53 protein-coding genes and 1 pseudogene (2 of these 54 running past the window's edge) are annotated in these 56,933 nt (G+C 66.6%); 36 read left to right on the top strand and 18 right to left on the bottom strand.

Annotated elements, in window-relative coordinates; translation table 11 throughout:
* Positions 1-112, top strand: the final stretch of a protein-coding gene (locus KB879_RS15135) for a LysE family translocator (protein WP_211981982.1). 506 nt of this gene lie to the left of the window's left edge; the window shows 112 of its 618 coding nt (coding positions 507-618); its start codon lies beyond the left edge, outside the window; the stop codon is at positions 110-112.
* A 40-nt stretch (positions 113-152) separates the two neighbouring features.
* On the opposite strand, the gene KB879_RS15140 is transcribed toward KB879_RS15135, so the two are convergent.
* Positions 153-3,731: an indolepyruvate ferredoxin oxidoreductase family protein gene (locus tag KB879_RS15140; protein WP_211981984.1), complete on the bottom strand. Its 3,579-nt coding sequence runs from the start codon at positions 3,729-3,731 to the stop codon at positions 153-155.
* A 121-nt stretch (positions 3,732-3,852) separates the two neighbouring features.
* On the opposite strand from KB879_RS15140, the gene KB879_RS15145 reads away from it, so the two are divergent.
* Positions 3,853-4,788, top strand: a complete 936-nt coding sequence (locus KB879_RS15145; RefSeq protein WP_013953585.1) for a LysR substrate-binding domain-containing protein — start codon at positions 3,853-3,855, stop codon at positions 4,786-4,788.
* Positions 4,789-4,984: 196 nt separating this feature from the next.
* Positions 4,985-5,479 carry a polyhydroxyalkanoate granule-associated phasin gene (locus KB879_RS15150; RefSeq protein WP_238553102.1) on the top strand — a complete coding sequence of 165 codons (495 nt, stop codon included), beginning with the start codon at positions 4,985-4,987 and terminating at the stop codon, positions 5,477-5,479.
* Positions 5,480-5,611: 132 nt separating this feature from the next.
* Here the strand turns inward: KB879_RS15150 and KB879_RS15155 are convergent, their stop codons facing one another.
* Positions 5,612-5,914: a DUF1330 domain-containing protein gene (locus KB879_RS15155; RefSeq protein ID WP_013953587.1), complete on the bottom strand. Its 303-nt coding sequence runs from the start codon at positions 5,912-5,914 to the stop codon at positions 5,612-5,614.
* A gap of 206 nt (positions 5,915-6,120) precedes the next feature.
* Here KB879_RS15155 and KB879_RS15160 point away from each other — a divergent pair, with 206 nt between their 5' ends.
* Positions 6,121-7,071, top strand: a complete 951-nt coding sequence (locus tag KB879_RS15160; RefSeq protein WP_249221338.1) for a tripartite tricarboxylate transporter substrate binding protein — start codon at positions 6,121-6,123, stop codon at positions 7,069-7,071.
* A gap of 29 nt (positions 7,072-7,100) precedes the next feature.
* Here the strand turns inward: KB879_RS15160 and KB879_RS15165 are convergent, their stop codons facing one another.
* Positions 7,101-8,075, bottom strand: coding sequence for a LysR family transcriptional regulator (locus KB879_RS15165; RefSeq protein ID WP_211981988.1), 975 nt, complete (start codon positions 8,073-8,075; stop codon positions 7,101-7,103).
* A gap of 89 nt (positions 8,076-8,164) precedes the next feature.
* Between KB879_RS15165 and KB879_RS15170 the strand changes: the two genes are divergently transcribed.
* The 3 genes from KB879_RS15170 to KB879_RS15180 are packed head-to-tail and all read left to right on the top strand — an operon-like array spanning position 8,165 to position 11,402.
* A complete protein-coding gene (locus KB879_RS15170) occupies positions 8,165-9,394 on the top strand; it encodes a CaiB/BaiF CoA-transferase family protein (protein WP_013953590.1) in 1,230 nt (409 codons plus the stop codon).
* Positions 9,391-10,401: an NADPH:quinone oxidoreductase family protein gene (locus KB879_RS15175; protein ID WP_211981990.1), complete on the top strand. Its 1,011-nt coding sequence runs from the start codon at positions 9,391-9,393 to the stop codon at positions 10,399-10,401. Before KB879_RS15170 ends, KB879_RS15175 begins: the two co-directional genes overlap by 4 nt.
* A 53-nt stretch (positions 10,402-10,454) precedes the next feature.
* Entirely contained in the window at positions 10,455-11,402 is a 948-nt protein-coding gene (locus KB879_RS15180; RefSeq protein ID WP_249221339.1) for a tripartite tricarboxylate transporter substrate binding protein, read from the top strand.
* Positions 11,403-11,482: 80 nt separating this feature from the next.
* Here the strand turns inward: KB879_RS15180 and KB879_RS15185 are convergent, their stop codons facing one another.
* Positions 11,483-11,893, bottom strand: coding sequence for a type II toxin-antitoxin system VapC family toxin (locus KB879_RS15185; protein WP_211981994.1), 411 nt, complete (start codon positions 11,891-11,893; stop codon positions 11,483-11,485).
* Complete coding sequence (locus tag KB879_RS15190) at positions 11,890-12,141, bottom strand: antitoxin (protein WP_041228698.1); 252 nt, start codon at positions 12,139-12,141, stop codon at positions 11,890-11,892. Before KB879_RS15190 ends, KB879_RS15185 begins: the two co-directional genes overlap by 4 nt.
* A gap of 358 nt (positions 12,142-12,499) precedes the next feature.
* Here KB879_RS15190 and KB879_RS15195 point away from each other — a divergent pair, with 358 nt between their 5' ends.
* From KB879_RS15195 to KB879_RS15230, 8 genes are all read left to right on the top strand, one after another.
* Positions 12,500-13,675, top strand: coding sequence for a branched-chain amino acid ABC transporter substrate-binding protein (locus tag KB879_RS15195; RefSeq protein ID WP_013953595.1), 1,176 nt, complete (start codon positions 12,500-12,502; stop codon positions 13,673-13,675).
* A gap of 81 nt (positions 13,676-13,756) precedes the next feature.
* Complete coding sequence (locus tag KB879_RS15200; RefSeq protein ID WP_013953596.1) at positions 13,757-14,686, top strand: branched-chain amino acid ABC transporter permease; 930 nt, start codon at positions 13,757-13,759, stop codon at positions 14,684-14,686.
* A complete protein-coding gene (locus KB879_RS15205; protein ID WP_249221313.1) occupies positions 14,673-15,884 on the top strand; it encodes a branched-chain amino acid ABC transporter permease in 1,212 nt (403 codons plus the stop codon). Before KB879_RS15200 ends, KB879_RS15205 begins: the two co-directional genes overlap by 14 nt.
* Positions 15,881-16,663, top strand: coding sequence for an ABC transporter ATP-binding protein (locus KB879_RS15210; protein ID WP_013953598.1), 783 nt, complete (start codon positions 15,881-15,883; stop codon positions 16,661-16,663). The genes KB879_RS15205 and KB879_RS15210 overlap by 4 nt, the downstream gene beginning before the upstream one ends.
* The gene (locus KB879_RS15215) at positions 16,660-17,373 is read left to right on the top strand and encodes an ABC transporter ATP-binding protein (protein WP_211981997.1); all 714 of its coding nucleotides are present in this window, start codon (positions 16,660-16,662) and stop codon (positions 17,371-17,373) included. Before KB879_RS15210 ends, KB879_RS15215 begins: the two co-directional genes overlap by 4 nt.
* A gap of 15 nt (positions 17,374-17,388) precedes the next feature.
* A complete protein-coding gene (locus KB879_RS15220; protein WP_211981999.1) occupies positions 17,389-18,693 on the top strand; it encodes an amidase in 1,305 nt (434 codons plus the stop codon).
* 15 nt (positions 18,694-18,708) lie between these two features.
* The gene (locus KB879_RS15225; protein ID WP_211982001.1) at positions 18,709-20,025 is read left to right on the top strand and encodes a M20 family metallo-hydrolase; all 1,317 of its coding nucleotides are present in this window, start codon (positions 18,709-18,711) and stop codon (positions 20,023-20,025) included.
* Between the two features lie 57 nt (positions 20,026-20,082).
* A complete protein-coding gene (locus KB879_RS15230) occupies positions 20,083-20,673 on the top strand; it encodes a helix-turn-helix domain-containing protein (protein WP_013953602.1) in 591 nt (196 codons plus the stop codon).
* Between the two features lie 95 nt (positions 20,674-20,768).
* Here KB879_RS15230 and KB879_RS15235 read toward each other — a convergent pair whose 3' ends face one another.
* Together KB879_RS15235 and KB879_RS15240 are read right to left on the bottom strand one after the other, a co-directional pair.
* Positions 20,769-21,080 (bottom strand): hypothetical protein, encoded by a 312-nt coding sequence (locus KB879_RS15235; RefSeq protein WP_080569604.1) that lies wholly within the window; start codon positions 21,078-21,080, stop codon positions 20,769-20,771.
* A 298-nt stretch (positions 21,081-21,378) separates the two neighbouring features.
* A complete protein-coding gene (locus KB879_RS15240) occupies positions 21,379-22,539 on the bottom strand; it encodes an RNA-guided endonuclease TnpB family protein (RefSeq protein ID WP_049800573.1) in 1,161 nt (386 codons plus the stop codon).
* A gap of 54 nt (positions 22,540-22,593) precedes the next feature.
* On the opposite strand from KB879_RS15240, the pseudogene tnpA reads away from it, so the two are divergent.
* Positions 22,594-22,893, top strand: a pseudogene (gene tnpA, locus KB879_RS15245) (IS200/IS605 family transposase); the annotation flags it as partial.
* A gap of 181 nt (positions 22,894-23,074) precedes the next feature.
* On the opposite strand, the gene KB879_RS15250 reads toward tnpA, so the two are convergent.
* The 3 genes from KB879_RS15250 to KB879_RS15260 form a co-directional block, all read right to left on the bottom strand.
* Positions 23,075-23,536: a transposase gene (locus KB879_RS15250; protein ID WP_013953605.1), complete on the bottom strand. Its 462-nt coding sequence runs from the start codon at positions 23,534-23,536 to the stop codon at positions 23,075-23,077.
* Between the two features lie 209 nt (positions 23,537-23,745).
* Positions 23,746-23,985: a hypothetical protein gene (locus KB879_RS15255; protein WP_013953606.1), complete on the bottom strand. Its 240-nt coding sequence runs from the start codon at positions 23,983-23,985 to the stop codon at positions 23,746-23,748.
* Positions 23,986-24,102: 117 nt separating this feature from the next.
* The gene (locus KB879_RS15260; RefSeq protein WP_010812739.1) at positions 24,103-24,306 is read right to left on the bottom strand and encodes a hypothetical protein; all 204 of its coding nucleotides are present in this window, start codon (positions 24,304-24,306) and stop codon (positions 24,103-24,105) included.
* Between the two features lie 179 nt (positions 24,307-24,485).
* On the opposite strand from KB879_RS15260, the gene KB879_RS15265 reads away from it, so the two are divergent.
* On the top strand, positions 24,486-24,794 hold the full coding sequence (locus KB879_RS15265; RefSeq protein ID WP_013953608.1) for an EthD family reductase: 309 nt from the start codon (positions 24,486-24,488) through the stop codon (positions 24,792-24,794).
* Between the two features lie 117 nt (positions 24,795-24,911).
* Here KB879_RS15265 and phaP4 read toward each other — a convergent pair whose 3' ends face one another.
* A complete protein-coding gene (gene phaP4 / locus KB879_RS15270) occupies positions 24,912-25,454 on the bottom strand; it encodes a TIGR01841 family phasin PhaP4 (protein ID WP_211982003.1) in 543 nt (180 codons plus the stop codon).
* Positions 25,455-26,500: 1,046 nt separating this feature from the next.
* Between phaP4 and KB879_RS15275 the strand changes: the two genes are divergently transcribed.
* From KB879_RS15275 to KB879_RS15285, 3 genes are all read left to right on the top strand, one after another.
* Positions 26,501-26,875 (top strand): hypothetical protein, encoded by a 375-nt coding sequence (locus KB879_RS15275; RefSeq protein WP_010812735.1) that lies wholly within the window; start codon positions 26,501-26,503, stop codon positions 26,873-26,875.
* Between the two features lie 249 nt (positions 26,876-27,124).
* A complete protein-coding gene (locus tag KB879_RS15280) occupies positions 27,125-27,328 on the top strand; it encodes a cold-shock protein (RefSeq protein WP_013953610.1) in 204 nt (67 codons plus the stop codon).
* A gap of 276 nt (positions 27,329-27,604) precedes the next feature.
* A complete protein-coding gene (locus KB879_RS15285; protein ID WP_013953611.1) occupies positions 27,605-28,084 on the top strand; it encodes a hypothetical protein in 480 nt (159 codons plus the stop codon).
* 166 nt (positions 28,085-28,250) lie between these two features.
* Here KB879_RS15285 and KB879_RS15290 read toward each other — a convergent pair whose 3' ends face one another.
* The 3 genes from KB879_RS15290 to KB879_RS15300 all read right to left on the bottom strand — a co-directional run bounded on the left by KB879_RS15290 (position 28,251) and on the right by KB879_RS15300 (position 32,180).
* Positions 28,251-30,311, bottom strand: coding sequence for a penicillin-binding protein 1A (locus KB879_RS15290; RefSeq protein ID WP_249221314.1), 2,061 nt, complete (start codon positions 30,309-30,311; stop codon positions 28,251-28,253).
* A 429-nt stretch (positions 30,312-30,740) separates the two neighbouring features.
* Positions 30,741-31,079 carry a hypothetical protein gene (locus KB879_RS15295; RefSeq protein WP_013953613.1) on the bottom strand — a complete coding sequence of 113 codons (339 nt, stop codon included), beginning with the start codon at positions 31,077-31,079 and terminating at the stop codon, positions 30,741-30,743.
* Between the two features lie 159 nt (positions 31,080-31,238).
* Positions 31,239-32,180: a pseudouridine-5'-phosphate glycosidase gene (locus KB879_RS15300; RefSeq protein ID WP_211982007.1), complete on the bottom strand. Its 942-nt coding sequence runs from the start codon at positions 32,178-32,180 to the stop codon at positions 31,239-31,241.
* Positions 32,181-32,381: 201 nt separating this feature from the next.
* Here KB879_RS15300 and KB879_RS15305 point away from each other — a divergent pair, with 201 nt between their 5' ends.
* Positions 32,382-33,149 (top strand): ParA family protein, encoded by a 768-nt coding sequence (locus tag KB879_RS15305; RefSeq protein ID WP_013953615.1) that lies wholly within the window; start codon positions 32,382-32,384, stop codon positions 33,147-33,149.
* 154 nt (positions 33,150-33,303) lie between these two features.
* On the opposite strand, the gene KB879_RS15310 is transcribed toward KB879_RS15305, so the two are convergent.
* Complete coding sequence (locus KB879_RS15310; RefSeq protein WP_249221315.1) at positions 33,304-34,254, bottom strand: LysR substrate-binding domain-containing protein; 951 nt, start codon at positions 34,252-34,254, stop codon at positions 33,304-33,306.
* A 121-nt stretch (positions 34,255-34,375) separates the two neighbouring features.
* Here KB879_RS15310 and KB879_RS15315 point away from each other — a divergent pair, with 121 nt between their 5' ends.
* The 3 genes from KB879_RS15315 to KB879_RS15325 all read left to right on the top strand — a co-directional run bounded on the left by KB879_RS15315 (position 34,376) and on the right by KB879_RS15325 (position 37,764).
* Complete coding sequence (locus KB879_RS15315) at positions 34,376-36,205, top strand: gamma-glutamyltransferase family protein (RefSeq protein WP_013953617.1); 1,830 nt, start codon at positions 34,376-34,378, stop codon at positions 36,203-36,205.
* A 61-nt stretch (positions 36,206-36,266) separates the two neighbouring features.
* A complete protein-coding gene (locus tag KB879_RS15320; RefSeq protein WP_013953618.1) occupies positions 36,267-37,244 on the top strand; it encodes a tripartite tricarboxylate transporter substrate binding protein in 978 nt (325 codons plus the stop codon).
* 1 nt (position 37,245) lies between these two features.
* Entirely contained in the window at positions 37,246-37,764 is a 519-nt protein-coding gene (locus KB879_RS15325; RefSeq protein ID WP_013953619.1) for a GAF domain-containing protein, read from the top strand.
* Positions 37,765-37,918: 154 nt separating this feature from the next.
* Here the strand turns inward: KB879_RS15325 and KB879_RS15330 are convergent, their stop codons facing one another.
* Positions 37,919-39,208, bottom strand: coding sequence for a M20/M25/M40 family metallo-hydrolase (locus KB879_RS15330; protein WP_013953620.1), 1,290 nt, complete (start codon positions 39,206-39,208; stop codon positions 37,919-37,921).
* 725 nt (positions 39,209-39,933) lie between these two features.
* Here KB879_RS15330 and KB879_RS15335 point away from each other — a divergent pair.
* The 5 genes from KB879_RS15335 (at position 39,934) to KB879_RS15355 (ending at position 44,531) form a co-directional block, all read left to right on the top strand.
* On the top strand, positions 39,934-40,797 hold the full coding sequence (locus KB879_RS15335) for a branched-chain amino acid ABC transporter permease (protein WP_211982009.1): 864 nt from the start codon (positions 39,934-39,936) through the stop codon (positions 40,795-40,797).
* A gap of 13 nt (positions 40,798-40,810) precedes the next feature.
* Entirely contained in the window at positions 40,811-41,833 is a 1,023-nt protein-coding gene (locus KB879_RS15340; RefSeq protein ID WP_013953622.1) for a branched-chain amino acid ABC transporter permease, read from the top strand.
* On the top strand, positions 41,826-42,590 hold the full coding sequence (locus KB879_RS15345) for an ABC transporter ATP-binding protein (RefSeq protein ID WP_013953623.1): 765 nt from the start codon (positions 41,826-41,828) through the stop codon (positions 42,588-42,590). Before KB879_RS15340 ends, KB879_RS15345 begins: the two co-directional genes overlap by 8 nt.
* Positions 42,577-43,284 carry an ABC transporter ATP-binding protein gene (locus KB879_RS15350; protein WP_013953624.1) on the top strand — a complete coding sequence of 236 codons (708 nt, stop codon included), beginning with the start codon at positions 42,577-42,579 and terminating at the stop codon, positions 43,282-43,284. The genes KB879_RS15345 and KB879_RS15350 overlap by 14 nt, the downstream gene beginning before the upstream one ends.
* Positions 43,285-43,358: 74 nt before the next feature.
* Entirely contained in the window at positions 43,359-44,531 is a 1,173-nt protein-coding gene (locus KB879_RS15355; protein ID WP_013953625.1) for an ABC transporter substrate-binding protein, read from the top strand.
* Positions 44,532-44,687: 156 nt separating this feature from the next.
* Here KB879_RS15355 and KB879_RS15360 read toward each other — a convergent pair whose 3' ends face one another.
* Together KB879_RS15360 and KB879_RS15365 are read right to left on the bottom strand one after the other, a co-directional pair.
* The gene (locus KB879_RS15360; RefSeq protein ID WP_211982010.1) at positions 44,688-47,516 is read right to left on the bottom strand and encodes a DUF6600 domain-containing protein; all 2,829 of its coding nucleotides are present in this window, start codon (positions 47,514-47,516) and stop codon (positions 44,688-44,690) included.
* Positions 47,517-47,814: 298 nt separating this feature from the next.
* On the bottom strand, positions 47,815-49,143 hold the full coding sequence (locus tag KB879_RS15365; RefSeq protein WP_114134978.1) for a bifunctional diguanylate cyclase/phosphodiesterase: 1,329 nt from the start codon (positions 49,141-49,143) through the stop codon (positions 47,815-47,817).
* 284 nt (positions 49,144-49,427) lie between these two features.
* Here KB879_RS15365 and KB879_RS15370 point away from each other — a divergent pair, with 284 nt between their 5' ends.
* The 7 genes in view from KB879_RS15370 to KB879_RS15400 are tightly spaced (at most 53 nt apart) and all read left to right on the top strand, a layout consistent with a single transcriptional unit that may run on beyond the window.
* Complete coding sequence (locus tag KB879_RS15370) at positions 49,428-51,044, top strand: methyl-accepting chemotaxis protein (protein WP_211982011.1); 1,617 nt, start codon at positions 49,428-49,430, stop codon at positions 51,042-51,044.
* Between the two features lie 18 nt (positions 51,045-51,062).
* The gene (locus tag KB879_RS15375) at positions 51,063-51,539 is read left to right on the top strand and encodes a chemotaxis protein CheW (protein ID WP_013953629.1); all 477 of its coding nucleotides are present in this window, start codon (positions 51,063-51,065) and stop codon (positions 51,537-51,539) included.
* Positions 51,536-52,807 (top strand): CheR family methyltransferase, encoded by a 1,272-nt coding sequence (locus KB879_RS15380; RefSeq protein ID WP_153953360.1) that lies wholly within the window; start codon positions 51,536-51,538, stop codon positions 52,805-52,807. The genes KB879_RS15375 and KB879_RS15380 overlap by 4 nt, the downstream gene beginning before the upstream one ends.
* Entirely contained in the window at positions 52,800-53,486 is a 687-nt protein-coding gene (locus KB879_RS15385; RefSeq protein WP_013953631.1) for a chemotaxis protein CheW, read from the top strand. Before KB879_RS15380 ends, KB879_RS15385 begins: the two co-directional genes overlap by 8 nt.
* Positions 53,483-55,738: a hybrid sensor histidine kinase/response regulator gene (locus KB879_RS15390; protein WP_211982012.1), complete on the top strand. Its 2,256-nt coding sequence runs from the start codon at positions 53,483-53,485 to the stop codon at positions 55,736-55,738. Before KB879_RS15385 ends, KB879_RS15390 begins: the two co-directional genes overlap by 4 nt.
* Entirely contained in the window at positions 55,735-56,754 is a 1,020-nt protein-coding gene (locus tag KB879_RS15395) for a chemotaxis response regulator protein-glutamate methylesterase (RefSeq protein ID WP_013953633.1), read from the top strand. Before KB879_RS15390 ends, KB879_RS15395 begins: the two co-directional genes overlap by 4 nt.
* Before the next feature lie 53 nt (positions 56,755-56,807).
* Positions 56,808-56,933 carry the 5' end (the start) of a diguanylate cyclase gene (locus KB879_RS15400; protein ID WP_211982013.1) on the top strand. The gene runs 897 nt beyond the window's last position, so only the first 126 of its 1,023 coding nucleotides appear in the window; it begins with the start codon at positions 56,808-56,810; its stop codon lies off the right edge, out of view.

The following is a 56,933-nucleotide window of genomic DNA, read 5'->3' on the forward strand; positions in this document are numbered from 1 at the left end:
GCTCAAGTCTGGCGCCGCCCGCGAAGCTCGCGCCCGCTTGATGACCCGGATGTCGGGTGTCACGATGCTGGGCCTGGGCGCCTTCCTTGCGCTGGCCCGGCGCGAGGCCTAGACAGGGGGCGGTTCGGCGCAGGGCTCGAACCGCCCGCCTCTCAAGCCGCAGCCCGCCGGGCCGCGCTGCGATACTGCGCCAGCAACGCCTCCCGCCGTACTGCCGCCGCATCCATGCTGGCCTCCTTCACGTGGCCGTAGCCGCGGATATCCTCAGGCAACGCGGCAAGCGCCAGCGCGGCGTCGACGTTGTCCGCGCTCAGGGACGCTGCGAACTCGTCGACCATGGCCAGATAGTCGTTGACCAGCGCCCGCTCGGCGCGGCGCTCGGCAGTCTTGCCAAACACATCGAACGCCGTGCCACGCAAAACCTTCAGGCGCGCCAGCAAGCGGAATGCCGTCATCGTGCGCGGACCGAAGCGGCGCTTGACCGGGCGGCCCTTGCCGTCACCCTTGTCGCTCTTGGCCAGCAACGGGGGCGCTAGCCAGAAGTTGAGCTGGTAGTCGCGGCCGGGCTCCCCTTCGAACTGGGCGCGCAGCTTGTCCAGGAAGGCGGGATCGGCGTAGAGGCGCGCCACCTCGTACTCGTCCTTGTAGGCCATCAGCTTGGCCAGGTTGCGCGCCACGGCCTCGGTCAGCGGCAGCTTGCGCTCGATGCCCAGTTGCTGCTCCGCTGCGCGGATGCGCTCGACGGCCTCGCGGTAGCGGGCAGCGTATGCGGTGTTCTGGTAATCGGCCAGCATCGTCTCGCGCTTGCGGATCAGGGTGTCGAGCGTCTGCGGGATTGCCACGACCTGTGCGGCCGGGGCCGCCGGAGCACCCGGCAAGAGCGCCTTTACCGCCGCCTCGCCATGGTGCGCGAGATACCGTCCCCATTCGAATGCCAGCCGGTTCTTGTCGATCGACACCCCATTGAGTTCGATCGCGCGCAGCAGGCTTTCACGCTGCAGCGGGATCCAGCCCTTCTGCCAGGCAAAGCCGAGCAGCAGCGGGTTGGAGTAGATGGCGTCGGCCAGCAGGGTCACCGCCCATGCGCTGGCGTCGAAGAACGCGCAGGCATCGCCCACGCTGGCGCGCAGGTCCTGCTCGGCGCTGGCGCCGGGGAACTTCCACTTCGGGTTCTTGATGAATTCCGCGGTGGGCGTGTTGGCGCTGTTGACCACGGCGGCGGTCAATCCGTGCCGGATCTTCGACAGCACCTCGGCCGAGGCCGAGACAATGGCGTCGCCCCCGATCACCAGGCGCGCCTCGCCCGTCGCGATACGCGTCGCATGCAGGTCGTCCGGGCCCGGTGCGATCTGCACGTGGCTGATCACCGCCCCGCCCTTCTGTGCCAGGCCAGCCATGTCCAGCACGGTCACGCCCTTGCGTTCAAGGTGCGATGCCATGCCCAGCAGGCCGCCGATAGTGACCACGCCGGTGCCGCCCACGCCGGTGACCAGCACGCCGTACGGCCGCTCCAGGGCTGGCAGCCGCGGCAGCGGCAGCGCTTCGAAGTCGGCGCCGGTGCCCTTGCCACCCGCTGCCGCCGGCTTGCGCACCTGCGCCCCCTCGGCGGTGACAAAGCTAGGGCAGAAGCCGTTGACGCAGGAGAAATCCTTGTTGCACGACGACTGGTTGATCTTGCGCTTGGTCCCGAGTTCGGTCTCCAGTGGCTCCACAGACAGGCAGTTGGACTTGGCCGAGCAATCGCCGCAGCCCTCGCAGACCGCATCGTTGATAAAGGCGCGCTTGGCCGGGTCAGGATAGGTGCCGCGCTTGCGGCGGCGGCGCTTCTCGGTCGCGCAGGTCTGGTCGTAGATCAGGATGGTGACGCCCGCGGTATCGCGCAGCTCAACCTGGACGGCGTCGAGCTGGTCGCGGTGGAACACGGTCACGCCGGACGGCAGCATGTTACCGTCGCCATACTTCTGCGGCTCGTCGGTGACGACGACCAGCTTCTTCGCGCCCTCGGCCAGCACCTGGTGCGCAATCTGCGGCACCGTCAGCACGCCGTCGATGGGCTGCCCGCCGGTCATTGCCACGGCGTCATTGAACAGGATCTTGTAGGTGATATTGGCCTTTGCCGCGATCGATGCGCGGATGGCCAGCAGCCCCGAGTGGAAATACGTGCCGTCGCCCAGGTTGGCAAACACGTGCTTGTCACCGGTGAAATGCATCTGGCCGGTCCAGGCCACGCCCTCGCCGCCCATCTGGCTGAAGGTGTCGGTATTGCGGTCCATCCACAGGGTCATGTAGTGGCACCCGATGCCGGCCAGCGCACGCGAGCCTTCCGGCACGCGCGTGGACGTATTGTGCGGGCACCCTGAGCAGAACCAGGGCTTGCGCTCCAGCGCGATGCGCGGCTGCGCGGCCTCGCGCTCCTTGGCCTCGATCAGCGCCACGCGCGCTGCAATGCGTGCGCGCACCGCTTCCGGCAGGTCAAGGCGTTCCAGCCGGCGGGCGATGGCCTTGGCGATCAGCGCCGGCGACAATTCATAGTGCGCCGGCAGCAGCCAGTTGCCACGCGGCACCGACCACTCGCCGCCATCGTTGCCACGCTGGTCGAACTTGCCAAAGACCTTGGGCCGCACATCCTCGCGCCAGTTGTACAGCTCTTCCTTGAGCGCGTATTCGAGGATCTGGCGCTTTTCTTCCACCACCAGGATCTCTTCCAGGCCGGTGGCGAACTCACGGGCGCCGTGCGCCTCCAGCGGCCACACGCAACCCACCTTGTAGACGCGGATGCCGATGCGGGCGCAGGTGTCGTCGTCCAGGCCCAGGTCTGCGAGCGCCTGGCGCACGTCAAGATATGCCTTGCCGGCGGTCATGATGCCGAAGCGCGCGTTCGGCGAATCGAGCACGACGCGATTGAGCCGGTTGGCCCGCACATAGGCCAGCGCCGCATACCACTTGTGGTCAAGCAGCCGCGCTTCCTGCTCCAGCGGGGAATCGGGCCAGCGGATATTGAGGCCGCCCTGCGGCACGACAAAGTCCTCCGGCAACGCGATCTGCACGCGCTCGGGATCGATCTCGACCGAGGCGGTCGACTCCACCACGTCGGTGACGCACTTCATTGCCACCCACAGGCCGGAATAGCGGCTCATGGCCCAGCCATGCAGGCCGTAGTCGAGGTACTCCTGCACATTGGCGGGGTACAGCACCGGGATGCCGGCAGCCTGCAGCACGTGTTCCGACTGGTGCGCCACGGTGGAGGACTTGGCGGCATGGTCGTCGCCGGCCAGCAGCAGCACGCCGCCATGGCGCGACGAGCCGGCCGAATTGGCGTGCTTGAGCACGTCGATGGACCGGTCCACGCCCGGCCCCTTGCCATACCACATCGAGAACACGCCGTCGCGCGTGGCGCCGGGGAACAGGTTGACCTGCTGGCTGCCCCAGACGGCGGTCGCGGCAAGGTCTTCGTTGACGCCGGGCTGGAACACCACGTCGCTGGCCGCCAGGTGCTGCTTGGCCTTCCACAGCGCCTGGTCCACGCCGCCCAGCGGCGAGCCGCGATAGCCCGAGATAAACCCGGCGGTGTTGAGGCCGGCGGCGCGGTCGCGCGCCTTCTGCAGCATGGGCAGGCGGACCAGGGCCTGCACGCCGCTCATGTAGACGCGGCCCTGCTCCAGGGTGTACTTGTCGTCCAGGCTGGCGCTGGCCAGGGCTTCGAGCAAGGCGGGGTTCAGCGGGGCATTCACGATTCTCAGTCTCCGTGCTTGTTCTCTTGTATCCGGAGCAGTTTAGAAATCCGTGCCGTCATCGTAAAATCATGAATTCCAACACCTGATATCTGCAGAACGGATACCTCGGAGACCCCCCATGTTCAAGGTGCGCGAAGGCTCGGAAAGACTGGCCAAGGAAGTCACGCTGAGGCAGTTCCGCTATTTCGTCGCGGCCGCGGAGACCGGGCAATTCTCGATGGCCGCGACCGCCGAGCATGTCTCGCAGTCGGCCATCACCAATGCTGTGCTGGCGCTTGAGCAGCGCCTGGCCGTACGCCTGTTCGATCGCCGGCCCCACGGTGTGACGCTGACGGCAGAAGGCCACCTATTCTTCCAGCACGCCCGCCAGATCCTGGATTCGGTCGAGGATGCGCTGCGCGAGCCGCGCTTCCAGGTGCACGGGTTGCAGGGCAGCGTGCGCCTGGCCGCCTCCTACACGGTGCTGGGCTACTTCCTGCCGGGGCTGCTGGCGCGCTTTCGCACCAACTATCCGGACATCGAACTGGATCTGCTCGACATGGACCGGCCGGATATCGAGCGAGCCGTGCTGGCGGGGGAGATTGAGCTGGGCATTGCGCTGCTGTCGAACCTGGAGCGGCCCCAGCGCTTCCAGCGTCATACGCTGATGCGTTCCCGGCGCCAGCTGTGGACCTCGTCCAGCCATCCGCTGCTGGCCGTGGAGCGGCCTTCGCTGCGCGATATTGCGGCCTATCCGTATATCCTCATCACCGTGGACGAGGCCGAGGAATCCACCCTGCGTTACTGGCGCAGCCACCGGCTCGCACCCAAGGTCGCATTCCGGACCGGCTCGATGGAGGCCCTGCGCGGGCTGGTGGCGCATGGCTTCGGCGTCACCGTGCTGTCCGACATGGTGTATCGCCCGTGGTCACTGGAGGGAAAGCAGATCGAGGCCCGGCCGATTGCCAATGCGGTGCCGGACATGGAGGTCGGCATGCTGTGGCAGCCCGGGCGCAAGCTGGGCAAGCCGGCGGATGCGCTGAGGGAGTTCCTGATTCACGCTTGCGGGAGCTGAGGCGCCGAGTCCTGCGGTGTCGTGTCGTGCCCAACCCAGCGCAGAAAACCAAAAGAATTGGTGCAATGCAACATAAATGCACCTATGCTTGGAGGCATGCCGGCCGGACACGCCTTCAAAAAGCGATCCAGACGCCGCTCGCCTCCCAAGAATTTGCCAGGTGTCCGTTTTCATCGGATGCCGAAGGAAAACCCGCGTGCCCTCCTCCGTTATTCCGCAGCCTGTCCTCGACGCTTCTGCAACAAACTCCTCCCGCCTCTTCAGTGAAATGTGCGAACTGCTCCAGGCGGCAATACATGTCGTCAGCATTCGCACCACGCGCATGGCGATCGCCGGTCCGGCGCCTGACGAGCAGGACCAGCGCGAATTCAGCCTGATGAGCATTGAGAAGGGAGAGGCCGCATCGGAATCGTTGCTTGCGATGGGTTCGGGATGGATCAACCTGACCATGACCCTCGCAAAGGACACCAGCGACCATCTCTGGGCGACATCCGCGGCCGCGGCCACGCTGGCATGCAGTCGTTCCACCGCGCAATGGTTCGAACGCCAGGCCGACCTTCTGCAATTGGCCGCCGGGTTCCCCGGCAACCCGCTGAAGCTGGCAGACCTGGCGACAAACCTGATGCAGGAAATCCTCGCGCCGATCCACGGCCGTGCGATGGCAAATGCGAAGCGCCTGGGCGCAGCGTGAAGGGCGCCAGGCCCGCGGTTGCATCGCCACGGACCGAATCAGACAGCACCCGCACGCAGCCGCGCGAACAGGAAACCGCTGACCAGGCCGACCCGGTCGGAGCCAGACGCCGGCAACGCTTGCGCCGATTTTCTAGACGGTGACGGCCGCGACCCCTTCCAGCGCGATAATCCTTGTTGTCGCACACCTTTCCCGAATCGCCTTGAGGCGGGCGTACTCTGGCGAGTCATACCAGGCCATCAAGGCATCCATGTCCGGGAACTCGACGATGACGAGACGATGCGGCTGCCAGTCTCCTTCGAGAACTTTGGTTGGACCGCCACGGCCCAGATACTTCCCACCATACCGCACCTCGGTAGCAGGTACGTCTCGTTTGTACTCTTCAAAAACGGCGGGGTCCGTGACGTCAACGTCGGCAATCAGGTATGCAGCCATGACACGCTCCTATCTGCGCTAGTTCCCCGCTTGATTGTAGTTGCCACAATTGCCAGTGCAGGCCGCCTGCTCGACGCCGCGCCGGTAAAATGCAGGTCGCCGGCATTCATTCGCGAGCACGGCATGGACTGGTTCTCGTAGCATTCACCAGCCCATACAAACTACACGGACGGAGACATGCCTTGAACATAAAGAGCCGATTCACCCTGGGCCTGTTGGCGACGGTAAGCGTTATCGCGGCTACACCAGCTTGCGCACAAGAGCAATGGCCGAGCAAGACAATCCGCTTTGTCGTGCCCTTTGCCGCCGGCGGCGCCAATGACCTGATGGCGCGCGCCGCGGCCGAGGGCGCCACCAAGGCGCTGGGCCAGACCGTGCTGATCGAGAACCGGCCCGGCGCGGGCGGCACCGTGGGCGCCGACATCGTGGCCAAGAGCGCGCCGGATGGCTACACCTTCCTGATCAGCGCAGCCGGCGTCATCTCGAACGGCATGATCAAGAAGTCCATGCCGTTCAAGGATGACGCGCTGGTCCCCGTCGCCATGATCGGCCTTGCGCCCTCGGTCATCGTGGTGCCGAAGAACGCGCCCTACAAGGATCTGCGCGACTTTGTCGAGGCGTCAAAGAAGGGGAGCGGTTTCAACTTCGCGACCGCGGGAACCGGCAGCACCCCGCACTTCGTGGCGGAGATCCTGAATGTGAAGTACGGCGCGAAACTGCAGCCGGTGCCCTACAAGAGCGGGTCGGAAAGCACTACGGCAGTGCTGGGCGGCCAGGTGGAAGGAACCTCAGAGGCCAGCATCATCGCCCTTCCGCATATCCTGCACGACGGCAAGTTCAAGCCGCTGGCCACCACCTGGACGCAACGCTTCTCGGCCTACCCGCAGCTTCCCACCGCCGTGGAGCAAGGTTTCCCGGAGCTGCAGATCGCGCATTGGGCCGGCGTCCATGCACCCAAGGGGACGCCCGATGCGATCCTGGACAAGGTGGCCGCCGCGGTGGACAAGGCCATGAAGGACCCGGCCGCCGCCGCCAAGCTGAAGGCCGTGGGCATCGAGCCGGTCGGCGGCACGCGTGCGGACTTCGTGAAGTTTGTCGATGCGGAGCGCAAGCGGCTGGGCGAGATCGTCAGGGCTGCCAGGATGCAGGAGAAGTAATCGCTGCGCCCGCCATGCCGCATCAACGGTCAAGACGCTGGGGCGGCGTTGCTTTCATTGGCCGATGCCGCAGGCAGGTTGCGGCGCCCCCAGTTCTCTGCCTGCCGCTCCAGATGCAGGCGGATAAAGTCCATCAGCGTTCGCGTTGCCAGCGTCGGATAGCGGTTTGGCGCGGTCAGCATGTAGACGCTGTCGCCCACGCCTTCGGCTTCGCACTCGGCCAGCGCCTCGCGCATTTGTCCGGACTGCAGTTGCCGCCAGACCGCATAGCGCGGCAGCAGTGCCACGCCCAGCCCGCCCATCACCGACTCGAACAGGAACGGATAGTCGCCTGACTGGATCCGGGGCGACACGCGCAACGTCATCGGCGTACCCGCCAGCCATACCTTCAGCGTAAAGCGGCGCCCTAGCGATGCCGGGGCAATCATGTCGCAGCGCTCCAGGTCGGCCACGGTCCGGATCGGACCGTGACTGTCCAGGAACGATGCCGACGCGCACAGGCACCAGCCGACATCGCAGATGCGCCGCGCCACGTGGTCATCCGGCGGCTGCGAGGTGATCTTCAGCGCCACGTCGACCTCGGCCGGGATCAGGTCGCCAATGTTGTCGTTGATGACGACGCGCAGCGAAATCTGCGGGTAGTTGCGCGCGAATTCCAGCAGCAATGGCGTCAGGTAGAGATGACCCAGTCCCGTGGGCAGGCGGATACGCACGTCGCCGCGCACCACCTGGCCAAGGCTGTCGATCGAGGTATTGGCCGACTGCAGTTCGTCCAGCATGCGCAACCCATGCGCGTACAGCAACTGACCCGCTTCGGTCAGTTCGACATGGCGCGTGGTGCGGCGCATCAATTGAGCGCCCAGGTGCTGCTCCAGCAATTTCAGGCGGCGCGATACGTTGGAGCGGGTCATGCCGCTGCGCTCGGCGGCGGCGGTCAGCGTGCGCGACTCGACCATGGTGACGAAGAGCCGCACCAGGTTGAGATCGAAATTATTGTCAATCATGAGTCAACACCGTAGGCACAAATCGAGGGATTGTCCTGGCAGGAAGCCAACCCTAGCATAAACCTCCTGCTTATCCACCTTCAAATCCCATGTCCGCACTGCCCGCTTCCGACCTGTCCGACACCGACCTGCCCTTCACCGGCCTGCGCGTGCTGGACATCAGCCAGGGCATTGCCGGCCCGTACTGCGCGCACATCCTGTGGCAGCAAGGCGCGGAAATCGTCAAGGTCGAGCCGCCCGCGGGCGACTGGGGCCGCAAGGTCGGGGTCGTGCGCGGCGATACCAGCGCGCTGACGATTGCCTATAACGCCGGCAAGCGCAGCGTCTGCATCGACGCCACCACCGACGCCGGCAAGGAAGTGCTGCTCGGCCTTGCGCTGCAAGCGGACATCGTTGTGCAGAACTTCCGCCCTCAAGTGGCGGAACGGCTGGGCGTGGGCTATGCGGCACTGGCCGCACAACGGCCCGCGCTGGTCTATGTGTCGATCAGCGGCTATGGCCCGGATGGTCCCTATGCCGACTATCCGGCGTCGGACTCGGTGATGCAGGCCGACTCCGGGCTGATGTTCGCCAACCGTGCCGCCGACGGTGGCGCGCGCCGCATCGGCATGCTGCTGGCCGACGCCGCCACCGGCCTCTATGCCGCCCAGGCCTGCGCCGCGGCGCTGTGCCGGCGCTTTCGCAGCGGGCGCGGCGGCCATGTCGAGCTGAACCTGTTCGATGCGTGTTGTGCGCTGCAGGCCAACAACCTGCTCGAGCACGCGATCGGTGGCCCGACGGCCGCCGGGCCGGTGAGCGCGCCCAATGGCGTCTATGCCAGCAGCGACGGCAGCGTGACGCTGCTGGCGCTGAACAACGCGCAGTTCGCCAAGCTATGCCATGCGCTGGACCGCACCGACTGGCTGGAAGACCCGCGCTTTGCCGACAATGCCGCGCGCATGGCCCACGCCGGGCTGCTGAACCAGCAGGTGGCCGGGCAGATCGCCACGCGCACGACCGCGCAATGGCAAGACATCCTCAGCCGGCATGACGTGCTGCATGCCCCGGTGCGCAGCTATGACGACGTGCTGGCGCACCCGCAGGCCGCACACCGGCAGACCTTCCAGACGATCGCGCAGCCGGGGCTCGGACCGCTGCCCTTCGCCGGCATCCCGGCGCGCGACATGCGCCGGCCAGCCGGCCCGGCGCCGGCCAACGGCGAACATACCGTGCAGGTCCTGCGCGAGGCCGGCTTCGGCCAGCAGGCCATCGACGCATGGCTGCAGCAGGGTGTGGTGCGACAGGCGACGGCCCCGGCGGCCAAGGCAGGTGTGCAATGAAGGCGCTTGTCTGCAAGCAGTTCGGCGGCGTGCAGGACTTGGCGCTGCAGACCATTCCGGAACCGGCGCTGGCCGACCCGCATGCGGTCACGATTGCCGTCGAGTACGCCAGCGTCAGCCATGCCACCGGCCTGATGATCGCCGGCCAGTACCAGCGGCGCCCCCCGTTGCCCTTCGTGCCCGGCACCGAAGCGGTCGGCCGCGTGGTGGCCTGCGGTGACGCGGTCACGCGGCTGCGTTCCGGCGACCGGGTGGTGGCGATCGCGGACTGGGGCTGCTTTGCCGAGCAGGTCACCGTGCCCGAGTACACCGTCTACCGCGTCCCGGACGCGCTGCCGCCAAAGGCTGCGCTGCCGATCCCGATTTCCTATGGCACGGCGTATTGCGGGCTGGTGTGGCGCTGTGCGCTGCGCTCAGGCGACACGGTGCTGGTGCTTGGCGCCGGGGCCGGTGTCGGCCTGGCCGCCGTGGAGATTGCGCGCCAGCTCGGCGCCACGGTCATCGCCTGCGCCAGCACCGAGGCCAAGCGAGCCGACGCGCTGCGGCGCGGCGCCACGCACGCGCTGGCCCCGGCGGACCTGGCGGCATCGGTCAAGGCGCTGACGGACGGCCGTGGCGCGGACGTGGTGGTGGACCCGGTCGGCGGCGACCTGTTCAACCAGGCGCTGCGCGCGGCGGCGGCGAACGCACGCATCCTCAGCATCGGCTTTGCCAGCGGCACCATCCCGCAGGCCCCGGTCAACCTGCTGCTGGTCAAGAACCTCACGCTGCACGGGTTCTTCTTTGGCCGCTACATCGGCTGGACGCCCGCCAACGAGCGAGCCGAGCATGCGGAGGCGCTGCAGGAGGTCATGGCGACGCTGTTCGATTGGGCCGCGCAGGGCAAGCTGGAGCCGACCGTATCCGCGGTCTATCCGATCACCGGCCTGGGCGACGCCTTGGCCGCGCTGGAATCCCGCCAGGTGGTGGGCAAGGTAGCGATAAAAATCAAGGAGACAGAGACGTGAACACCCGATACCAGAAACGACTTCCTGCGTGGCCGCGGCTGCGCGCCGCACTGATGCTGGCGGTAGCTGCGGCCGCGTTGCCGGCTGCCGCCGTCGCGCAGGACTTCCCGCTGCATCCCGTGCGCATGGTGCTGCCCTACCCCGCCGGCGGACCGACCGACCTGCTCGCTCGCGTGGTCGCAGTCAAGATGGGCGAGAGCCTGGGCCAGAGCGTGGTGGTCGACAACAAACCCGGCGCCAGTGGCATGATCGGCGCCGAAGCCGTGGCGCGCGCGCCCGCCGACGGCTACACCATCCTGGCCAATGCCTCGCTGCATGTAATCAACCCCAGCATCCAGCCGAAGATGCGCTATGACTCATTCAAGGACTTCGTGCCCGTCACGCAGCTGGCCGACGTGCCGTTGGTGCTGGTGGTCAACAACGCATCGCCGGTAAAGACCGTGCAGGACCTGATCGCCTACGCAAATAGTCAGGGCGGTGCGCTCAACTTCGGCTCGGCTGGCAATGCCTCGGCCCAGCACCTGGCCGGCGAATCGTTCAAGCTGGCAGCAAAGGTGCCGATGCAGCATGTGCCGTACAAGGGCAGCGCGCCGGCGCTGACGGACCTGATGGGAGGCCAGATCCAGCTGATGTTTGATTCCATGCCGTCGGCGATGCCCTTCATCAAGTCCGGCAAGCTGCGTGCCGTTGCCGTGACCACCGCGCGCCGCGCGAGCGCGCTGCCAAACGTGCCCACCGTCGCCGAGTCCGGCCTGCCCGGCTTCGACATCAGCACCTGGTACGGCCTGTGGGCGCCGCGCGGCACGCCGGCCCCGGTCGTGGAAAAGCTGGCCGCGCATGCGGCCAGCGCGCTGAAGCGGCCCGATGTGCGGCAACAATACGCCGACATGGGCGCCGAGCCGGTCGGCTCTTCACCCGGCGACTTTGCCCGCTACAACGCTTCCGAAGGCAGGAAATGGGCGGAAATCGTGCGGCGCTCGGGGGCGAAGGCAGACCAGTAGCGCACTGCGGTTGCGGCAGGACTGGCCGATGCCGGGTGTCGGCCAGACGCGCAGTTGGCCAATCTTTCAGATTGCCGCGATCAGTTTCCGGTCGGAACCGACCAGTCCTCCACCACCAGGCCAGGAACGCGCCGGAACGCCTGGTCATTGGTCACCAGCACCGCACCAGTCTCCAGCGCGTGCGCGGCAATCAGCAAGTCCAGTGCCCCCATTGGCTGTCCTTGGGATTCCAGCGCAGCGCGGGTCTCACCATAGCCGACCATTACTGAAGGGGTCCAGGGCAACACCTCGACCCTGCGCAGCAGTTCGTCGACTGCGCGCGCGAGGCGCGCTGCACCGGGGCGTTTGGCCAGCCCGTACATCAGTTCCGCGCCGGTGATGGCTGACAGGCACAGCGCCGCCATCGGCGCGGCCGTCACGCGTGCCACGACTGCCGGATGTGCCCGCAGCAGGTGGCTCACGATATTGGTGTCGAGCATGTAGCGCGTCATTCGAGGCCCGCCAGCGGATCCCTGGCTTGTTCGCCCTGCGCGCGGCCGGCCAGGAAGTCTGCCGGCACGGCGCTGTCCTTGATGGCTGCCAGGAAGCCGTCCCAACTCTCCGGCCGGCGCGACAGGATCACGTCGCCGGTGGACGGGTCGCGGCGTATATATACCTCGCGCTCGGCGAAGCGGAATTCCTGCGGCAGCCGTACCGCCTGGCTGCGGCCAGTGGTGAAAATTTTGGCAGTGGTGCTCACGATGTTTCCTATGATAGCTATCAAAAGATATACCATAGGTCGATAGATATCAAGATACTTATCTGTGCCTCGCATCCGGGAGTCGTTTAGCACCGCAAACGTGCGCCCAATGCGCGCAAGTTGAGCATCGGACCCACGGATCCGCTCCTCATTTCCCCCACACCCCCATTCCAGCTACGGGTTATTGCTCGTTGAAGGGTGGCATGTCTGTTGCATAGCATTCAAGTAACTTGAATTTGGTGCAGGCGGCTTTCAAGAAGCCGCCCCGGGTATCCGCAGGCGGCCCGCATCGGTTCGGGTCCGTGACGCCGGGCCAGTGGCCCGTCCAATTTGTCCATGCAACCCAGGGGGAAAGAGAGTGCGCAAGAAACACACTGCAGTAGCCGCCGCCATGGCAGCCGCAGCGACCGCAATGGTCCTGACGGCAGCACCGGCGCAGGCCAAGGATGTCGTCAAGATTGCCTTTGTCGGTCCGCTGACCGGTGGCGTGTCGTCGATCGGCCTGGGCGGACGTAATTCCGCGGACCTGGCCGTGCGCTTGCGCAATGCGGACCCGAAGGCCAGGTACACCTATGAACTGGTGGTGCAGGACGACGAATGCCGGCCGAACGTCGGCGTGCAGGTGGCGACCAAGATCGCGGCGGACAAGTCCATTGTTGCCGGCGTGACGCACTTCTGCTCTGCCGTGGCCATGGGTACAGTGGGCGTCTACAACCGCTTCGGCATGCCCGCCGTCGTGTGGGGCGCCGTGCTGCCCGAGGTCACCTACGGCAACAAGTTCAAGGAGATCCATCGCGTCAACGGCACGATGATCAACCAGAGCGAAGTGGCAGCCAAATTCATGACCGGGCTGGGCTACAAGAAGTGGGCGATCATCCATGACACCACCGACTACGGCAAGGGCCACAACAAGTATTTCAGCGAGTTCCTTAAGAAGGATGGCGGCACCATCGTAGGCACGTTCGGCGTGACAGCCGATCAGCAGGACTTCACCACGGAGCTGACCAAGATCCGCGAACTGAAGCCCGACGTGGTGTATTTCGGCGGCCTCACGCCGCTGGGCGTGCGCATCCGCACGCAGATGGACAAGCTCGGCATCAAGGCCCAGTTCGAAGGCACGTCGGGCATCAAGTCCGATGCCTATATCGAAGGCGTGGGCAAGCCGCTGTCGGAGGGTTCGCTGGCGTTCATCGAAGGCGCGCCGGTAGAGAAGCTGGCGGGCGGCCAGTTCTTCATGGAACGCTACACGCAGCAGAAATACGGTGAACCGCCCGAAGCGTACGGCCCGTTTGCGTTCGCCGCGGCCAACCTGATCATGGACGCCGTGGAAAAGGTGGGCCCGGACCGCAAGAAGGTGCGTGATGTGCTGAACGGCACCAGGGACGTGAACACCATCATCGGCAAGGTCACCTTCGACGACCACGGCCAGAACGTGGTGCCGCTGATCACCAAGTATGTGGTGGAAGACGGCAAGTGGGTGATCTGGGAAGACAGCACCTACGGCAAGGGCAAGAAGAAGCTGACCGGCCTGTAAGCATGGCGGCCGGGTTCGGGGCGCTCCTGCCCCCCGCCCGGCCCCGCGCCCGCCTGGGCATCCGGAATTCGGAGGATACCGATGAGTGTATTAGGGCAGTACGTCTTTAACGGGCTGATGCTCGGGATGATCTACGCCATGGTGGCGGTCGGGTTCACGCTGTTCTTCGGCGTGCTCGACGTGATCAAGTTTTCTCATGGCGATGTGCTGATGGTGGGCGCGTTTGCCGGGCTGGCGGCATCAGCCGGCGTGGTGGCGATGCACGTGGATTCCCCGTGGCTGCAGCTGCTGGCCATCGTGGTGTGCGCGGTGACGGTGACCGGCCTGCTGGGCGCCGGCATCGCCCGCGTCCTGATCCTGCCGCTGCGCCGTGCGCCACCGCTGAACACGCTGCTGGCCACGCTGATGCTGGGCACAGTGCTGCGTGAGGCGGTCCGGCTGTTCTACCCGGACGGCTCGAACCCGAAGCCGTTTCCCGCGCTGCTGCCCGCTGGCGAGTTCACCATCGGCGCGCTCTCCATCCGCGCGGACAACCTGATCCTGCTGGCCGCCGGCGTAGCCATCATCCTCGGCGTGCATCTGCTGATCACCCGCACGCGCTTTGGCATGGCCATTCGTGCCGTGGCCCAGGATGGCGAAACGGCCCGGCTGATGGGCATCAACTTCGAGGTAGTGGTACTGGTCACGTTTGCGCTGGGGTCCGCCATGGCGGCACTGGCGGGCGTGATGAACGGCCTCTACTACAACGAGATCAACTTCAACGTCGGGCTGCTGCTGGGAGTGATCGGCTTTGCCGCTGCCATCCTGGGCGGGCTCGGCAATATCTACGGCGCCATCCTCGGCGGCTTCCTGTTTGCGGCGCTGCAGGTACTGGGCAGTGCCATGCTGCCGGCCCTGGTGCCAGACATCCCGAGCGCCTACAAGGACGTATTCGCCTTTGCCGTGGTCATCGTGCTGATGGCCTGGAAGCCGACCGGACTCATCGCGGAGAAAGCCAGTGAACGTGTCTGACAACGTCTCGAAGCCGCTGCCTGCGGTCCCCGGCGCAACGACCGACGGCTCGCAACGCCGCCCGGCCATGGTGCTGGCCATCGCGGCCATCGCCATGGTGGCCTATCTCTACTGCTTCCTGCATGCGGAATCGCAGCTGGCAGTGGCCGTGCTGCTGGCACTGGCCGGGGCCGCGGTGTTTGCGGCGGGTCGGCTGGGCCTGACGCAGGCCGCGGAGCAGGCGACAGTGCGGCGACCGGGCCAGTCCAGGCTATGGGCGCTGGCCGGCACGCTGGCGCTGATCGCGCTGTTCCACGAGAGCCATTTCGTCCTGTTGATGCTGTGTGCGGTGCTGCTTTACACCACCGCCTGCCTGGGGTTGACCGTCCAGTTCGGGTTTTCCGGCGTGTCCAACTTCGCGGGCGCGGCGTTCTTTGGCATCGGCGCCTACACCACGGCCGTGCTGGCCACGCACACGGGCATTCCTCACGTGCTGGTGATCGTGCTGTCTGGCGTGGCAGCGGCCGTGATCGGCTCGGTGCTGGTTGCACCCGTGCTGCGCACGCGCGGCCACTATGCGGCGCTGGTGACCATCGCGTTCGGCATCCTGTTCAAGACCTTCCTTGAGGTCAACGACGTGCTGGGCGGGCCGCAGGGCCTGCAGGTGCCCGGGATGACGCTGTTCGGCTTCGCGTTCAATGAGGGCGTGACACTGTTCGGCGTGGACGTGTCGTTCTACGCCAGCTATGCGCTGCTGAGCCTGCTGATCTGCGCAGGCACGTTTGCCGTAGTCAAGGCGCTGGAACGCTCGTGGGTAGGCCTGGCGATGGACGTGGTGCGCACCGACGAGACCGCCGCCGCCGCGTTCGGCCTGCACATCGCCCGCTGGAAGGTGATTGCGTTCATGCTCGGCAACTTCTTTGCCGGCATCGCGGGCAGTGTCTACGGTATGGTCACTGCGTTCGTGGCGCCCAACAACTTCACCTTCGCCGACTCGCTGCTGATGCTGTCGATCGTGATCCTGGGCGGCCTTGGCAACGTGGTGGGCCTGGTGCCAGCGGCGATCATCGTGCTGGTGCTGCCCGAAAAGCTGCAATTCATCCAGGAATACCGCTTCCTGTTCTACGCGGCGCTGGTGATCGCCATCCTGCTGTTCCGCCCGGACGGCCTGATGCCGCGCAAGACCCGCCTGTTCTTTCCCCGGGAGGATGCGCAATGAGCGACGCGATGATCCAGGTGCGCGACCTGACCATGCGCTTTGGCGGCCTGACCGCGCTGGACAAACTCCAGCTCGATATCCGCCGTGGCGAGATCCTGGGCCTGCTCGGCCCCAACGGCTCCGGCAAGACCACGTTCTTCAACGTGCTGACGGGGCTATACAAGGCCAGCGCCGGAACTATCACTTATGACAGCGACAACGTCATCGGCAAGACGCCACAGCAGATCTATCGCAGCGGCGTGGCGCGGACGTTCCAGCGTTCGCGGCTGTCGCTGCCGCTGACGGTGTTCGACAACATCGTGATCGGCGATTACCAGAACATGCAGCACGGGCTGGTCTTCAACCTGTTCCGGCGCAAGGCGTTCCGCGCCGAGTACGAGCGCTACGTGGAGTCGGTGCGCGAGCTGCTGGGCATCTTCAGCCCGCCGCTGGTGGCGCGGCTGTTCGAGCCGGTGGAAACGTTCACGATGATCGACCGCCGCCGCATCGAGGTCTGCCGGGCCCTGATGAGCCGCCCTCGGCTGCTGCTGCTCGACGAGCCTTCGGCTGGCATGACGCATGACGAGACTCACGAGCTGATGGACGACATCCTGCAGGTGCGCGGCAAGCTGCAGGACCTGTCGGTGGTGCTGATCGAGCACGAGATGAACGTGATCGAGCGAATCACCGACCGCTGCATCGTGCTGAACTACGGCAAGAAGATTGCCGAGGGAACCTACGCCGAGATTACCGCCGATCCCGACGTGCAGACCGCCTATCTGGGGGAGGAAGCCGCATGAGCGACAGCACACTGCGCGTGGAAGGGCTGACCACGGGCTATGACAAGGTCAACGTCCTGCACGATGTCTCGATCGAGGTGCCGCCGGGCAAGATCACATGCATCCTTGGCGCCAACGGCGCCGGCAAGAGCACGCTGATCCGTTCGATCCTGGGCCTGACACCGCCGCGCCAGGGACGCATCCTGTGGGACGGCACGGACATCGCGGGCGAGAAGACCCACAACATCATCGCACGCGGCATCTCCTGCATTCCCGAAGGCCGCAAGGTGTTCCCGCGCATGACGGTGGCTGAAAACCTTGCGCTGGGCGCCTTCCTTGAGGCGGACCCGGCCAAAGTGCGCGAGCGCATCGAGCGCGTGTACACGATCTTCCCCCGGCTGCGCGAGCGCGCGGGCCAGCTCGCCGGCACCATGTCCGGCGGCGAACAGGCGATGGTGTCGATCGGGCGCGGACTGATGGCGCAGCCGCGGCTGCTGGTCATCGACGAGCCGTCGCTGGGCCTGTCGCCGCTCTACGTGAAGGAGAACTTCAAGGTCATCCAGCAGATCAACGAACTGGGCATGACTGTGCTGCTGGTGGAACAGAACGCGCGCCAGACGCTAGCCATCTCACACCAGGGCTATGTGCTGACCCAGGGCCGTGTCGTGGCCCAGGGCACCGCGCAGGCGCTGCGCGAGAACGATGAGGTTCGCGCAGCCTATTTCGGCTGATCCGGAGAACATGCGATGGACGATTTCCTCGATCTTCCGGTCCGCACCCTGGCGGCGATGGTGTCCCGGCGCGAACTGAGCGCCGAAGCGGTGGTCCGTGCGGCGCTGGCCCGCATTGCAGCGCAAGACGCAGGCATTCTGGCCTGGCAGCACGTGGGTGGCGACACCGCCGTGGCGCATGCGCGGCGGCTAGATGCCGGCGGCGCGTCAGGCGCCTTGCCGGGCGTCCCGCTTGGCGTCAAGGACCTGATGGATACGGCCGACATGCCGACCACTTATGGTTCGCCGATATACGCCGGACATCGGCCGGGCGTGGATGCGGCGGCGGTAGCACTGGCCCGGTCGGCGGGCACGGTCGTGGTCGGCAAGACCGTCACCACCGAATTCGCCACGTTTCAGCCTGGGCCGACCCGCAACCCGCGCGCGCCGGCGGACAGGCCCCGCACCCCCGGCGGCTCCTCGAGCGGATCGGCCGCCGCCGTCGCCGCAGGCATGGTGCCGCTGGCCTTCGGCACACAGACCGCGGGATCGATCATCCGGCCGGCCGCCTATTGCGGCGTGGTGGGCTACAAGCCCACGCATGGCACGCTGCCGCTGGCCGGTATCAAGCCGCTGGCACCGAGCCTGGATACGGTGGGGGTGCTGGCCCGCCGCGTGGACGACGCGGCCTTCTTCATCGGCACCTTGGCGCGCGATGCCGCGGTAGCGGATGCGTCGACGGTACGCCACGCGCCGCTGCGCATCGGCATTTGCCGCACGCCGCATTGGGAACGCGCCAGTGCCGATACCCAAGCTGCGCTGGACACCGCGATCCGTGCGCTCGAACGCATCGGTGGCACGGTGCGCGACTTCAACCTGCCGCAGGCTTGCGACGGGCTGACTGAAGCCCAACTGGACATCATGGCATTCGAGGCACTCGCCGCATTCGCGCCGGAAGCACGCGAGCACGCAGAAGGCTTTAGCGCGGCTTTCGCGCGCCAACTCAAAGCGGGCCGCGCCGTCACCGGCCAGCGCTTCCATGTCGCGCTGGCCCACGCGGAAGCAGCCCGCACGGCGTTCAGTATGGCGATGGCCGAATTCGACGTCGTACTGGCCCCGAGCGCCGAAGGCGAAGCGCCTGCTGGCCTTGGCGCCACCGGCGATCCGATTTTCTGCCGCATGTGGTCGCTGCTGGGCACCCCATGCGTCCATGTGCCGACGGGGACCGGCGCCACCGGCATGCCGGTTGGCGTGACCGTGACGGGGCCGCGCCATGCCGATGCCCGCGTGCTCGGCATGGCTCATCGTCTTGAGCAGGCGCTCGGCGCCAGCCTTGCCTGATATCTGGAGACCAAATTGACCGTATCGAACCCGCCCACCCTCGCCAACGCACAAACCATTGCCGAACGCGCGCAGGATCATGTGGGCGCCGAGCGCCTGGCCGCATCGCTGGCAGCCCTGGCCCGGTTTGGCCTGCGCCACGACGGCGGCGTTTCCCGCGAAACGCTGACCGCGATCGACCTGGCCGCCCGGCGCCACCTGATCGACCAGGCACGCGCGCTGGGCTGCACAGTCGGCATCGACGATTGCGGCAACCTGTTTTTCCGCCGCCCCGGCCGCGAAGACCTGCCGCCGGTGCTGACCGGCAGCCACGCCGATACGCAGCCGGTGGGCGGCAAGTACGACGGCGCGTACGGCGTGCTGGCCGGCCTGGAAGTAATTGCCGCGCTCAACGCGGCCGGCATTGAGACATTGCGCCCCGTCGAGGTTGTGTCCTGGACCAACGAGGAAGGCAGCCGCTTCGGTCCCGGCGCGATGGGGTCGAGCGCCTTCGTCGAACCCGCGCGGCTGGCAGGCTATCGCGACGTGACTGATGCGGCCGGTATTCGGTTCGGCGAGGCGCTCGATGCCGCGCTGGCGGAAAGCCATGACGTGCCCAGGGTGCCGATGGCGCGGCCCATGGCGGCATGCGTCGAACTGCACATCGAACAGGGGCCGGTGCTGGAAGGCGCAAATGTGCCGCTGGGCGTGGTCACCGGCATCCAGGCGGTACGCTGGTTCCGCGTGGAATGCACGGGTACGATGGCCCATGCCGGCACCACGCCGATGGCGGTGCGACACGATGCGATGGCCGCGGCCGTGGCCATTGCGCAAGACCTGTACACGCTGGCGCCGCGCCATGCGGCCGCCCCCGGTACTCCCGAACTGCGCCTGACGCTGGGCCGCTGGAGCGTGGCGCCGAACTCGGTCAACACCATTCCCGGCCACGTCACGTTCACGGTCGATATGCGCTGCCTGGACGACGCCGCGCTTGATCGCGCCGAAGCGGCATTGCGCGCGGCGTGTGTCAGGCACGCACATGCGCCCGAAGCGGTCACGGTCACGCGCTTCTTCCATCGCGAGCCGACGCATTTCCCCGAGGCCATGCTGGGCACCATCGAGCGCGCCTGCTCGCGTGCCAGCGGCAACGCCGGCCGGGCGCTGCCGATGCGGCTGACCTCCGGCGCGTTCCACGACGCCATGTACCTGGCCGACCATTGCCCCACGGCGATGATCTTCGTGCCAAGCAAAGGGGGCATCAGCCACAATGCCGCCGAAGATACGGAAGGCGCCGATCTGTTCCTTGGAGCCCAGGCACTGGCTTACACTGTCGCCGAACTGGCCAGCCGCTGAACACATCGACGTACGGCGCCTGGCGGCCGATCCAAGTCCAACCCATTCCGAGCCTGCATGGCAAAGACCGAGCGCCCCACACCTGAAACGGCCGACAGCAAGTCGGCCACCCTGACGCTTGGCGTCAAGCTGCGCCACGCCCGGCTGGTGGCCGGCTACACGCTGCTACAGCTCGCCGGGAAGGCGGGGTGCTCGGAAAGCCTGATTTCAAAGATTGAGCGCGGGCTGGCCACCCCGTCGTTTACCACGCTGCACCGGCTGGCCGTAGCGCTGGACACCAATATCGGCGCGCTGACCAGCGACGAGGAGCCAAACCAGTCGCCGATCCTGCGGCATGGTGAACGCCCGGTGATCCGGGCCGGCGGCGTGGCGCTCGAACGCGTGGTGCTGCCCAAGCGTGGCGGCCTGCTGCAGGCCAACATCCACATCGTCTGGCCCGGCGAGGCCAGCGACGGGCAGATCGAGCACCAGGGCGAGGAAGTGGGCTACGTGCTCGAAGGACAGCTCGAACTGATGCTCGGCGACGACGTCTACCTGATCGGCCCGGGCGATGCCTTCACGTTCGCCAGCCAGGTGCCGCATGGCTACCGCAATGTGGGCGACGTCGTGGCCAGGGTGCTGTGGGTGAATTCGCCGGCCACCTTCTGAGACGGGCGGACGAAAAGCGGGCTTCCGCAGGGAAGCCCGCGCCTTGGGGTCAGGCCCGCAGGAAGGCAGACTTAGCGTAGAACCCGTCTTCAGTCCTAGTCGTCATCGTGCCAACGGCGCCACTCGCGATGGCGCTCTCTCCACTCGCGTTCCCTCCACCGCCGTTCACGCCACTGTTGTTCACGCCATTCGCGTGCTTGCCAATCGTCGTAGTAACCAGGCGCCACTACCACCGGGCGCGGAGCCACGTAAACTGGGGCCGGCTCGTAGTACACCGGGGGTGGAGGCGCTGCAACTACGACACCTGGAATACCGATGCCAATTCCGACGTCTACCCTTGCCTGGGCGGTGCCTGACGCAAGCACGGATGCGGCTGCAATTGCACAAACTGCCAAGATCTTCTGCATGATGCTGTTCCGTCGAATGTTGCCAATACCTTAGGGGGTTCTCGCCATGTTTGGTATGAGCAGAACCTAAAGCTGGTTACCTCGTGTAACGGCGACAGCTTGTGACAGTTGACCACGGCGCTTGAGAGTCTTGTAAGGCTTTGTATCCACGCCTTCGTGGGCTGACGCTTCATTGACGTCCTCCCCGTCCTCAGCCTTCGGCTGCCGCCTTACGGCGGAAAGGACGAGGATTCCTACGGCGCTACGTGATGCTCTACGTAGTCACTTCGGTGGGTTCCTGCTTCGTAGAGCGGCTTGACTACGCCGACTCTCCACAGGCTGCAACGCGGTGCCCCCGCGCCAAAATGTTGATCGCGCCGACCACGTCGGCGTGATTCGCATAGCCGCATGCCACACAGGCGAAGCTCGCCTGGCTCTGCCGGTTCTCGGCAGATACATGCCCGCAGCAAGGGCACGTGCGACTGGTGTGTTGTGGCGGCACAGCTATTAGCCAGCCGCCATTCCACGCTAGCTTGTATTCCAGTTGACGCCCGAACTCGTACCAACCCTGATCGAGGATGGCCTTGTTCAGGCCGGACTTGGCCCTGACGTTCTTGCCCGGTTGCCCGCTTGAACCGGCCGCTGACTTGGACATGTTCCGTACCTTCAGGTCCTCGATACACACCATCGCTTGATTTTCGCTGATCGTGGTCGTGGCTTTGTGCAGGTAGTCGAGGCGGGCGTTACCGATGCGTGCGTGGATACGCTGGATTCGGGCCTTGGACTTCTTCCAGTTGTTGCTGAATTTCGTCTTGCGGCTCATCGCCCGCTGCGCACGGCGCAGTCTGGCTTCGTGCTTCCTAAAGCTGTTGAGCGGCGCGAGGAAAGTGCCATCGCTCATGGTGGCAAAGCGAGCGATGCCCATGTCGATGCCGATGGCGCTGGTGGCTTTCGGCACAGGTCGCTCGACCTTCCGCTCAGTCTGGATCGAAACAAACCACTTGCCGCCCGACAGGCTGACGCAGGCATTGCGTACCTCACCGAGTACGTCGCGGCTGTTCCTGTATCGCAGCCAGCCCAGCTTGGGCAAAAAGATACGCGAGTTGGTCTGATCAAGCTTGATTTGCTTCTGGTCGGGATAGCGGAAACTGTCGCCCAGACCCTTCTTCTTGAAACGCGGGAAGTCGGCCCGTTTTGCGAAGAAATTTGTGTAGGCCCGCTCCAAGTCCTTGAGCGTCTGTTGAAGAGGATGGACTGGTGCATCGGCCAGCCATGCTGTTTCCGTGCTGTTGCGCCACTCCGTGAGTTGCTTACACAGACCGGCATAGCTGAGCTTCTTTTCGCCTTGATCATAACGCTGTTTCTGCAACGCCAGCGCCTTGTTATAGACGAACCGGCACGATCCGGCATAACGGCGCATGTTGCGCTGCTGCTCGCCGTTCGGCATCAATTCGTATTTGAAGGCTTGAAGACGCTGCATGGCCCAATCATACTCTTGGCCTATGAGCGACGACAATGACATTCGGCAGAGGACCTGCGCGATATATTTACCGGCGTTTGCGCAGATTTCGAAGCTGAACTGGTGGAGTTCGATGGGGAGGACGATCACGTTCACCTTCTTGTGAACTACCCGCCAAAGGTCGCGGTGTCCGCACTGGTAAACAGCTTGAAAGGGGTATCCAGCCGTATGATCCGAAAGAAGAACTACCCGAGCATCAGCAAGAAGCTATGGGGCGGTGCGCTGTGGTCGCCGTCTTACTTCGCAGGGAGCTGCGGCGGTGCGCCCATCGAGATCATCCGCCAATACATTGAGCAACAACAGACGCCGCATTAGCCGCCGAAAGGACGCCGACGGCGTCCGCGCTATCCTTCTCCGGCCTAAAGGCCGAGGCTTGCCGCGCACCTGGTCAAGCGGCGGAGCTCCTTCCGTCAACGGGTAGTGCTATCGGTCAGCGCGTCGCAGCTGCGCTCGCAGGCCTGCCCTGCGATGCGGGCAGAAGTCAGGGACTGGCGCATCAATCCTTGTTACGGTCTCTGCCGCGACCGTTGCCACCGTCGGCATCACGATTCCGCCCACGGTCATCACCGCGGTTACCGCCACGGTCATTGCCCCGGTCCTCGCCACGCTCGCCTCGCCGGTCCCGGCCGCGATTCTCCGCGCGCACATCGCCGCGATTCCATCCACGCTTCTCGCCGCGGTTTTCACCTTGATCTCCGCCACGGTTCCAGCCGCGGTTATCACGATCGCTCCAATCACGGCCCCTGTTTCGCTTCTCGTCCCGGTCCCAGCCCCGATCCCAGTCACCGCCCCACTTTCGGTTGCCGCCGTAGTACCTCGCGCCGTCCCAATCGGAGTAACCGCCGCCGTAAATGGGACGCGAGTAGCCGCCGTGGTAGTAGCCGTCATCATAGGGAGCGATGGCGCAGCCGGTGAGAAGTGCTGCCGTGGCTACGGTGAGCACAAATAGGGATTTCATGGTGACCTGCGCTTGCAGTTGGCGAATTTGCCGCAAGGATACCGACGGGCACCTCCCCCGGTTGTAAGAAATGGTGTCCCACAGCGCGGGGGCGGAGCTAGCTGTAGTCGTCAACCCGCGCCGATGACGGCAGCACCGGTCGCCAGCGTGCCTGAGATGGCGAGCCAGTCGGCGAAGGAATCGAAGCGATTTGGGGTAGCCGCATGGGGCTACAAGCCGGTCTTGGTGTTCTCGACGCAAGCCTTTGCGTAAGCGATTGCTTCGGTCATTGCCTCGTCCTCGCTATTGAACGAGGCTTTGATCTTGTGCCGCAAGCCTGGGACAAACTCGTTCGCGTGATCGATTCTTCGCTCGAACAATACCGATGCATCCCAGGTCCCGGATTTGGACTTCCAGACCGTGCAGTGGCAGTAGTACTCCCCTTCTTCGACCCAGGCATGGCTCGACATGGCGACCTCCCATCGTTTCGAGGAATCCTAGCATGACAAAAGACGCCTCATCCGGCATCAACTGCGGCGGCGCATAGGCTGCCAATCCGTAGGTCTGGGGGTCGATTTCAGAGGGGTTCAGCCGTGATCATCTACCCACGCTTTCGCCCAGGCAATGCCGGCTGCCGCAGCACGCTCAAACGAGGGGTAGTACCCCAAGGGATCCGATCCTTCCTCGATGCGGCCGTCCTTCTCAACTGCACCGGATGCCTCGAAGGATCCGTCGCCAAGCTGCTTGGCAAAGCCGCGGACGATGTAGCCCTGGTAGCTTTCGATTGTCATGACGACCTCCGATTCAGATAGGAAAATCGTAGCATGAAGACACCGGTCAACCCGCAGTGCGCGCTGTGCATCAAGCGCGCCGGACGATACGTGTCCTGACGGAAATGGGGTTCACACGCTGCAGGGAAGCTACACTGGCAAGCTCGGGCTCTATCTAACTCACGCTTGGAGGAACCACGATGGCAAAGCTGATGGTGCTATACAAGAAGCCTGCGGACACGGCGGCGTTTGATTCCTATTACTTCTCGACCCATGTTCCGATCGCCAAGAAGATCGCCGGCCTGCGAAGCTACGAGGTCAGCAGCGGCCCGGTTGCAAGCCCAGCCGGCGATTCGCCGATTCACCTGGTTGCGGTGCTGAGCTTCGATTCGCTGGCGGCTCTCCGGCAGGCAATGGCTTCGCCTGAGGGCGCCGCCGCAGCAGCTGACCTGGCCAATTTTGCCCAGGCCGGCGTTGACATGCTGATATTCGACACGAAGGAAGTTTAGGTCGGCGCTTCGCGGCCCCACTGCGGCACAGAGGAGGCGAGAGATCGGCGGCGGTGCAAAGCACATGGCCGCCTCCAGCGCTCCACCTCTTCTGGCTTTCCAGGAGCCAAAGCCGACTTAATTTGCAGCCGCCTTTGAGGCCTGTGCCGCACGACGTTGCATGCCTTTCGAGGCCACCTGCGCAGCAGTATTGAAGCTGCTCTCGGCCACTTGCACGGCCTGCTTTGCCGTCGTTTGCATCGACTCATAGAGCGTAGTGGTCGCGTTGACTGCCTCCTGCCAGGCAGCCAATGGCGCCGCCGCCGTGCCGGCTGGCGTTTGGCTCACCACGCTTCCAAGGAAGTCTTGCAGACCCTGCTTGCCTGCCGTGTATTGGACCTCGGCGACCTTCTCGAACTCCGCCCGGGTGGCGGCGAGGATGTCGTACAGTTGACGGCGATACGCCAAGACATTGTCGGCTGCGGGTTGAAATAGCTCGATTTGCAATTCGACCAGTTCTTGCGGGTCCTTGGCTGAGAGCGCTTTCCTGGCGCCTTCTCGTGAATCAGCCAGCGCCGTCTTCATCGTTTGCAGATTCAGCTCCAGCAGTTTTTCGAAGCCCTCAAAGGCCTTGCCGGTCAGCCCGGTCAGGGCTTCAATGCCTGCCATCTGGACCTTCATGAATTGCTCGGGGACCACTGAGTCATCTTGCGTCTCCTAAGTACGACCCGCCACCTGAGCCATCCGATGAGAGCTCCGACGGGACGTGAATCGATTGGAAAACGATGGCTGCATTGTGACCCTGGCAGGCCACGCCGATCAGCCGAAAGCGCGCCAACGTCCGCAGTCACTACCAGCTAAAGCAATACGCTCATAAGCAGGCCTGGCGAGCCTGACCTTCCCTTGCGCGAACTCGGCCGAGGGATTTCAGAAAAGCGTAGCCCTGGATTGTCACCTGAGGGCGGCTTTGGTTTGGCCCAAGGCGCTCAAGCGTAACCAGTTGATACGCGAGCAGCGTATCCATATCCGCGCGGTCCAGCTCCGTTGGGTCGGAGCTGCCGCTTACCAGCACAAGCGTGGCGAATTCATGATGACTCAGCACAGTCGTCTCCCAAGCTGTAGGTTTACTTTTGCTACGGGACTTCACTACCGTCCGTGACAGCCGGCCTGGTTTGCACAGGCCGCTTGTTTCGCCTCGGACGCGAGGTTCTGGCTGGCGGGTGCTTGTTCTCGCACCCGGAACGTTCATCTTAGTTGCTCGCCACCTTGTGTTCAATATGATTGGAAGCATGTCTGACGTAATCCCCAGTATTTTCTCCATTGCCAAAACGTGCGCAGGGGAAGCTCGACGAATATCGCAACGTGATATGCATCCAGGTTCAGGAGCATTCATTCGCCGACCGGCCGGACGGCTTGCATTAGCACCACTCGGCGAGGTCCGCTACCAATATGCCGCTGCTGGGGAAAGGCATTGAGCTTCAGGCCGAATGAGGACCACTCTGTGTCAAAAAAAAACCCGCGTCGCCGGAGCGGTTGCGCGGGTGGTGGTAGCAGGACTACAGGGCGATTCTATATTGACTTAGATTTTTCTTACGTCAGAATTAAGCAGGATCTTGACTCCAAATCTGAAGCCAAGAGTCATGAGCGGGGCGACGTGGCGTTGAGTTCAGTAGCACGTTGAAGCAGGCCGGCGACCCCCGCGCGGGAAGGTGTGAGTGGAGGCAGAAATGACAACGGCTCGGGCTGGAACCAAAGGGGAAGCTATCAGGCTCCTGGAGGCAGAGGGGGTCGCGCTGGTCGAGCTCGACTATGAGTCAGGCTGGCAGGATGCCATTGAGCTCGGGCGCCTGGGTAATAAGGTAGGGATACGGGTGGAGTATCGCGGACACGAAAGCATCGCCGTGAAGTCCCTCGCGGCGCTCATTGCCGGCCTCAGCCGGCCGAAGGTGTCCTTCCGGCAACGGAACCTTTACTGCCAGTTTGCATTGGACCAGCTGGCAGCCAACGAGTTGGTGGCCCTGGAGACAAAGGCCATGAAGGCTGGCGACTACATCCTGGCCGGACACCTGTTGCGGGACGTCGATGCCGTCTGGACTGAGTAAGCCTGGATCGGGGGGATTTCCTCGGATTCGGCGCTCGGAAATTTGCGCACCCCGCCCGTATCGCGACTCGCCCGCCTCATCTTCAGCGCTCTCACCCAGAGGTTAACCCGCAGATACTGCCCGCCCTCCTCTTCGGTATGCTAGGGGTTCGGCGCGCCGTATCGCGTTCAACCATATTCTGGCGACGGGGCGATTCTGGGGCGGGACTTCTCAGCACGCAACCTGTGTGCACTAAATGTCGAGGACGAGATGGCGACTGGCATCGTGAAGTGGTTTAACAGTGAAAAGGGTTATGGGTTCATCACGCCGGATGATGGCGGCAAGGACTTGTTTGCCCACCACAGCGAAATCCAGGGCACCGGGTTCAAATCGCTGGAGGAAGGCGCGAGGGTGGAATTTGAAGTCACGCAAGGTCAGAAAGGCCCACAAGCGTCACAGATTCGCCCGCTATAGTCGCCCTGCGCCGCCTGACGGCCTGAATTGACAAAGCCCTCCACGAATTGCGAAGGGCTTTTCTGCTTTCCGGCTCGTGGCGACCCCATCCTGGGGATCGCTATTTCCTGCGCCAATATCGACTGACAACAGCATTCCGGGCTCAGCGCGACAGGTCTCGGGCTCATGGCGACGGAGGTAGTCGACCACCGTTGCGAGTTTCAAACGGAGCCGCTTGCCGCCCCGTGTAAACTCCTGCATCGGCGGATCGCCAACCATCCCCTATTGAGGAAGAACATGACTCGACAATCACTTCGTACGCTGTGCCTGACCCTGCTGCTAGCCGCTGCCACCACACCGGCGCTGGCCGATGACCTGAAGAACGCCGTGGGAGGCGGTCTGGGCGGTGCCGCGGGCGCGGCCGTCGGTGGCGCACTGGGCGGCAGCACGGGTGCCGTGATCGGCGGCGCGGTGGGCGGCGGTGCGGGCGGCGCGGTGACTGCCAACAAGAAGGAACGGACTGGCGCCGTCGTGGGTGGCGCGCTGGGCGGTGGCGCCGGCGCGGCGGCCGGCAATGCCCTGGGCGGCCGGACCGGCGGCATCGTCGGTGCCGCGGCCGGTGGTGCAGCGGGTTCGGCGCTGGGCGGCAATGTGTCGCGCAACAACTATGCCGATGACCACAGGAACGGCAATGTGTCGCGCAACAGCTATGGCGACGACAAGAACGGCAATCGGGGCAAGCACAAGGGCCAAAAGAAGCATCGTCACGACGACTGAGCGAGGCGACGCGCGATGGCGCCCGTCATTGGGGCATCTGTCCCATCGCGCGCTTGACCGCGTCGCGCGCCGGGTTCCGGACGGCCGCCGCTGCGGTCGACCGGCTCGGGTCGCGCTGCGTCGGCGGAAGCTGTGAAGGCGAATTTCGCGTCCGCCAGCGTCGGCGTCAAAACCTCCAGAACAGGAAGTGCCGATGCTGTTGCGCCTGGACCTTGCGAGGAGCCCTGGTCTCAGGGGTGAGCCGCGCGTCCGGATCGATCACCCGCGCACGCAGCGCCATATCGTAGAACGCGCCCACCATCGGCAGGGCGCTATGCGCGCCCTGGCCCCAGTCGTTGCCGAGCGTCACACGTCCATCGTCAAAACCCACCCACGCGCCCGCGACCAGTTGCGGATGCATCAGGATGAACCAGCCATCCGCGTTGTCCTGCGTGGTGCCCGTCTTGCCGGCCACGTCGGCGCGAATCCCGAAGCGCGTCCGGATACCTGCGCCGGTGCCCCGGATAACGACGTCGCGCATCACATCGACGAGCGTTTGCGCGGCGGCGGCGGGCAGTGCCTGCTCCGGCGCTGCGCTCGCAAATTCGGCGAGCACCTTGCCGTCGTGATCCTCGATGCGGGTAACCATGCGCGGCTCGACATAGGCGCCACGGTTCGCGATCGTGCTGTACGCCGATACCATTTCCTTGAGCGTGACCGGGCTCGTGCCGAGCGCGAGCGACGGCACCGCTTCGAGCGGACTGTCGCGCACGCCCATCGCGCGCGCAAGCCGTGCGACCTTCTCGGGGCGTTCCTTTTGCATGAGCTGAGCGGTGACGCGGTTGCGCGAATACACTAGCGCGTCGCGCAGCGTCATCGGTCGGTCGGTGGGCGGCGCCGCGTCGGTAGGCCGCCAGGTCGCCTGGCCGGCCAGTGGAATGGCGACGTTCCGGTCTACGATCGTATCGCTTGGCCGCGCGCCGTCCGCGAACGCCGCCCCGTAGACGAACGGCTTGAAAGTCGAACCCGGCTGGCGCCGGGCCTGCTGAACGTGATCGAACGGTGCGTCACTGAAGTCGCGACTACCGACCCATGCCTTGATATCGCCGTTGCGCGGATCGATCGCGACAAAACCCGCCTGGACCTGAGTCTTGCTCCGGCAGAGTGCGCGGACGAACGTCGGGTTGGTGCCGAGTTTCCTGAGCGCCGCCTGATCCGATTGACCAGCATCGCGTGCGGCGCGATAGTCGGGCGTTTGCCGGATGAACGTCCGGAACAGGTCGTTGCCAGGCCAACAGCCCGTGCGTTCGTTCCACGCCCCGTTCGCGATCCATTGCAGCTGGCTCGCCTGCCAGTCCATCGCCTGCACCGCCATCGCCTGCAGACGGTAATTCATGGTCGTGCGCACGACCAGCCCGTCGGCGTATATGTTGTAGCCATTGCGGCTGGCCCATGCGATCAGCCATTTGCGCAGCAGCGCGGAAAAATGCGGCGCCGCGCTTCGTGGCGCGGTCTGCAGTTCGAAATTGACGTTAAGCGGTTGCCGGCTCAACCAGGAGTAAGCATCGGGCTTGAGCTTGCCGTACTTGTTCATCTGCCCGAGCACCGTGTTTCGCCGCTCCAGTGCGCGCTCGGGATTCAGGACCGGGTTGTAGGTGCTGTTGGCCTTCAGCATGCCGACGAGTGTCGCGCTTTCGAGGATGTCGAGCTGATGCGCCGATTTGCCGAAGTAGGTGCGTGCGGCCATTTCCACGCCGTAGGCGTTATACAGGAACGGCACATTGTTCAGGTACGTCTCAAGGATCTGGTCCTTGCTGTACACGGCTTCGATCTTGAGCGCCGTGATCGCTTCCCTGATCTTGCGCGCGAGGGTCGGCGCGCGGCCGACTTCGTCGGGATACAGGTTGCGCGCGAGCTGCTGCGTGATCGTCGAGCCTCCCTGCCGGTCGCCAGAGAACGTATGCAGCGCGGCCGACGCGGTACGCAGCCAGTCGATCCCGTAATGCTCATAAAAGCGGCGATCTTCGGTGGCGACCAATGCAGCCACCATGTGCGGCGAGATCTGCCCGAGCGATACCCACTCGCGATTGACCGGTTTGAATTCGTCGATCACTCTGCCGTCGGCCGATACGATCAGCGCTGGGCGGTCGATGCGGGCTTTGCGGATGTCGCCGATGCCCGGCGTAAACGGCACGAGCGCCAGCACGTACAGCAGAAACAGCGCCGGCACTGCGGCGAGCGTCAGCATGATGCCGCGTCGCGTCGGGTGGCGAAGCCGGCGCAGCGCGCCGGGAAAGACGCGCCTGGCTATCGTGACGCTGGCAGCGGCCAGCGATTGGATGCGGATGAGCCACCGTGCGCAGTACTCACGACAAAACAATAGACAGCGGCGATTCACGGTGGCGGGACGCTTTGCGGAAAGAGCGGGATCGTACCAAAGCGGAAGGAAGCATCTGTTGTCAATACGGGGCTGCGCGGGCGGCATTAACAAACGATTACATTTGTTTCGTACGGCCAACGTGCGCTACCTGTGCTCCTGGCTTTGCGGCGGTCATTTTTGCGATCAATGCCGGCGGGCGGCGTATGGCATGCGAGCGCGCGTCGGCGATCCGAACGCCTGCGCTCGATCGCATAGCGAACTGAGGTAGTGAAGCAATCGCCTGACCTCTGACGCGCTTCAGCGGCCCATGCGGCGGTTGTAGCTGCGCGAAATGCGCGCCATCAACGCCGGATCAGGTGCAGCCATGCCGTCGAATTCCACCCGTACGAAGCCGTCTGCCTGCTGGTGAACTCCGGCCATCACCGTGCTGGTATCCAGACTGCCGACGACCACGCCATTGACCGGGTCCTCGACGCTGATCGCCAGGCCCTGGTCGCGCATTGCCTCGGCGGCTGCGGTGAAGGTGCGATCGAAGCTGGCCGGCCCCATGACGGTAAAGGCGCCTGTTCCGGCCGGCTCCAATGTACATGCCGAAAGCGCCAGCATGGCGCCGCAGACTATCAGTGAGAGTCGCATGATGATGACTCCTTCTGCCAGCCCCGGATCGAAAATGTACGCGTTGCGACTTCAGGCGAGTTTTCCACTCCCCGGTCGCTAAATTACAAGATTAGGCGACGTCGGCGCATAGACACAGCTTGCCAGGTGCGCGCCCGCACCCTGCGGACGCCGACCTGCTCACCTGACCGGCTGCCCGATCGCCGCCAATGCCAGCGCCAGCCTTGCCCCCACCTCGGCGTTGTGTTTTACGAGCGCGATGTTTGTCGCCAGGCTGCGTCCGCTCGTCAGCGCCTTGATGCGAGCCAGCAGGAAAGGCGTCACGGCCTTGCCGGTGATCCCCTGCGCCGTGGCCTCGGCGAGCGCCTGCTGAGTCAGCGCGTCGATCTCCCCGGACGTCATCGCTGCCGCTTGCGGCACCGGTGTGCTCAACACCACGCCGCCCGCCAGGCCCAAGTCCCACTTGGTGCGGATGAAGCGCGCCTGCTCCGCCGCGTTGTCCAGCCTGAAGTCAGCACGAAAGCCGCTGTCGCGCGTGTAGAACGCAGCAACATTGTCTTGCTCACAGCTGAGCACCGGCACGCCGTGTGTTTCCAGGTATTCCAGCGTGAGTCCGATGTCCAGGATGGACTTCGCCCCGGCACAGACCACCACCACCGAGGTCCTGGCCAGTTCCTGCAGGTCGGCCGAGATGTCAAAGGTCTCCTGCGCACCGCGGTGCACGCCTCCAATCCCGCCGGTGACGAAGACCTCAATGCCCGCCAGCGCGGCACATATCATCGTGCCGGCCACTGTCGTGGCGCCGAGCCCGCCACCGGCCAGCACGGCTGGCAGGTCGCGGCGGCTCACCTTGTGCACCCGGTCCGAGCGCCCGAGCAGTTCCAGTTCGTCGTCCGAAAGCCCGATGCGGATTCGTCCGCCAATCAGCGCGATCGTCGCAGGCTCGGCTCCCAGGTCGCGGATCAGCGCCTCCACTTCGCGCGCAGTGCGAACGTTCTCCGGGTAAGGCATGCCGTGGGCGATGATGGTCGATTCCAGCGCCACGAGCGGGCGGCCGGCAGCCTGTGCAGCGGCCACAGGCGCACTGAAGGTCAACCAGGAGCGGGCAAGGTCGGCAACCATGTCGATGCTTTCGATGGCGGGAGCCGCATAGTGTGCAGCACAAGGCTGGTCCATGAGGGGCAAGCGCGGGACCACCTCAAGGCACCAATGGTACAGCGAGCCCCGGGCCTGGAATATCGTTTCATAGCCGGGCGGGTGCTGCCGGAAACCTCACGCTAAGGTATGCTGCCGCTTTCGGATCGATTCTCTCCAGAGGGGCAAATGCGGCGCGTCGTCTTCAATCAGAAGGGTGGGGTCGGAAAATCGACCATTGTATGCAATCTCGCGGCGATCAGCGCCAGCGAGGGCTTGCGCACCCTGGTCATTGACCTCGATGCACAAGGTAACTCCACCCAGTACCTGCTTGGCGCGCAGGCCGCGGAGGCAAGTCCGACCGCGGCCAATTTTTTCGAGACCTCCCTGACCTACAACTTCAGGCCGGTGGAATTTACGTCCTTTGTCCACCCGACGCCGTTCGAGAACCTAGATGTGATGCCGGCGCATCCTGACCTGGATTCCCTCCACGGCAAGCTCGAGTCCCGCTACAAGATCTACAAGCTACGCGACGCCTTGCTCGAACTGGAGGCAGTCTATGACGCCATTTACATCGACACGCCACCGGCCCTGAATTTCTATACCCGCTCCGCACTGATCGCCGTGGAGCGCTGCCTGATCCCGTTCGATTGCGATGACTTCTCGCGCCGTGCCCTCTACACGCTGCTCGATAACGTGAAGGAAATCCAACAGGACCACAACGACGGGCTGCAGGTCGAGGGGATCGTGATCAACCAGTTCCAGCCGCGAGCCAGCCTGCCGCAGAAGCTCGTCGACGAACTGGTAAGCGAGGGCCTGCCGGTACTTGAATCGCGGCTGTCTGCATCGGTGAAGATCCGCGAATCGCATCAGCATGCCACCCCCATGATCCATCTGGATCCGCGCCACAAGCTTGCGCAGGAATACGTGGCGTTGCACCGCGAGCTGGCTGGTTGAAGACGAGACCCTCGCGCGAACCTAAACCGCAATTAAAACAAGTAGATAGGAAGGGATTTCGGGAGAAACCCCAGACGGCCCTGCGACAGCCTGAATGTGTCGGAGCCGGCTCGCGGATGTGGAGGCGTGCGATGCGTGGGATGGGCCATCCGGCTCACTCTTCCTCCCACCGCAACGCCCCCAGGCAAGCAACCAGCGCCGTCACCACATCATCGTCCACCGCCTGCCGCCGCCACATCACCCCCACCGGTGGCAGATCCCAGCTAAGCGCATGCGGCAACGCAGTCGCCCCCTTGGAATCGGCCAGTTCGCTGGCCACCGCCTTCGGCACGATGGTCGTTGCCGCCGGATGCTTGCGCATCAGCGTAGCCATGGTCTTGATCGAATAGGTCTCGACGATCGGCGTGGGCTGCGCCACCCCCGCCACCGCAAAGATGGTGTTGATGGTGCGCCGGATCGGCGTGTTGGGCGGTGGCAGTATCCAGTCGCGCTCGGCCAGCTGGCGCCAGTCGAGCGGGCCGCGCGCCAGCCGGGCCGCTGCCGCGGTGGGCACAACCAGCGCCGGTTCTTCGCGATACAGCGGCTGCTGCGCGATGTCCGCGCCCGGCGCATAGAAAGTGCGCGCCACCACGCAGTCCAGTTCGTGCTCGCGCAGTGCGCTGACCAGTTCGTCGGTGGTGCCTTCGCGTACCAGCACCGAGATCCGCGGTGTCTGGGCCAGGCCGAAGGTGCAGGCGGCGTCGAGCACGCTGCGGCTGATGTACGGAATCACGCCGATGCGCAGCCGGCCCGACAGCCCGGACTCGATCGCTGCCAGTTCGCGCCCCAGCGCATCGGCATCGGACAGCGTCAGCCTGGCATGCGCCAGCACCGCACGGCCGGTGGGCGTGGGCTCCAGTCCGCGCCGGGTGCGGGTGAACAGCGGCGCCATGAAGATGTCTTCAATCTCGCGCAGGGTCTTGGTGACGGCCGGCTGCGACAGGTTGAGCTCGGCAGCCACCCGCGACACCGAGCGCTGGCGCTCCAGCGCCAGCAGCAGCGGCAGGTGCCTGAGGCGCAGGCGGGACACCAGGTTGTGGACCAGCTTGTCGGGGGCGATAGACACGGGGCCTTCCTGCAATGGAGGAGCAAGTCGCATTACCGGATGGTAATACCACAATAACCAAAGAGGCACTGCTGGTTATTCGCCAATCCTATACTGGCTAGCATCACAGGAGCTGCAAGCCATGTTCACCACCCGTCCCGAGATCGTTGGCACCTTTGGCGTCGCCGCCTCCACGCACTGGCTGGCGACGCAGACCGCCATGGGCGTGCTCGAGCGCGGCGGCAACGCCTTCGACGCCGCTGTCGCCGCCGGCTTTGTGCTGCAGGTGGTCGAGCCTCACCTGAACGGCCCCGGCGGCGAAGTGCCGATCGTCTACTGGAACGAGCGCGAACGCGCCATGCGCACTGTCTGCGGCCAGGGCCCGGCCCCGGCGCTGGCCGATCCGGGCGCGCTGCGCGCCATGGGCCTGGACCTGGTGCCCGGCATCGGCCTGATACCTGCCGCCGTGCCCGGGGCCTTCGGTGCGTGGCTGACGATGCTGCGCGAGCACGGCACGTGGTCGCTGGCCGACGTGCTGGCGCCCGCCATCGGCTATGCCCGCGACGGCTTCCCGCTGGTGCCGCGCATCTCGCGCGCGATCCTGGCGGTGCAGGCACTGTTCCGCGACGAGTGGCAAAGCTCGGCACGGACGTGGCTGCCGGACGGCAAGGTGCCGCGCCCCGGCAGCCTGCATACGCTGCCGGCGCTGGCCGCCACCTACACCCGCATCATCGAGGAGGCCCAGCGCCACAGCGACACCCGCACCGGCCAGATCGATGCGGCGCTGGACTGCTGGTACCGCGGCTTCGTCGCGCAGGAGATCGACGCGTACTGCCGCAATACGCCGGTGCGCGATACCACCGGCGACAAGCACACCGGCCTGCTGCGCTACGACGACATGGCCAGCTGGGCGCCGGAGATCGAGGCCCCGGTCACGCTGGACTTCGGCCGCTACACCGTGGCCAAGTGTGGCGTCTGGAGCCAGGGGCCGGTGTTCCTGCAGCAGCTGGGCATGCTGCGCCACGCCGCTCTGGAGCAGCACGCGCCAGACTCGCCGGAATTCGTGCACCGCATTGCCGAGGCCACCAAGCTGGCCATGGCCGACCGGCTGGCGTGGTATGGCGATCCGCATTTTGCGCCGAGCCCGCTGGCGGCGCTGCTCGACGATGGCTACCTGGCGGCGCGCGCGCAACGCATCGGCACACGTGCGGCGTTGTCGCTTGACCCGGGCATGGTGAACGGCATGGCACCGCGCCTGCCCGACCTGGCCGCGGCCGAGCGCACGCTGCAGCGCGCCGACGTGCGCTTCGGCGTGGGCGAGCCGACCTTTGCCGAACTGCCGCCGGTAGCTGAATGGGCCGAGCAAGAAATCTTTGTCGGCGATACCTGCCATATCGACGTGATCGACCGCCACGGCAATATGGTCGCGGCGACGCCGTCGGGCGGCTGGCTGTCGTCGAGCCCGACCATTCCGTCGCTGGGCTTTGCCCTCAATACCCGCCTGCAGATGACCTGGCTGGAGCCCGGCCTGCCCAACACCCTCGCACCCGGCCAGCGGCCCTGCACCACGCTGTCGCCATCGCTGGCGCTGCGCGACGGCGAGCCATACATGGTGTTCGGCACGCCGGGCGGCGACCAGCAAGACCAGTGGTCGCTGGCGTTCTTCCTGCGCCATGCCGTCCACGGCATGAACCTGCAGGAGGCAATCGACGCGCCGGCCTGGCACATCGATCATTTCCCGGCATCATTCTGGCCGCGCCAGACGGTGCTCAACCGCATCAGCGTCGAATCGCGCTTTCCCGAGGCGACCCTGGCTGCACTGCGTGAGCTCGGCCACGAAGTGCGTATTGGCGAGCCCTGGTCGGAGGGGCGCATGTCCGCCTGCTCGCGCGAGCGGGACCCCCGCGGCCGGCTCGTGCTGCGTGCCGGGGCGAACCCGCGCGGCATGCAGGGCTACGCGGTCGGACGCTGAACGGCAACCATTAAAGGCCGGCTGTACCTGACAGCCAGGCCAGACATCAAGGAGAAAACCCATGAAGTGCGTCGTGAAATCCCTGCTGCGCGGCATCGTCGTGCTGGCGCTTGGCGTCGCCGGGCTTGCCCAGGCAAGCGAAGCCTATCCGCAAAAGCCGATTACGCTGATCGTGCCTTGGGCGGCGGGCGGCTCGACGGATATCCTGGCGCGCGTGCTGTCCGAGCACCTGACCCGCTCGCTCGGCCAGCCGGTGATCGTCGACAACAAGCCGGGTGCCTCGGGCAACATCGGCTCCGCCATGGTCGCCCGTGCCAAGCCCGACGGCTACACCCTGCTGGTCGGTTCAATGAGCACGCACGCCATGAACCCTGCGCTGATGCAGAACATGCCGTTTCGGGGCGTCGAGGATTTCACCCCGCTGGGGCTGCTGGCGTATGTGACCAACACAATGGTGGTGCACCCGTCGGTGCCCGCGCAGAACGTGAAGGAACTGATCGCCTACGCAAAGGCCAATCCCGGCAAGCTGGCCTATGCCAGCGCCGGCTCTGGTTCCACCAACCACCTGAGCGCCGCGCTGTTCGAAAAGCTGGCCGGCGTCCAGCTGCTGCACGTCCCGTACAAGGGGGGAGCGCCAGCCGTGGTCGACACGGTCGCGGGCCAGACACAGCTGCTCTTCTCGGCCGGCACCCAGACGCTGCCGCATGTGAGGGCTGGCAAGCTGCGCCTGCTCGCCGTGACGGAGTCCAGGCGCTCACCGCTGCTGCCCAACGTGGCTACGGTGGCAGAGACCCTGCCCGGCTACGAGCTGGCGGTCTGGTACGGCGCCTTCGGCCCGAAGGGGATGCCGGCCGACCTGACCGCGCGCCTGAACCGCGAGATCAATGCCGTCATGTCGATGCCCGAGGTGAAGGCGAAGATGAATGCCATCGGCGTCGAAACGACCACATCGACACCGCAGCAGTTCGGCACCATCCTGCGCCGCGATGCCGACCGCTATGGCAAACTGATCCGCGAACTTGGCATCCAGGGGGAGTGACGTGGAAGCAATTCTCGGCAATCCACAGCAGTTGATCGCGCAGGTGAACCGCCTGTGTGATGCCTTGCAGCGTGCGGCAAGTCCGCTTGCAACGCTCGACGCCATTGGGCACGCGACCATGGAGATGCTTGGCCCGGGGTTGCTGACCATCAATGCCTGGTATGCCGATGCCGCGCAGATCGAGCGGCTCTGGTCATCGAGTACTACCGCCTACCCCGTAGGCGGCCGCAAGACCAAGGGCGACAGCCCGTGGAAGCGTCAGCTGCTGGAGCGCGGTGAAGTCTTCGTCGGTGAAGGTGACGCGGCGCTCGCCGAGGTGTTCGACGATATCGACACCATCCGCTCGCTGGGCTGCAGGGCTGTTGTGAACGTGCCGCTCTGCCACGCGGGCAGGGTGATCGGGACGTTCAACTACCTAGCGGATCGGTCGGTCTGGTCTGGCGCCGAACTGGCCGCGTTGCGCACCATGGCCAACCTCACCGTACTGGCGGTCAAGACGCGGCTTGCATCCACCGAATGACCGAGGCGCGTCAAGGCCGTGCCAGGCATTGCCTGAATGAGATGGCATGCGCGGAAGCTGCATGCCGGTGCACTGGTGAGCATCACAGCCCGCCCTACTCGGTAGTCGTGCCTGCGGCGAATCGCCCTCAATGACCTTGAGGGCTATCGCTCGCTTAACGCCCAGCCTTGTCCTGCGAGACGTCCATGATCATCCGCGTCAGCAGGTACAACCGCGGCGTGACCGAGTTCAGATCGACATACTCGGCATCATTGGAGTGAGCACCGAAGCCTCGCAGCCCGAAGCGCTCGATCACCGGCGCCTTGGTGTCCGCAGCCGCGAAGGCGGCATCGGTGCCTCCGCCTTCCGCGGTGTCGTGGACCTGGAGCGTTTCACCGATCTCCGCATAGATGCCTTGCGCATGCGCGGCGAGCTTGCGTGCTGGGTCGCTTACCTCCAGCGGGGGACGGCGGCGCTCGAATTTCACGTCAACCTTGGTGTCGGGAATGAGCTGCTTGCGGATGCGTTCCTGCAGCGTTTTCTCGAGGCTATCGTAGTCAGCGGTGCGCAGCACGCGTACGTCTGCCTGCGCGGTAGCGGTGGCCGGGATCACGTTGCGATTGGTGCCGGACGAGGAGACTGTCCAGTTGACCTTGAGGCCGGTGGCGGGATTGGAGAGGTCGCGCATCTGCAGGACCTGGTGCGACAGTTCATAGAGCGCATTGCGGCCCTGCTCGGGCGCACTGCCCGCGTGCGACGCCTTGCCCTGCGCCGTGAGATAGATCGAACCGATGCCACTGGTCGCCAGCGACAGGCGGTCGCCGGTGACGCGGCTGGCCTCGCATGAGAACACGGCATCCTGCTGTGCGCCCAGCCGGGTCAGCACGGCCCGCGCACCGGGCGAGCTGATTTCCTCGTCGCCGTTGATCAGCACCGTCAGCGTGCCGTAGTCCTTGAACTTCATCTTCTGCAGGATGGCGATGGTGTGCAGGATCACGGCCACGCCGTTCTTGTCGTCGGCGATGCCCAGCCCGTAGGCGCGGTCACCCTCGATGCGGAAGGGCTGCTGGGCCAGCATGCCGCGCAGGTACACGGTGTCCATATGGGCGATCAGCATGATGTTCCGCTTGCCGCTGCCCTTGAACTGCGCCATCACCATCTTGCCCACTTGCTTGGGCGTGTCTTCCATCCGGTAGATTTCGGCTGGCTCGACCAGCTTGGCTTCGGTGGCTCCCAGTGCCGCCAGCCGGTCCCGGATCAGCGTGGCGATGCGGTCCAGCCCTTCGATGTCCTTGCTGCCGGACTCGATCGACACAAGGTCTTTCAAGGTCGCGATGAGTGCGGGCTTCTCCTGTCGTGCGAACTGATGAACCGGCTCGACCGCGGTGGCTGCGGCGGTGCCGGCAAGCGTGGCACCGGCGATGAACAGGACGGCAGCGCGCAGAGAAAAAATGCGGCAAGGCATGGGTAGGGTCTCCTGGGTTGCAGGTTACGGAGCGAAAAAGGCGGGAAAGCAGACAATGTCCCAACGGCCGGCATACAGCGCGCACGAGCATAGCGCGTCGCCGTATGGCGCACAACGGCGGGTACGCAGCCATGGAAGGATCCGCGGAAGCTTCGCACAGCCCCGGGTGGCTCGCCGAAAGCGGCGTAGGTCGGCACATCCGTCACGTACAGCAGTCCATGCAGGGAAAACATAGGGGTCATATGCCCCGTCGATGGCGGCGGGCAGACCCTCTCAGGACTTACCCGCAGGCCAGTGCCCTGCTATTTCGCGGTGCGGAATACTCTGCCGCTTTCCTTGACGGTGCCGCGAAGCCTATGCAACAGTCGGTGAAAACGAACGATCGTGCGGGAACACTCCCGACACCTCGTCACCGGGTCGCAACGCCGCCGTCCTCGTCGACGCGGCCAGTGCCCGGCTTGCCTGGCGGCCATCGCGCCGCATCGCACAGGAGACAACCATGCAGTACCTGCAACACGCATCTGCGCACCCGCACCGTGACCGCCACGGCGCGCCCTGGGCCAGGCCATCCCGCCCGCGCATCGCCGCGCGCGAGCCGGCACCGCCGCCCGCCTGAGTTCCGCCCCCGACTTCCTGACCGTGGCCGCGCCTGGCGCCGCCGCGATGGAACACGCACGGCCCTTGCCGCTGCGTGCCTGGTTTCACGAACCGCACGAGGTACCCCTGTGGCATTGTTCCTTCAACAGTTCCTGAACGGCCTGACGCTGGGAGGCGTCTACAGCCTGGTGGCGCTTGGCCTGACGCTGGTCTACGGCATCCTGCACGTGCCCAACTTCGCGCACGGCGCCTTCTACATGGCTGGCGCCTATGTGTCGTACTTCCTGATGACATCGCTGGGCGTGAACTACTGGCTGGCGATGCTGGGCGCGGCGCTGGCGGTGGCCGTATTGTCGATGGCTGCCGACCGGCTGGTGTTCCACCCGCTGCGCAACTCGCCCGAGTTGCACGACATGATCGCCGCGATCGGCATCCTGCTGTTCCTGGAAGCCGGCGCGCAGGCGCTGTGGGGCGCGGACTTCCACCGCATGCCCACGCCCTATGGCCAGATCGTCGACGTGTTCGGGCTGACCGCGCCGCTGCAGCGCCTGCTCATCATCGGCGCCGCCTTTGCGCTGATGGTGCTGCTGCACCTGTTCCTGACGCGCACCATGACCGGCGCCACCATCATGGCCATGGCGCAGAACCGCGAAGGCGCCGCGCTGGTCGGCATCGACGCCACCCGCGTGACGCTGCTGGTGTTTGCCATCTCCGGCGCGCTGGCCGCAATCGCCGCCACGCTCTACGCCCCGATCAACCTGGTCTACCCCAGCATGGGCAACCTGGTGATCAGCAAGGCCTTCGTCATCATCATCCTGGGCGGCATGGGCAGCATCCCCGGCGCCATCGTCGGCGGGCTGATCATCGGCATGGCCGAGAGCTTCGGCGGCTTCTACGTTTCCACCGACTACAAGGACATCATCGCCTTCGTGCTGCTGGTGGTGATCCTGTCTATCCGGCCGCAGGGCCTGTTTGCCGGCAAGGCAGCCTGAGGAGACTCCAGACATGAAAGCACTGCAAGGAAAAACCGGCTGGACGCTGCTGCTGGCGCTGGCCATCGCCTTCCCGCTGATCACGCCCAACAGCTATTACCTGACCGTGATGACGCTGGCCTTCATCTACGCCATCGCCACGCTCGGGCTGAACCTGATCACCGGCTACACCGGGCAGCTGAACCTGGCCCATGGCGGCTTCATGGCCATCGGCGCCTATACACTGGGCATCCTGACGGTGGACCACCAGGTGCCGTTCTGGCTGGCATTCGTGCTGGCCGGCGCGATCTGCATGGTGCTGGGCTATGTGATCGGCGTGGTGTCGCTGCGCCTGAAGGGCCATTACTTCTCGATCTTCACCATGTGCGTGGGCTACATCATCTACCTGCTGATCGAGAAGTGGGAAAGCCTGACGCATGGCACGGTGGGCCTGATCGGCATCCCGGTGCCGGCCGCGATCGGGCCGCTCAGCTTTGACAGCGTGCAGGCGCAGTACTACCTGGTGCTGTTCTTCCTGGCGGTCGGCACCTTCCTGATGCACCGCATAGTCACCTCGCTGCTGGGCCGCAGCTTCATGGCGGTGCGCAACAGCGACGCCCTGGCCGAGGCGCTGGGCATCAACCTGATGCGCACCAAGGTACTGTCGTTCGTGCTGTCGGTGGGCTACGCCGGCTTTGCCGGTGCGCTGTACGCCGGGCAGGTGCGCTTCCTGGGGCCGGATATCGCCCGCACCGACCTGACCTTCGACATGGTGATGTCGATGCTGGTGGGCGGCATCGGCACCATCTTCGGGCCGCTGCTGGGGGCGGTGCTGGTGCCGTGGATCACGCAGTCGCTGCAGTTCATGCAGGACTACCGCATGCTGGTGTTCGGCCCGGTGCTGATCCTGCTGATCATTTTCGTGCCGGACGGCATCGTGGGTTCCTGGCTGAAGAAGCAGGCGCGCAAGGCAGCCGCCGCACGGCGCGGCAAGCCGGCGCAGAACGCCAGCGCCCCTGCAGTATCGACCACCCGCGCCGGAGCCGACCATGCTTGAAATCCGCAACCTGACCAAGAAATTCGGCGGCCTGACCGCGGTGCACGATGTCTCGGTGACCTTCGAGCAAGGCCATATCAACGCCATCATCGGCCCCAACGGCGCCGGCAAGACCACCTTCTTCAACCTGGTGGCAGGCACGCATGCGCCCAGTTCCGGCCAGATCCTGTTCAAGGGCCAGGACGTGGCCGGCCTGCGCGCCGACCAGATCGCGCGCCTGGGCGTGGCCCGCACCTTCCAGGCCACGGCGCTGTTCGACCGCGCCACGGTGCTCGACAACCTGATCGTCGGCCACCGCCTGCGCACCCACTCGGGCCTGCGCGACGTGCTGTTCAACACGCGCCGCCTGCGTGAAGAAGAGCGCCTGTGCCGCGACAAGGCCGAAGCCGCGCTGGACTTCGTCGGCCTGTCGCACCTGGCGCATGAGGTCGCCGCCGACATCACGCAAGAGGCGCGCAAGCGCGTGGCCTTTGCGCTGGGGCTGGCGACCGACCCGGAACTGCTGCTACTGGACGAACCAGCCGGCGGCGTGAACCCGGAAGAGACCGTGGGCCTGGCCGAGCTGATCCGCAAGATGGTGCGCCATGGCAAGACCGTCTGCCTGATCGAACACAAGATGGACATGATCATGCGCCTGGCAGACAAGATCATGGTGCTGAACTACGGCGAGAAGATTGCCGAAGGCACGCCCGCGCAGATCCAGCAGGATCCGCATGTCATCGAGGCCTACCTGGGAGCCGACCATGTTGCAGCTTGAACGCGTCTCGCTGTCGTACGGCAGCTTCCGTGCCCTCGACAACATCACCCTGCACGCCCGCGCCGGCGAGCTGGTGGTGCTGCTGGGTGCCAACGGCGCCGGCAAGAGCTCGATCTTCCTGGCGATGAGCGCGATCCACCGCATCAGCGGCGGCAGCATGCGCTTTGACGGGCGCGAGCTGTCGGGCATGAAGCCGTCGCAGATCGTTCAGGCCGGGCTGGTGCACTGCCCGGAGGGCCGCAAGCTGTTCCCGGCGATGAGCGTGGAGAAGAACCTGGTGCTGGGCGCCTACGTGCACCGGCGCGATGGCGCGGGCATCCGCAAGACGCTGGAAGAGGTCTATGAACTGTTCCCGATCCTGCGGCAGAAGAAGGACGATGCGGCCGGCTCGCTGTCCGGCGGGCAGCAGCAGATGGTGGCACTGGGCCGCGCCCTGATGAGCCGCCCGCGCGCGCTGTTGCTGGACGAACCGTCGCTGGGTCTGGCGCCGCTGGTGGTTAAGCAGATGTTCGAGATCATCCAGCGAATCAACCGCGCCGGCACCACCGTGCTGCTGGCCGAGCAGAACGCCTACGCGGCGCTGGGGATCGCGCATCGCGCCTATGTGATCGAGAGCGGGCGCATCGTGATGGAAGGGGATCGGGATACGTTGCTGAAGGATGAGGGGATTCGGAAGGCGTATATCGGGGGGTAGGTTCAGAGGAGCCGGCCCGCGACAGCAAGACACAACCAGACCTAGCAAGCGCAGTACTTTCAGGAGACAAGACAATGCAAAGCAAGATCATGCGCCGTATCTTCCCGCTGGCCGCCACCGCCGTGGCCGCCATGCTGGCCTCTGGCACCGCACTGGCGCAGGAAGTGGTCAAGATCGGCTATACCGGGCCGCTGTCCGGCGGCGCCGCGCTGTATGGCAAGAACGTGCTGTCGGGCGTGCAGATGGCGGTGGACGAGATCAATGCATCCGGCCTGGAAGTCAAGGGCAAGAAGGTCAAGCTGGAGGTGGTGGCGCTGGACGACAAGTACTCGCCCGCCGAGGCCGCCATCAACGGGCGCCGCCTGGTGCAGCAGCACAAGACCCCGGCGGTGTTCGTGCCCCATTCGGGCGGCATCTTCGCGCTGCAGGCCTTCAATGAGCAGGAGAAGTTCCTGGTGATGGCCTACTCCAGCGTGCCGCGCATCACCGACGCCGGCAACAAGCTGACCATCCGCATCCCGCCAGCGTACACCGGCTATATCGAGCCCTTCGTCAAGGCGCAGATGAAGCGCTACGGCAAGAACGTGGCGCTGGCCCCGGCCGACCACGACTACGCCAAGGCCTGGGTGCAGGCCTTCGTGCCGGCGTGGGAATCGGCCGGCGGCAAGGTGGTGGCCAACAATCCGATGTCATACACCAAGGCCACCGACTTCTACAGCGGCGTGTCGCGCGCGATGAGCGAGAAGCCGGACGTGATGTTCGTCGGCGGCCCGTCGGAGCCGACCGCACTGGTGGTCAAGCAGGCGCGCGAACTGGGCTTCAAGGGCGGCTTTATCGTGATGGACCAAGCCAAGATGGATGAAATGGCCAAGGTCACCAACGGCCTGGGCATGCTGGAAGGTTCCATCGGCGTGCTGCCGCTGGTCAACGACAGCCGCCCCGCCGCGCAGAACTTCAACGCCAGGTACAAGAAGCTGCATGACGGGCGCGATGCCACCACCGAGATGTCGCTGAACTACACCATGGTGTACGCGCTGGCCGGTGCGATGAAGCTGGCCGGCACCACCAGCGACGCGGCAGCGATCCGGGCGAAGATGCCCGACGCGGTCAAGGGGCTGGCCAAGGAGGTCAACCCCAACGAAGTCGATGGCATCGACGCCAAGGGCGGGTCGATGGCCGACACCATCGTCGGCTGGGTGCAGAACGGCAAGATTTCGCAGGTCCGGTTGTCGGAGCTGGCGAAGTAAGCCAGGCTGGGGCGCCGCCCGCGCGGCGCCGCGCAAGAACAAACCCCCGCAGGCCGCGAGGCCTGCGGGGGTTTCTGCCTTACGGGCTCCGTCAAGCGGGCCGTGCTACTGCCGGCGATCGCCGTCGCGCCCGTTGCGCGCCTCCATCCGCCCGCGTCAGTTCTGGGCGCGCTGTTGCTGTTGCTGCTGCTGGCGCTGCTGCTCCATCTGCTGCCGCTGGCGCTCCTGCATCTGCCGTTGCTGGTCCTGCTGGTGCCGCTGCTGCTCCTGCGTCGCACGCTGCTGCTCCTGCGCGGCACGCTGCTGCTCCTGCATGTGGCGCTGCTGCTGTTCCGCCTGCTGGCGCTGCATGGCCTGCTGCCGTTGCTGCTCCTGCGCCTGGCGTTGCTGCTCCTGCATCTGCCGTTGTTGTGCCATCTGCTGGCGCTGGGCCGCCTCGGCCTGCCGCTGCTGCGCCTCCTGCATTTGCCGCTGCTGCTCGGCCATCTGGCGCTGGCGCTCCACCTGCTGGCGCTGCTGGTCGGCGGCCTGGCGTTGCTGGGCTTCGGACTGGCGCTGTTGCTCCATCTGCTGGCGCTGGATGTCCTGCGCCTGGCGTTGCCGCGATTCCTGCATCTGCCGTTGCTGCTGGGCTTCGGACTGGCGCTGTTGTTCCATCTGCTGGCGCTGGGTGTCTTGCGCCTGGCGCTGCCGCGATTCCTGCATCTGCCGTTGCTGCTGGGCTTCGGACTGGCGCTGTTGCTCCATCTGCTGGCGCTGGACGTCTTGCGTCTGGCGCTGCCGTGATTCCTGCATCTGCCGTTGCTGCTGGGGCTCCTGCATCTGGCGCTGTTGCTGGGCATCCTGCATCTGCCGTTGCTGCTCAAAGCGCTGCCGCTGCATGTCCTGCGATTGCCGCGCCGGATCGGGACGGTCCTGCCCATCCGCCCACTGGCGCTGTTGCATGCGCTGCTGATCCTGCTGGCGCTGCTGGTCGCGGGCCTGGTCCTGCCACTGGCGTTGCTGGGCGTCGCGTTGCTGGGCCTCGTGCTGTTGCCGCTGCAGATCAGGCCCCTGCCGCTGCTGCTCGCGCAGCGCGCGCTGCTGTTCCCGCTGCTGTTCCATCTGCTGGCGCTGCAAAGCCTGCTGCTGTTCGCGCTGCATGCCCTGCGCCTGCCGTTGCGCGTCGGCCGGTCCGCCCGGCTGGCCCGGCTGGCCAACAAAGCCGCGCGCTTCGTCGGGCCGGCTGCTCTGGCCGCGGCCGTTGCCGCGCCAGGGTTCGCCCGGGGCGTTCGAATAGTTGCGATCGCCGCGATCGCCACGTGCGGGGCCATCGGCATCGCCGCGGCCGGCGCGCGGCTGCGGCGGCGTGTGGTCGCGCGCGGCGATGGCTGCCTGGCTCATGCGCACATCGGGTGCCCGCTGCACATCGCGCCCGGGCCGCCGTTCATTGCCACCGCGCCAGGCTGGGCCGGCGCCGGGCACAACCCCGCCCTCACGCGCGAAGCGGCGGGCCAGGTCGTCCGTGGCGGGCCGGCCCGGCGGACGGGCGGCGATGGCCTGGCGCTCGAAGCCAGGGCGGGCCTGCGGCGGCAGCGGCCGCATCGGGGCCGATCCCACCAGACTGCTCTTGACCGGCGCCACCGGCGGCGCCCCCCTGGCCTCGCCTGCCGGCAGGTTGCGCCATTCGTCGCGATGCATGCCGTGCGCCGGGCGGCCTTCGACGAAATTGCGTGCCGGCATGCCGGTGATGGCGCCGGGCACGTTGCGGTTGGCGTAAGGCGGAGGCCGGCGGTCGCCCATCACGATGTTGTTAACGGTGACCCGGTTGATGCGGGCGACATAGGTCGGGCTGGCACGATAGACCGGCCGGTACGCGTCGCGCGGCCCCAGCGGATACCAGGCCACGCCCGGCCCGCTGCCAACGCGCACGCTCCAGTTCGGCCCGCTGGCGCCGACAAAGGCCACCACCGCCGGGGCGTAGCACGGGCGCACGCGCGGGCCCGGCACCCAGCCCCAGCGCGAGCCCACATAGGCCCAGCGGCCGTAGTGCGAAGGCGCGAAGCCCCAGGGCGCGTCGTCGATCCAGGTCCAGCCCCACGGGGCGATCCAGGCCCAGTGCCCGGCGCTGTACGGTGCCCAGCCGGCGCTGACCACGCGCGGGAACCAGACCGCGCCGTAGCCGGGGTCTTCCTGCCAGTCGCCGTAGCCGTCCAGCGCGGCGTAGCCCGGCATCTCGCGCGGCACGTAGCGGGCGGACGGCGAGGCGTCTTCGCGCGCATCGCGTGCCGCGGTCCAGCGGTCGAAGGCATCTTCCGGCGCGCCGCCGCCACCGGCGTCGGCCAGGTCGGTGCCGGCAAAGCGCATGCGATCGCCTCGCTGCAGCTCGATCGAGCGGCTGTCGCCATAGACCACGGCGCTGCCGTGGCGCATGGTCACGGTAGTGGTGCTGCCGTCCGGCGCCACGTCCAGCCGATAGTCGCCCGGCTCGCGCGGCACGAAGGCCAGGTTGGGGGTGTCGACCTCGACTGTCTGGCCCGGCGGCAGCGCGCGCACGCGCAGCTGCAGCGTGCCCTGGGTCAATTTAACCTGCGTGGCGCTGTCGTCCAGGTTCAGGATGCTGGCCGCGGTGGCGCCGCCCAGCCGGACCGCCACCGTGCCGGCGTGCAGCTCGGCACGGCCGCCGTGGTCCAGCCAGAGCCGGTCGCCGGTGGTGATGGGCCGGTTCAGGCCGGCGGCAGCCCAGTCGTCCGAGCCTGCCGGCGCAAAGCTGAGGTTGCCGTCGACGGCGGTCAGCGTGGCAATGCGCGAGGAAGGATCGGCTTGCTGGTACTGGCCGTCAGTCGCCGGCGCATCAAGATAGACCTCGCCGGGGGGGCCGGCGGGCACCTGGGCCAGTGCAGCAGCCGCCACCGCCAGGCCGGCGGCAGCGGCCAGGGCCGTCAGCGCCAGCCTGCCACGGCGTTGGACATGAGCAGGGGGGACAGATTGGGAAGAATCGAACATGGAAGTCAGGGCCGGGACAAAACGCATAACGCACCGGGGCGGCCGGCCGATGTCAGCGGCAACCCTAATGTCACCATACATTGCCCCGGATGCCGCGGCACGCCCGGCGCGGCAGACTTTGTAAGTTCGTATTTCGCCATGCGGCAATGCAGCGCAGGCCGCAGCGCTGTCCCGGGCAGGCTGCGGGCCGGCGGGGGGTCAGCGGGTGCCCGGGACGGGCAGGCTCGCCGTCAAAGGTGGAAACAACTTCCCTGGCAGCGCGGGGAGCGGAGACGGGCGGAACGGGGGCAGAGGCGGCTCAGCGGCCGGACTGCTGGCGCAGCATTTCGGTCAGGCGCTCGGCCGGCATCGGGCGGCCGTACAGGTAGCCCTGCGCCTCATGGCAGCCGTTGGCCAGCAGGAAGTCGCGCTGCTCGGTCGTTTCCACGCCTTCGGCGACCACGCCAATGTGCAGGCTTGCGCCCACGCTGATCACCGAGCGCACGATTGCGGCATCGACCGGGTCTTCGGTCACGTTGCGGATAAAGGACTGGTCGATCTTGAGCCGGTCCACCGGGAACGACTTCAGGAAGCTGAGCGAGGCATAGCCGGTGCCGAAGTCATCGCAGGTCAGCGTCACGCCGTCGCGGCGCAGCGCCTGCAGCTGGTCCGCGACCTCGTCGCCCTGCTGCAGCGCGATGGTTTCGGTGATCTCGATCTCCAGGCAGTCCGGCGCCAGTTCCAGCGCGCGCAGCACGTGGCGCACCTCGGTCAGCAGCCGGCTTTCGGACAGCTGGGCCGCGAACAGGTTGATGGCCACCCGCGGCGGTTGGGGAAAGGCCAGCGACCACGCGCGCGCCTGGGCGCAGGCAGTCTGCAGCAGCCACATGCCGACATCGCTGGCGATGCTGCTGCCGGCCAGCGCGTCGATGAAGGCGGCGGGCGGCAGCAGCCCGCGGGTCGGATGGCGCCAGCGCATCAGCGCCTCGGCACCGTGCACGCGGCCGTCGCGCAGGTCGACCTGCGGCTGGTACAGCAGCTCGAACTGGCGCTGGGCATAGGCTTCGTGCAGCGCCTGCACCAGCGACAGCCGCGTGGTCACGTCCGAGCGCATCTGCGGCTTGAAGAAGCGGATGGTGCGGCCGCCGTCGTGCTTGGCGCGGGCCAGCGCCAGGCTGGCCGCGGCCAGCACGTCCGAACCCTGTTCGCCGGCGGCGGGGATCACGCAGGCGCCGATGCTGGCCAGCACATGGTGGCGGCGACCGGCGCTCTCATGCGGGGAGGACAGCATCGAGAGGATCGCCGCACCAACATGGCGCACCAGCGTGGGATCGGCAATGGAGGGGAGCAGCACACCGAACTCGTCGCTGCCAATGCGGCCGATGACGGCGTCGCGCGGCGAGGCGTCGCGCAGGCGGCGCGCCACGCGCTGCAGGATCAGGTCGCCTTCGGCATGCCCGTGCATGTCGTTGAAGGCGCGGAAATCGTCAATGCCGATCAGCAGCAATGCACAACGGGGCACCGCCTCGCTCTGCAGGCGTGCCTCCAGCCGCTTCAGAAATCCCTGGCGATTGTCAACGCCGGTCAGCGGATCGAGATCCGAGCCTGGCGAGGCGCCAGCCGCCTTCGCCCCCGACTTGGCCACCATCCCTGCCCCATCTGTAATTGTCGACATTGTTACCTGCTAGCAATTTAGCAAGTGTGACGAAAACTTGGAAAAAATCAAGCAGTTCCGATTGCGGCGGGACCGGCTATGCGGCCGCGCAACGGCGCCGCATTGCGCGTTGAATCGGTTCCCGGCTTACAGTACCCTACCGCGCATCAGGCCGCCCCCGCCGCCCCGCGACCTCCTGCTTGCCCCGGAGCGGCGCCCCTGAGGCGGCTTTGCGGGGAACGGCCGCTCCTGAACAAGAACATCACCGGGACCTCACCGTGAACGAATGGACCATCCGCACGCGCATCCTGGCAAGCTTCTCGCTGATCCTGCTTGTCATGGCACTGATGGGCGTTGTTGCCTACACCCGCCTGAGCGCCATCGAACGCGAAACCACGCTGATGCTGCAGGACGCGCTGCCCGGGCTGAACTACAGCACCGGCATCCGCGGCGTCTGGGGCGAGCGCTATGTGCTGGCGTGGCAGACCATCAATGCCACCGACCCGGCTGAGCGCCGCGGCTTCCAGCAGCAAGGCCAGGACGCCGCCGGCCGCCTCGACAAGCTCGAGCAGCAGTACGAGACCTCGATCACGCGCGACGAAGACCGCGTCGCCTTCAAGGCCTATCGGGACGTGCGCGCGCGCTACGAGCAGGCCTCCGACATCCTGTCCCGCCAGGGCGAGTGGAACGGCGCCGCCACCGCGGCAGCGCTGCGCGGCGAAGCGCATGACCGCTGGGTCGAGGCGCGCAAGGCGGCCCAGCACCTGGTGGACGACAACAGCGCGGTCAATTCGCGGGCGGCGCGGGGTATCGACGATGCCGTCGGTGCCGCCAAGATCGGCATCGAAGCGGCGCTGATCGTGGCCCTGGTGGTCGCCGTGGTCTGCGGCTACCTGCTGCTGCGCGCGATCACGGTGCCGATGCAGTCGATCGTCAACCTGCTGTCCGGCATCCGCGGCGGCGACCTGCGCCTGCGCATGGCGCTGCGCCGCAAGGACGAATTCCATGAAGTGGAGGAAGGTTTCAACCAGATGACGGGCGAGCTGACCTCGCTGGTGGGCCAGGCGCAGCGCACCGCGATCCAGGTCACCACCTCGGTCAACGAGATCGCCGCGACGGCGCGCCAGCAGCAGGCCACCGCCACCGAGACCGCCGCCACCACGACGCAGATCGGCGCGACCTCGCGCGAGATCTCGGCCACCGCGCGCGACCTGGTGCGCACCATCCATGAAGTCTCGAGCGCCGCCGAGCAGGCGGCCGGGCTGGCCGGCACCGGCCAGGTGGGGCTGTCGCGCATGGAAGGCACCATGCAGCATGTGATGGACGCCGCCGGCTCGGTCAATGCCAAGCTCGCCACGCTCAACGAAAAGGCCGGCAATATCAACCAGGTGGTGACCACCATCGCCAAGGTGGCCGACCAGACCAACCTGCTGTCGCTGAACGCCGCGATCGAGGCCGAGAAGGCCGGCGAGTACGGCCGCGGCTTTGCCGTGGTGGCGACCGAGATCCGCCGCCTGGCCGACCAGACCGCGGTGGCCACCTACGATATCGAGCAGATGGTGCGCGAGATCCAGTCGGCGGTGTCGGCGGGCGTGATGGGCATGGACAAGTTCTCGGAGGAAGTGCGCCGCGGCATGTCCGAGGTCACGCAGGTGGGCGACCAGCTGTCGCAGATCATCGCGCAGGTGCAGTCGCTGGCGCCGCGCGTGCTGATGGTCAATGAAGGCATGCAGGCCCAGGCCGGCGGCGCCGAGCAGATCAACCAGGCACTGATGCAGCTGTCCGAGGCCGCGCAGCAGACCGTGGAGTCGCTGCGCCAGTCGAGCCAGGCGATCGACGAACTGACGCTGGTGGCCAACGACCTGCGCAGCGGCGTATCGCGCTTCAAGGTCTAGGGCCTGCGCCCCGCCGCCATGAAACTCTTCCTGCTGTTCCGCCTCGGCGCTGACCACTATGCACTCGATGCCGCCGAGGTGGCCGAGGTGCTGCCGCTCACGCGGCTCAAGCAGATCCCCGGCGCGCCGGCCTGGGTGGCGGGCCTGATGGAGCGCCGCGGCCAGCCGGTGCCGGTGATCGACCTGCCGGCGCTGGCCACCGGCGTGCCGGCGGCGCTGCGCACCAGCACGCGCACGGTGCTGGTCCACTACCGCCGCCATGGCGGCGAGGCCAGCCGGCTGCTGGGCCTGCGCCTGGAATCGGCCACCCAGACCCTGCGCTGCCCGGCGGAATCGTTTGTCGACGGCGGCATCGGCGGGGCCAGCCCGCGCTACCTGGGGCCGGTGCGGCACGACGCGCGCGGCCTGCTGCAGTGGGTGCGGGTCGAGGCCCTGCTGCCGGACGACGTCCATGCCATGCTGTTTGCCGACACCGCCGGGGAGGCCGCGGCATGAGCACTGCCACGCACATCGAGGCCCTGCTCAAAGCCCGCATCGGCCTGGACGCGGGCGCCATCGGCACCGGCGCAGTGGCACGTGCCGTGCGTGAGCGCCAGCAGGCACGGCAGGCGTCGGACACCCAGGCCTACTGGGACTTGCTGCACGGCACCGCCGATGAATTCCAGGCGCTGATCGAGGCCGTCGTGGTGCCCGAGACCTGGTTCTTCCGGCATCGCGAAGCGCTGCTGGCGCTGGGCCGCCTTGCCGCCGAGCGCGCCTTTGCCGACGGCAGGCGCACGCTGCGCGTGCTGAGCCTGCCCTGCTCCACCGGCGAAGAGCCCTACTCAATCGCCATGGCCATGCTCGATGCGGGCGTGCCGGCGGGCCGCTTTGCCATCGATGCAGTGGACATCAGCGCCCGCGCGCTGGCCCGCGCGCGCCTGGGCGAATACGGCGCAAACGCCTTTCGCAGCGCACCGCTGGATTTCCGCGACCGTTATTTCACGGCCACGCCCACCGGCTATGTGCTGGATGCACGCGTGCGCGCGCAGGTGCGGCTGCTGCAGGGCAACCTGGTCGATCCCGGCCTGCTCGCCGGCGAGCCGCCCTATGACTTCGTGTTCTGCCGCAACCTGCTGATCTACTTCGACGCGCCGGGGCAACGGCATGCGGTGCAGACGCTGGCGCGGCTGGCCGCTGCCGACGGCCTGCTCTTTGTCGGGCCGGCCGAAGCCAGCGTGCTGAGCTCGCAGGGCCTGGAGCCGGTCGGCTTGCCGCTGACCTTTGCCTTCCGCAAGCCGTCCGCCGTGCCAGCCGCCAGGGCGGCGCCGCGTGTGCCCGTGCACGCGGCCCAGCCGCCCCGCATGGCCGCACCGCCACGGCTGCCGAGGCCACCAGCCTCGCTGCGGCCTGCCCCGCTCACGCGCCCACCCCTGCGGCCCGCCGCGCCCGCGCCTGGCAACGATCAGCGCGCCGCGCTGGCTGTCATTGCCGCCCAGGCCGATCGCGGCGAGCTGGAGGCCGCCACCGCCGCCTGCCTGGCGCTGCTCGAGCGCGCCCCGGATGCCAACGCCGACGCCTATTGCATGCTGGGCGTGCTGCACGACGCCGCCGGCCGCACCGCGCAGGCCCATGCCGCCTACCGCAAGGCGCTGTACCTGGACCCGGCGCACCAGGAAAGCCTGTACCACCTGGCCGCGCTGCTCGATACCGAAGGCGATCACGATGGCGCCATGCGCCTGCGCCAGCGCGCGCAACGCCACACCCGCAAGCACCATGGCTGAGCCCCAAGGCATTGCCCTGCGCACCGAAAACGTCGACGACTGCTGGCGGCGCATCGGCGTGCGCGGCGACGGCTCGTGCCCCGCGCTGGCCGAGCACGCGCACTGCCGCAACTGCCCGACCTACGCCCAGGCCGCGGCCATGCTGCTGGACGCGCAACGGCTGGACGTCGTGCCGGACGCACTGCCCGATGCCGCCACGCTCACCGACGATGACGGGGCCTTGCCGGCCGAACGCGGCATCGCGCTGGCCTGCCTGGTGTTCCGCATCGGCGATGAATGGCTGGCCCTGCCGACCGCCGCGCTGGGCGAAGTCACCGCCCCCTGCCCGATCCATTCGCTGCCGCACCGCCGCGATGCCGCCGTGCTGGGGCTGGCCGCCGTGCGCGGCAACCTGCTGGCCTGCCTGTCGCTGGCGCGGCTGTTCGACGCGGGCGCCGGTGAAAGCGCCAGCGGCAGCCGCTTCCTGATCCTCGGGCAGGGCCGCGCCGCGATTGCGCTGCCGGTGGCCGAGGTGTCCGGCATCGCCCGCGTTCCGCAGCCCGCGCTGCAGCCGCTGCCCGCCACCCTAGCGCGGGCGTCGGCGCGCTATACGCAGGCGCTCTTCCTCGACCAGGGCCGCAGCGTCGGGCTGCTCGATGCCGCACTGGTGCGCCAGGCGCTGGCCAGGAGCCTGGCATGAATCCCGAGCAACTGCGCGACGCCTCGCTGCTGGAACTGTTCGCGCTCGAGGCCGATGCCCAGGCCGAAGTCCTCAATGCCGGCCTGCTGGCGCTGGAGCGCAACCCGGCAGCGGCCGAGCAGCTCGAAGCCTGCATGCGTGCCGCCCACTCGCTCAAGGGCGCTGCCCGCATCGTCGGGCTCGATGGCGGCGTGCGGGTGGCACACGCCATGGAAGACTGCCTGGTCGCCGCACAGGGCGGCCTGCCGCTGACCGCCGCGCATATCGACGCGCTGCTGCAAGGCACCGACCTGCTGCTGCGCATCGGCCATCCGCCCGGCGGCGATCCGGGCTGGGCCGAGCATGCGGGCCGCGCCGAGATCGATGCAGTGGTGCAGCGGCTCGGCATGGTCGATGGCGGTGCCGGGGCGCTGGTCGTGCCGGCACCGCCAGCGCCGGCCCCGGCCCTGTTACCGGAACCAGCGCCCGCGATACCGGCAGACGACACCCAAGAGCGCATGCTGCGCGTGAATGCCGATGCGCTTGACCAGCTGCTGGCGCTGTCCGGCGAGGCCATGGTCGAGTCGCACTGGCTGCGCCCCTTCGGCGCCTCGCTGCAGAAAGCAAGGCGGCAACAGGCACGCGCACTGCGCGCCGTCGATGCGCTGCAGGAAGCCTTGCGGGACGCACCGGACGGCAACCCTGGCGCGGCTGCGCACACCGCACTGGCCGAACTGCGCCAGCTGCTGGACGAAGGCCACGACCAGCTGGCCGCGCGGCTGGAAGAGTTCGAACAATACGATCACCGCGCCACGCGGCTGGCGCGCCGGCTCTATGACAGCGCGCTGGCCTCGCGCATGCGCCCGCTGGCGGACGCGCTGACCGGCTACGCGCGCATGGTGCGCGACCTCGGGCGCGCGCTGGGCAAGCCGGTGCACCTGGAGCTGATCGGCGCCGGCACGCAGGTGGACCGCGACATCCTGGAAGCACTGGACGCGCCGCTGGCGCACCTGCTGCGCAACGCGGTCGACCACGGCATCGAAGCGCCCGGGGTGCGCGCGGCGCAGGGCAAGCCGGCGGAGGGCAGCGTCACGCTGCAGGCGCGCCACAATGCGGGCCGCCTGGTCATCGAGATCTTCGACGACGGCGCAGGCGTCGACCTGGATGCCCTGCGCCGCGCCATCGTGCGGCGGCGGCTTGCGTCCGAAGAGACCGCGGCGCGGCTGTCGCAGGCAGAGCTGCTCGACTTCCTGCTGCTGCCGGGCTTCAGCATGCGCGACACGGTCTCCGAGGTCTCCGGCCGCGGCGTGGGCCTGGACGCCGTGCAGGAGATGGTGCGCCGCGTGCGCGGCAGCCTGCGCCTGACGCAGCAGCCGGGCCAGGGCCTGCACTTCCGGCTGGAGCTGCCGCTGACGCTGTCGGTAGTGCGCACGCTGCTGGTGGAAGTCGCGGGCGAAGCCTATGCCTTCCCGCTGGGCCGCGTGCTGCGCGCGACCTCGGTGGCGCGCAGCGAGATCGAGCAGACCGAAGGGCACCAGCATTTCCGCCACGAAGGCCGCGCCATCGGGCTGGTCAGCGCCGCGCAGGTGCTGCAACGCCCCGAGGGCGACGCTGCCAACGTGCGCGAGCAAGTGCCGGTGGTGGTCATCGGCGAGGCCGAGCGCATCTATGGCATTGCCGTCGACCGCATGCTGGGCGAGCGCCTGCTGGTGGTGCAGCCGCTGCCGGCGGCACTGGGCAAGGTCCGCGACATTGCCGCCGGCAGCCTCACCGACGACGGCACGCCGGTGCTGATCTTCGATGTCGAGGACGTGATCCGCTCGGTCGAGAAGCTGGTCTCCGAGGGCCGCATCGAAGGCGTGCGGCAGGCGGCCGTGGCCAGCGTCCAGGCGCGTGCGCGGCGCGTGCTGGTGGTGGACGACTCGCTCACCGTGCGCGAGCTGCAGCGCAAGCTGCTGGCCGGGCGCGGCTACGATGTGGCGGTGGCGGTCGATGGCATGGACGGCTGGAATGTGCTGCGCGCCGAGCCCTTCGACCTGGTCATCACCGACATCGACATGCCGCGCATGGACGGCATCGAGCTGGTGCGCCGGATCCGGCAGGACGCCGCGCTGCGGCAGCTGCCGGTGATGGTGGTGTCGTACAAGGACCGCGAACAGGACCGCCAGCGCGGCCTGGAGGCCGGCGCGGACTATTATCTGGCCAAGGGCAGTTTCCACGACGCCGCGTTGCTCGACGCGGTCCAGGACCTGATCGGCGAGGCACGTTCATGAAAATCGGCATCGTCAATGACTCGGCGCTTGCGGTAGCCGCGCTGCGCCGCGCGCTTGCGCTGGATCCGTCGTTCGAGATCGCCTGGGTCGCCGGCGACGGCGAACAGGCGGTGCAGATGGCCGCGCGCCAGACCCCGGACCTGATCCTGATGGACTTGCTGATGCCAGTCATGGACGGGGTCGAGGCCACGCGCCGGATCATGGCCGCCACCCCCTGCGCGATCGTGGTAGTGACCATGGACCTGGGCCGCAACGCCTCGCAGGTGTTCGACGCGATGGGCCACGGCGCCATCGACGCGGTCGACACCCCCACGCTGGCCGAGCCCGATGCCCAGCTTGCCGCCGGGGCGCTGCTGCGCAAGCTGCGCAATATCGGCCGCCTGCTGGCGGGCCGCGTGGCCCCGCAGCACACACTGACGGCGGCGCCGCGCGCAGTGGCTGCGCCGCGGCTGGTGGCAATCGGCGCCTCGGCCGGCGGCCCGGCCGCGCTGGCCACGCTGCTGGGGGCGCTGCCGGCGGACTTCGGCGCCGCCGTGGTCACCGTGCAGCATGTGGACGAGGCCTTTGCCGCCGGCATGGCCGACTGGCTCGACGGACAGTGCGCGCTGCCGGTGCGCATTGCCCGCGCCGGCGACGCGCCCCAGGCCGGCACGGTGCTGCTGGCCGGCACCAACGACCACCTGCGCCTGGCCAGCCCCACGCGCATGTCCTACACCGAGCAGCCCTGCGACTACCTGTACCGCCCCTCCATCGATGTCTTCTTCGAAAGCGTGGTAGAGCACTGGCGCGGCGACGTGATCGGCGTGCTGCTCACCGGCATGGGCCGCGACGGCGCGCTGGGGCTGAAGGCCATGCGCGAGCGCGGCTTCCTGACCATCGCGCAGGACCGCGCCACCAGCGCCGTGTATGGCATGCCCAAGGCCGCCGCAGCCATGGGCGCGGCCGCGGAGATCCTGCCGCTGCCGCGCATCGCGCCGCGGCTGGTGCAGGCATGCGGCGGCGCCGCGCTGCTTTGACCCAATGCAATACGTCCCGGCCGGCACCGGGACCGTGACACCAGGAACTGAACATGCAACCCGAATCACCCAACCAACCCGCAGCGCCTGCATCCGACAAGGACTACCTTGCCATGGTGCTGCTGGTGGACGACCAGTCCATGGTCGACGAAGCGGTGCGCCGCGCGCTCTCCACCGAG

This window comes from Cupriavidus sp. KK10 (assembly GCF_018223725.1).
GTDB lineage: Bacteria > Pseudomonadota > Gammaproteobacteria > Burkholderiales > Burkholderiaceae > Cupriavidus > Cupriavidus necator.

Coding starts and splice junctions, on each gene's coding strand:
- KB879_RS15355 (WP_013953625.1), top strand. CDS start 43,359: ATGCAAAGCAAGATCATGCGCCGTATCTTCCCGCTGGCCGCCACCGCC.
- KB879_RS15250 (WP_013953605.1), bottom strand. CDS start 23,536: ATGAAATCCCTATTTGTGCTCACCGTAGCCACGGCAGCACTTCTCACC.
- KB879_RS15340 (WP_013953622.1), top strand. CDS start 40,811: ATGAAAGCACTGCAAGGAAAAACCGGCTGGACGCTGCTGCTGGCGCTG.
- KB879_RS15200 (WP_013953596.1), top strand. CDS start 13,757: ATGAGTGTATTAGGGCAGTACGTCTTTAACGGGCTGATGCTCGGGATG.
- KB879_RS15380 (WP_153953360.1), top strand. CDS start 51,536: ATGAGCACTGCCACGCACATCGAGGCCCTGCTCAAAGCCCGCATCGGC.
- KB879_RS15220 (WP_211981999.1), top strand. CDS start 17,389: ATGGACGATTTCCTCGATCTTCCGGTCCGCACCCTGGCGGCGATGGTG.
- KB879_RS15280 (WP_013953610.1), top strand. CDS start 27,125: ATGGCGACTGGCATCGTGAAGTGGTTTAACAGTGAAAAGGGTTATGGG.
- KB879_RS15180 (WP_249221339.1), top strand. CDS start 10,455: ATGCTGGCGGTAGCTGCGGCCGCGTTGCCGGCTGCCGCCGTCGCGCAG.
- KB879_RS15175 (WP_211981990.1), top strand. CDS start 9,391: ATGAAGGCGCTTGTCTGCAAGCAGTTCGGCGGCGTGCAGGACTTGGCG.
- KB879_RS15305 (WP_013953615.1), top strand. CDS start 32,382: ATGCGGCGCGTCGTCTTCAATCAGAAGGGTGGGGTCGGAAAATCGACC.
- KB879_RS15240 (WP_049800573.1), bottom strand. CDS start 22,539: ATGCAGCGTCTTCAAGCCTTCAAATACGAATTGATGCCGAACGGCGAG.
- KB879_RS15260 (WP_010812739.1), bottom strand. CDS start 24,306: ATGACAATCGAAAGCTACCAGGGCTACATCGTCCGCGGCTTTGCCAAG.
- phaP4 (WP_211982003.1), bottom strand. CDS start 25,454: ATGAAGGTCCAGATGGCAGGCATTGAAGCCCTGACCGGGCTGACCGGC.
- KB879_RS15215 (WP_211981997.1), top strand. CDS start 16,660: ATGAGCGACAGCACACTGCGCGTGGAAGGGCTGACCACGGGCTATGAC.
- KB879_RS15350 (WP_013953624.1), top strand. CDS start 42,577: ATGTTGCAGCTTGAACGCGTCTCGCTGTCGTACGGCAGCTTCCGTGCC.
- KB879_RS15235 (WP_080569604.1), bottom strand. CDS start 21,080: ATGCAGAAGATCTTGGCAGTTTGTGCAATTGCAGCCGCATCCGTGCTT.
- KB879_RS15365 (WP_114134978.1), bottom strand. CDS start 49,143: ATGGTGGCCAAGTCGGGGGCGAAGGCGGCTGGCGCCTCGCCAGGCTCG.
- KB879_RS15165 (WP_211981988.1), bottom strand. CDS start 8,075: ATGATTGACAATAATTTCGATCTCAACCTGGTGCGGCTCTTCGTCACC.
- KB879_RS15255 (WP_013953606.1), bottom strand. CDS start 23,985: ATGTCGAGCCATGCCTGGGTCGAAGAAGGGGAGTACTACTGCCACTGC.
- KB879_RS15330 (WP_013953620.1), bottom strand. CDS start 39,208: ATGCCTTGCCGCATTTTTTCTCTGCGCGCTGCCGTCCTGTTCATCGCC.
- KB879_RS15315 (WP_013953617.1), top strand. CDS start 34,376: ATGTTCACCACCCGTCCCGAGATCGTTGGCACCTTTGGCGTCGCCGCC.
- KB879_RS15210 (WP_013953598.1), top strand. CDS start 15,881: ATGAGCGACGCGATGATCCAGGTGCGCGACCTGACCATGCGCTTTGGC.
- KB879_RS15275 (WP_010812735.1), top strand. CDS start 26,501: ATGACAACGGCTCGGGCTGGAACCAAAGGGGAAGCTATCAGGCTCCTG.
- KB879_RS15230 (WP_013953602.1), top strand. CDS start 20,083: ATGGCAAAGACCGAGCGCCCCACACCTGAAACGGCCGACAGCAAGTCG.
- KB879_RS15300 (WP_211982007.1), bottom strand. CDS start 32,180: ATGGTTGCCGACCTTGCCCGCTCCTGGTTGACCTTCAGTGCGCCTGTG.
- KB879_RS15345 (WP_013953623.1), top strand. CDS start 41,826: ATGCTTGAAATCCGCAACCTGACCAAGAAATTCGGCGGCCTGACCGCG.
- KB879_RS15395 (WP_013953633.1), top strand. CDS start 55,735: ATGAAAATCGGCATCGTCAATGACTCGGCGCTTGCGGTAGCCGCGCTG.
- KB879_RS15170 (WP_013953590.1), top strand. CDS start 8,165: ATGTCCGCACTGCCCGCTTCCGACCTGTCCGACACCGACCTGCCCTTC.
- KB879_RS15360 (WP_211982010.1), bottom strand. CDS start 47,516: ATGTTCGATTCTTCCCAATCTGTCCCCCCTGCTCATGTCCAACGCCGT.
- KB879_RS15295 (WP_013953613.1), bottom strand. CDS start 31,079: ATGCGACTCTCACTGATAGTCTGCGGCGCCATGCTGGCGCTTTCGGCA.
- KB879_RS15285 (WP_013953611.1), top strand. CDS start 27,605: ATGACTCGACAATCACTTCGTACGCTGTGCCTGACCCTGCTGCTAGCC.
- KB879_RS15265 (WP_013953608.1), top strand. CDS start 24,486: ATGGCAAAGCTGATGGTGCTATACAAGAAGCCTGCGGACACGGCGGCG.
- KB879_RS15290 (WP_249221314.1), bottom strand. CDS start 30,311: ATGCTGACGCTCGCCGCAGTGCCGGCGCTGTTTCTGCTGTACGTGCTG.
- KB879_RS15185 (WP_211981994.1), bottom strand. CDS start 11,893: ATGACGCGCTACATGCTCGACACCAATATCGTGAGCCACCTGCTGCGG.
- KB879_RS15155 (WP_013953587.1), bottom strand. CDS start 5,914: ATGGCTGCATACCTGATTGCCGACGTTGACGTCACGGACCCCGCCGTT.
- KB879_RS15375 (WP_013953629.1), top strand. CDS start 51,063: ATGAAACTCTTCCTGCTGTTCCGCCTCGGCGCTGACCACTATGCACTC.
- KB879_RS15320 (WP_013953618.1), top strand. CDS start 36,267: ATGAAGTGCGTCGTGAAATCCCTGCTGCGCGGCATCGTCGTGCTGGCG.
- KB879_RS15145 (WP_013953585.1), top strand. CDS start 3,853: ATGTTCAAGGTGCGCGAAGGCTCGGAAAGACTGGCCAAGGAAGTCACG.
- KB879_RS15390 (WP_211982012.1), top strand. CDS start 53,483: ATGAATCCCGAGCAACTGCGCGACGCCTCGCTGCTGGAACTGTTCGCG.
- KB879_RS15385 (WP_013953631.1), top strand. CDS start 52,800: ATGGCTGAGCCCCAAGGCATTGCCCTGCGCACCGAAAACGTCGACGAC.